We start from the raw sequence: 57,671 nt of genomic DNA on the forward strand, positions 1-57,671 counted from the left end.
CATTTTCAGCCAAGAACAAGGCCGTACCGTCTGGCTGCTGTGTGCCATTGCTGATGCCTAACTGATCGTTTCAGAATGAGGCTCGTAGGCGGCGCAGACAGATGAGGCTGCATGCTAGTTCGAGCAGACCCTGGTGAAGATCGGCGCGTCGCTCGTAGCGGATGCGGAGTCGCTTGAACTGGTGCAGCCAGGCGAACGCGCGCTCGACCACCCAGCGGACCTTGCCCAGTCCAGAGCCGTGGGCGACGCCGCGTCGGGCGATCATGGGTTTGATGCCGCGCTTCCACAACAGGCGGCGGTACTTGTCGAAGTCGTAGCCCCGGTCCGCGTACAGGCGCCGGGGCTTGCGGCGGGGCCGTCCTCGCAGGCCCCGGATCGGTGGGACCGACTCCAGCAGCGGCATGAGCTGGGTGACGTCATGGCGGTTGCCGCCGGTGAGTGTGACGGCGAGTGGGGTCCCGTGGCGGTCGACGATCAGATGGTGCTTGGAGCCGGCACGAGCGCGGTCGACGGGTGATGGGCCGACGTGGTCCCCCCTTTGAGGGCCCGGACGTGCGACCCGTCCACGGCACAGTCGTCCAGGTCCAGCAGGTCGGTGCTCCGCAACTCGGCCAGTAGAGCCGCGTGCAGACGCGGCCAGACGCCGGCCTCGGTCCAGTCCCGCAGTCGGCGCCACGCCGTCACCCCGGAACAGCCCACAGTCTCCATCGGGACATCGCGCCATGCGACACCAGTCCGCAGCACGTACAAGACGCCAGCGAGGGCCACCCGGTCGGGAACACGCAGTCGCCCGGGATAGCGGTAACTGCGCTCGGGAGCACGCGGCAACAGCGGAGCCACGCGCTCCCACAGGTCGTCTGGAACAAGATCAGCACGCACCCGGACACCCTGCCCACCGTGACCGCCAACGGCAAGACCCGCAGCTCGACTTCGTCTCGGGAGGCGTCTGGTGGTGAGTTGGCGGGGTGCGAATCGGATCAGCTCAGTTGTGGTGGGACCCAGGCGTGGTGCCGAAGGATCATGCGCGTTGCGGCGCGGGAGGGTGTCAGCCGCATCGCCGTGTTCCGCAGGGCGACGGCCAGCGGGTGGGAGAGCTGCTGGCCCATCCGCCCGGCCTGCCGGGCGGCCCGCGCGACGGCCTGGCTGCGCGGTCGGCGCTCGGCGTCGTAGCGAGCGAGCGCGGCCTTCACGGTGGCCTCGGTGGCCAGCGCGGCGGCCAGAGTGACCGCGTCCTCCAGCGCCTGGCAGGCACCCTGTCCGAGATTGGGGGTCATCGCGTGTGCCGCGTCGCCGAGCAGCGCGGTCCGACCGACCGTGTAGCAGGGGAGCGGTGTGCGGAGTTCGTTGACGTCGTGGTGCAGCACGGCGGCGGGCCGGGTCGCGTCGAGCAGGGCGGGGATCGGGTCGTGCCAGGTATGGAATCGTCTGCGCAGTTCGTCCAGTGGGTCGGCGAACCGCGTCCCGGCGGGGAGGTTGAGGACGGCGTGCCACTCGGCCCGCCCGTCGTGGAAGGCGATGTGGCCGAACTCGGCGCCGTGCCCCCAGGTCAGCTCGAAGTCGGTGCGCAGTTCGACCGCCTGCTCGGTGATGGCGCGCAGCACCGTCGAGCCGCTATAGACCGGACCGGGGTGGGCTGGGAAGAGATGGCTGCGCACTTTGCTCCAGATGCCGTCGGCCGCCACTACAAGATCGGCGTCCAGGACCGTCTCGCCGCAGCTCACTCGAACCGTCCCGGGGCCGGGCTGCTCGACCGAGTCCGCCTCGGAACCGATCAGCAGCGCCTCGGCGGGCAGACATTCGCGAAGCAGTCGGTGCAAGGTGGATCGGGGGATGCCCATGATCGGTGTGCCCACCGCCTTCTCCAGCGCCGAGCCGTCCATCCGGGCCAGCCAACCGCCCTGCGGTGTGCGAGTGCCGCCGTTGTACTGACCTCGCGAGGCATCCCGTACCGCGTCGCCGACGCCGAGTTCGTCCAGTGCCCGCAGGCCGTTGGCGGCCAGTGAGATGCCCGCCCCCGCGTCCTCGGGCGTGGAGGCGCGCTCGATGACTGTTACTTCCCATCCGATGCGGCGCAGTCCGATCGCGGCGGCCAGCCCGCCGATGCCCCCTCCGACCACCACTGCCGTGTTGCCCATGCCGAAGCCCCCACCCTTCTACAGCTGTAGAAGGGTGACTCTATCTGAGGCTCTACAGGTGTAGAAAGGAGCCATGGTTTCGGATCGGCGCACCCTCCTCGCGGACGCGGCTCTCGACGTACTTGCCGACGAAGGAGTCCGCGGCCTGACTCACCGTGCCGTCGACCGCAAAGCGGCCATGCCGCCCGGCACCACGTCGGCGTACTTCCGCACCCGGGCCGCGCTGCTCACCGGTCTGGTCACACGCCTGGTCCAACTCGACCAGGCAGAACTGCAAACGATGGCCGAAGAACTGCCACCTCTGCGCACCGCCGAGGAACTGGTGGACGGCATGGTGCTGCTCGCCCGACAGCGACTCACCGGCGAGGGCCGCCGCCGCTCGCTGGCTCGCTACGCGTGTGCCGTCGAGAGCGTGCGTGACCGTGAGCTGCGCGAGATCCTCGTACCCCGCGACAACGCCGGCCGTGATGCTGTCCGGCTGTTCCTCGCCGCGCACGGCGTGACGGACGTCGAGAATCGCAGTCACATCCTGCTGACCTGCATCGACGGACTGGTCTTCGACCGGCTGGTGAGCGGCGGCGAAGTACCGCGCGAGGCCCTCGAAGGACTGGTCGCCGCCGCCCTACGTTAGGACCCGGGCGTCCAGGGCCGCCTCGAACTGGCCTGCAGCCTCATCTGTCTCCGCCACCCACGCGCTCATTCTGAAACGATCAGTAAGGGCTGTCCCGCAAAGATCTTGGCTCCGAGTGCGGAGCAGTCTGAAGGAGCGGCGAGGTGCTCAGCCGGTGATCCGTGAGGTGTCCAGGGACCGCGCGAAGTCGGCGAGCGTGTGGAAGTCGTTCTTCCGTAGGCCGATCCGTGGGTTGACGTGGTGGAGGAGCCCGGGCCCTTGATGGTGCGTGGTCACGTAGGTCTGATCCAGCTCGCTCTGCTCGTCATCCACCCAGGCGAAAGGACGGCCGCCTGCGTAGGCCACCACCGGCCCTGTCTTCCAGTGGACTCCATCAGGGCGTTCTTGGAGTAGGGCGTCGCCGAAGTCGACGAAGGGCAGTTCCGGGAGGCCGAGGATCGGTGCGATCCACCGGTTGGCGTCGTCCATCCATGTGGTGGCCCAGCACAGTTCGAAGCCGAGCTGGAGCAGGATGTGTCCGTGCTCTGGATTGAGCCAGACTCGCAGAGGGCGTCGTCGGGACGATAGGCCCGTGTCGCCCCGTTGGGCGTCGTTCTGGGGAACTCTGAGTGTGGTGTAGCCGTCGGGGCGCCTCTCCGGCTTGGCTGCATAGGGGTTGAGTGGCCCGTCCACGTCGAGGAACAGCAGCGGTCGGTTCACGGTTTCCCCCGGGTCTTGCGCACTGTGGACTGCCCTGATCAGCGTAGCTGCGGGAGCGTCTCGGCATTGAGCCAGCCTGAGTGATGATCACGATGTGGCGAGTGTGATCACGGCATCGGAGCCGTCCTGGATAACCCCATTCGCGGGTCTGAGCCCGCGCCGCTTCGGGAAACTACTGACCACGCTGCGGCGTGATGGAGCAGATGTGGTCCACCGAGGCCGGCAGTGGAGTCTGCCGCTGGAAGACCGGGTGTTGCTGGTCACGGCCTACTGGCGCACCAATCTGACGTTGCGGCAGCTCGCTCCGCTGTTCGGGGTCTCGAAGTCCACGGCCGGCCGAGTCATCAACCACCTCGGACCCCTGCTCGCTCTCCAGCCCCGCAAGCGATTCGCCAAGGACACCGTCCTCATCGTGGACGGCACCCTAATCCCCACCCGGGACCACTCCGTCGCCGAGCGGTCGAAGAACTACCGGTACTCCACCAACCACCAGGTCGTTATCGACGCCGACACCCGGCTGGTCGTCGTGGTCGGCAAGCCGCTCGCCGGGAACCGCAACGACTGCAAGGCGTGGGAGGAGTCCGGGGCCAAAGCCGCCGTGGGCACAACCGTCACGATCGCCGACGGCGGCTACCCGGGCACCGGACTCGTCATCCCGCACCGCCGACAGCGCGGGCAGAGCGAACTCCCGGCCTGGAAAGAGGAGCACAACAAGTCCCACAAGCAGGTCCGAGCCCGCATCGAGCACGTCTTCGCCCGTATGAAGACCTGGAAGATCCTCCGCGACTGCCGCCTCAAAGGCGACGGCGTCCACCACGCCATGCTCGGCATCGCCAGGTTGCACAACCTTGCTCTCGCCGGATAGGCAAGCGGGCCGCACGGCGGCCCACCATGCCTGCGGCGACTTCAAGATCTTTGCGGGACAGCCCTTAGCGATAACCGCTGTACCGACCGATGTTCCTACCGACGCCAATTGCATCGGGTGCGAATGCGCGACACCTCAACATGCGGGCCCAACAGTCCCGAGGACAGTAAAGGCCGCACTGGAAGCGGCCTACGGCTATCAATCATAGAAGGCGTAGTAGATTCCGCTATCCGACCCGCGCACTACAAGAGTGAAGAACGAGCCGGAATGGGCTAGAGCAGGCGCGTTAGCTGTCTGCCCCTGAGCCGACTTCCACCCTGCCCAGTTGAAGAGCCCATCACAACTGTTCCAGTGGAGCGCGTTGTCTGTTCCTCGCACCACGAGCAGCGACTTTGCCATAGCAGGTGCATCGTATGTCTGTCCGCCCCCAACTGGCTTCCACGCTCCCCAGGACGTCCGATCGGAGCCGAGGTCTCTGTACCAAGGCTTGCCGGTTTCGGCGATGCCGACCAGTACGTATCCCGCGCCGAATTCGGTGATACTGGGCGCACAGGATGTTGTGATTCCATCAACTGTGCGCCAATTCCCCCAGGACAGGACTGAGCCATCGCCGTCAAACGTGTTATATCGCAGCGTATTGTTATCCCATCGCCGTAGAACTATCACGCCAGAGGCTACGGTCGGCGCATTGGCAGTCTCCGAACCAGGGATCTCATGCCATCCGTCCGCTCCGGATCCGTTCCAGCGGGTGTAGGAGAGTCGGTGAGCGTCATTGACCGCGAAGACGTAGGTACTGCCACGGTGGGCGGTTGCAGCGGGTCCAGTGTAGGTACCCAAACCGTAAAGCCCCCGCCACGGGGACCATGAGCCATTTATCTGACCATTCAAGAGACCGCTGTGATATACCACACGATCATCCCCGCGCGCGAAAACGTTCGCGCTGCCACTAACGGCGGGTGCACATTGAGTGCTCCCTGTAGGCATCTTCTTCCAACCCAGCCACGCAGCCATGGCCGACTCCCTTCGCGACCACAATCCCGAAACGGCGCTCACGTCAGCCCGAGGGCGGATTCAGGAGTACGATCTCTCACCAGATGTGGAATGTGAGTCTCCAGGCGTTCATCGAGAAGGTCACTGCATTGCATTAGAGGCAAGCGGTTGACGCGTAGACCGTTGAAGTGCCAACTATCTGATACCTATGTTAACCGTGTTCGGCATATTTCAAGTTACGCTCATTCCAGGCATCCCGCACATTACCCGGTCGTTACTGACCTTCAATGCGCGAAGTCGTCATGGTGGCTGGCGTCGGAGGCCGGTGCCGGTGAGGCAGCCGTCGAGGACATCGTGGCGGTGCTGGAGCTGGCGTAAGCCCCGCCGGACGGCGTTGATCAGGTCTTGCGGGTCGGCGAACGCGCGGTTGGCCGTGGTGGTGCGTCGCAGTACCGACCAGATGCCTTCGACCGGGTTCAGGTCGGGTGCGTAGGGCGGGAGTTGGTAGACGGTGAGCCAGTCGCGTTCGGCGATGTAGCGGCGCATGCCGACGGTGAGATGGGTGTTGAGGTTGTCCCAGACCAGCACGATCGGGCCGCCGAGCTGCTGATGAGCGGTCTGGATCAGGTCGCGGTAGTCCTTCCAGGAGAAGCTCTTGCGTCCGTCAGGCCGGGCGTCCGGGCAGGGCCGGTAGATCAGCCTTGAGTGTTCGCCGGTCTTGTAGCAGGCCAGGGCGGCCACCGATAAGCGGCGGCGGGAGCGGCCCCGGACGCGGACCACGGGGGTGTGGCCGCGGCGGGACCAGGTGCGGGTGGTCGGCGGCGTCATCGAGAATCCGGCTTCGTCCTCGAAGTCGAGCCAGGCGTCGAGCGCCGCCACCGTCCTTCCACCTGGGGCCAGGTCTCCTCCATCCAGCCGGCCACCACGTTCTCGTCCCGCTCGATCGCCCGCCGGGCGGGGACCTGGCAGCTCCAGCCGTGCCGCTTGAGCAGGGCGGCCACCCCTTGCGCGGTGTAGCTCTTATGGAAGCGGCGCCCGATCAGCGTCTTGATCCGCGACAGGGTCCAGGTCTGGTCCGGCCACCCATGTGCCACCGGCCCCTTGGCCAGCTCACGCTCCAGCACGGCGAACAGGTCGTCGCTGAGCTGTGGCAGCGATGCCGGTCCCTTGGAGGCCAGGGCTCTGGTCCCGTCCTGCGACCAAGCCTTGCGCCAACGCTGTACCGACCGGACGCTGACTCGCAGGTCGTGAGCGATGACCGTGTTCTCGTCGCCCTGCCGGAACCGTTCGGCCGCCTCCATCCGCAACTGCTCGCGGAAGACTCGCCGTTCGTCGGTCAGCCCGCCTCCTTGCGCATACCTCATGCACTTGGCGTACCGCAGGGATCATGGACCGTCAGCCCTACCGACACCACGCTTTGAAGGTCAGTAAGGCAGGATAGGGGCCATGGATCTACCGTCCGACGTGCCGCGCCTCCGTGCGGGTGACGCGCTGATGTTACGGCCCTGGCGGCTCGACGACCTCCATCTGGTGCGGGAGGCTGCGGATGACACATACATTCCGTTGATCACCACCGTCCCTGCCCTGTACTCACACGACGAGGGAGTGGCGTTCGTCGAGCGGCAGTGGGAACGGACCGCGAGCGGAAGCGGGTATCCGTTCGTGATAGCTCGGGCCGAGGACGATCGGCCGCTGGGCACGGTCGGGCTGTGGGTGAGCGAGGCCCCGCAGGGGCGGGCCACCTTGGGCTATTGGGTGGTGAAGTCCGCGCGGGGTCTGGGGGCGGCCTCGGCGGCCCTGCAAGCGGTCAGCACATGGGCCTCCGACGGCCTGCGGATTCCACGGCTCCAGCTCTTCATCGAGCCGTGGAACACCGCATCCTGCCGTACGGCCGAGCGCGCCGGATACGTCCGGGAGGGGCTGCTGCGAAGCTGGCAGCAGGTGGGGGAAGAACGCCGCGACATGTACGTCTACGCGATGGTCGGAACCGAGGACCGCTGAAGCGGAACCCGCTTCTCCTGCTCGAGCGGCCCTCCTGAGGCAGGGCGAGAGCACGGGTCCGTCCGGTCACCGAACGTCGACCGGCTCCCTCAAATCCGCGGGCCGTGCGTCGGCGGCACCGGCGTAGACAAGGTCCATGTAGCGCTCCCCGCGGTCGGCGAAGAGGGTGAGGACCCGGGCCCCGGCCGGCAGCGACGGAGCCACGCTCCGCAGGGCGCTCACCACGGCCCCCGATGACGCGCCGGCGAGGATGCCCTCACTCCGCAGGAGCGCGTGGCACCCCGCGACCGCCTCCTCGTCGCGTACGTGGACCACGTCGTCATGCTCGAGCGTGGCCGCCAGCTCCGGGACACGGCTCGATCCGTGCCCGGGCAGTCTTCGGGGTGCAGACGGTCCGCCGAAGATGACCGAGCCGAACGCGTCGACCGCCACAACCCGTAGCGCCGGCCACCGTCCACGCAGACGACGCGCGATGCCCTGGAGCGTGGCTGTGGTGCTCACCGCGGCCACCAGCACGTCGAGGCCGTCGGGAACCTGGGTCAGGATTTCCGCCGCGGTCTGCTCGTAGTGGGCCTGCCAGCACAAGTCGTTGGCGTACTGGTTGACCCATACGACCGCGGGATCCCGGGCCACCAGTTCCCGCACCCGGGCAAGCCTGGTCTCCAGGTAGCCGCCGCCCGCGTCCCGCTCCCAGACCATGTCGAGGTCCGCCCCGAGGCTGTCCAGGATGGCGAGGTTCGTCGCAGAAGTGTTCGGGTCGAGGACGCAGGTGACTCGGAGCCCGTACAGCGGGGCCAGGGCGGCCAGGGCGATGCCGAAGTTGCCGGACGAGCTCTCCACCAGCCGGGTGCCGGGGCGCACCGTTCCGTCGGCGAGCCAGCTCTCGATGACGTGACGAGCGGCCCGGTCCTTCATGCTGCCCAAGGGGTTAAGGTACTCCAGCTTGGCCAGGACCTCGAACGGCTCGTCGCGGAACAGGCGTGCTAGCCGGACGATCGGAGTGTTGCCGACGGCTCCGGCTATGTTGTCGTGGATCATGCCGCCTCCATGGCGTTCATCGGGGCAACCGGGAGCCGATGCCCAGCTCGGTCGCGGCGGTGAACACCCGGTGCGCGAGTGCGACGTCCTGGACCGACATGCCGAACGGATTGACGACCGTCACGCCGTCTCCATCGGCCAGCGGCGTCTCTTTCAGCAGGAGTTCGCCCAGTGTCCCGTCGACCCGCTTCGCGGGCTGGCCGGGCTCCGGCTCGTCCTGGCCATACAGCAGGCCCTCTCGGTACATTCGGCCGAGGAGACGGCGCGGATCTGTACGGACCAGCTGCCAGTCGTCGACCACGACCTGGGCGGCGCCGAGCACGACCTCCGCAAGCAGGTCGTCCAGCGAGACGTGCACGACGGTGGCCGTGGGCAGCAGCCACTCCGCGCGGATGTACCCCTTGGTCACGGTTGTGAGCGGCACCACGACGTCCGACCCGCGGACGGCCTCCTGCGCGGTCGCCGCCACCGTTAGCCGGACGCCGACGGCCTCCGCGGCCGCCCGGTGCTTTTCGGCGAACGCCGCGGCGGCGACGGGCTGCTGGTCGTAGAGGGCCAGCTCCGTGAGGTCTCCCAGCCGGGGCAACAGCAGCCCGAGGTGGGCGTCTGCCTGAGCGCCGCACCCCAGGAATGCCAGTCGGAGTACGGGGCGGGTCCGCAGCCCGACGGCGACGGCCGACACCGCTGCCGTGCGCGTGGCACTGATCAGGGCCGCGTCCATCATCGCGTAGGGGTGGGCGGTTTCGGGGTCGAAGAGGAAGGTCAGGCCATCCGCCCTCGGGATGCCTCGCGCGGTGTTGCCCAGCGAGGCGTTGATGATTTTCGTGCCGACCACGGGTTCCTGCCCTCCGACCAGGCCGGGCATGTTGAGGCTGCGGGCGCTGTGCCCGTCTGCAGTGGTCCAGCCGAGGTAGCCCTCGTCCGGCACGACGGTCTCCCCGCGCGCGTGCGCCCGCAGGACGTCCGCGGCGACGGCGACCGGGTCGATGTGGCTCAGCGCCTGCGCGACATCGGCCCTGGTCAGATAGAAGAGGTCGGACATTGGCTGGCGTGACATGACAGATTCCTTGGGGTGTGGAGTGTGGGGCAGAGGCGACTGCCACGACGCCCCGTGGACGGCGGGACCGTCAGGCGGAGGGAGCTCCCCAGCCCGTGTCCGGCTCGCTCTCGGGCGACACGCCCCAGCCCGTGTCCGGCTCGCTCTCGGGCGACACGCCCCAGCCTGTGTCGTCCGACGCGGGACCAGCGGCCGATATTGCTGTGTTCTGAGGGGCGACAGGGGACGGAGAGAGGGGCAGCAGGGCGGTCACGGCGATTCCGGCGGCGGAGACGAGCCCGGCGAGTCGCAGGGCGATCGAGCGGCTCGAGTGGCGGGTGATCATGCTCATATCGACGCATCCCTTGCATGAGGCAACGCCCCGTCGATTGGGGCAGGTCATGAAGACGAGCCTGTCCGGACTCATACACTCGGGTACAGAGCGTTGATCACACACCAACGTGCAACGCAGCAAAGTGAGCACCTAACAAAGCGCTTGAAAATGGACACAATGGAAAAAGGGTTCGACGATCTCGACCCTCAGGACCTTGCTGTGTACGACCTGGCCATCAAGAAGGGGGGACTGTCGCCGGCTAACGACTCGCGTCCGGGCGGGATGACTCCGCAGGATGTCGAGCGCAGCGTGGCCAGACTCATGGCGGTACGGCTGCTCAGATGGTCCACCACCAGGCCGGGGCTTCTCGTTCCGGTGGCGCCGCAGACGGCCGCCGCCGAACTCACCAGCGCGCTCGCCAGCGAGGTGCTCGAACGGCAGCGTGCCATCGTGCGCATAGCCGAGGGCAAGGAAGCCCTCGTCGCCCGCTACACAGAGGGCATGGCCGCTGCCGCCGGCGGCGTCCACCTCCTCAAGGACCTGCACAAGATACGGTTACTCCTCGAGGAGACGGCAGAGCGCTGCCGCTTCGAGGTGCTCACAGCGCAGCCCGGCGGGGTCAGGAACCCAGAGGTCCTGGCGGATGCCCTGCCTCGTGACCGCCGGATGTTGGAGCGGGGTGTCTCCATGCGCACGCTGTACCAGCGGACTACCCGCTACAACCAGCCCGCCCGCGCGTACGTGGAAGAGGTCACCGCGCTCGGGGCGGAGGTACGCACGTCCACCGAGCTCTTCAACCGACTCATCATCTTCGACCGGGAAACCGCCTTCATTCCGGACCACACCGACCCCGCGGCGGCGGTCGTGATCCGCGAGCCGTCCATCGTCGCGTTCCTCCTGGACGTGTTCGAGCGCAGCTGGCAGGCGGGCGATGCATTCGACACCGGCAGCAACGACCGTGAGTCCAGTCGCAGCATCTCCGGCGACGTCAAGCGGAGCATTCTCAAACTGCTCGCCGAGGGCCTCAAGGACGAGGTCATCGCCCGTCGGCTCGGCATGTCCGTCCGCACCTGCCGCAAGCACATCGCCGCCATCATGCTCCAGCTCGGAGCCACCAGCCGTTTCCAGGGCGGCTACGTCACCCACCGGCTCGGCCTACTCGACAACCCCGACCAGAACGACGCCCCGTCAGGGATCGAGGCTCAAGACGGCTGACAGGCCGGCGTCGGCACCGACCCCCGTTGCCGACGGAGGGCCGAGCAGCCTCACCAGCGCGCCCGCGTACTCCGTGCCGCAGTAGTGCGCCTCCAGCCGCGTCCCCAGGCTCTCCAGGCGCCATGAGCCATCGGGCCACCCCACCGGAACCGCCGCTCGCCCCGGCGGCACGAGGCGCTGGGCCACCATCCACGTGCGCCTGCCGACCGCTTCGTCCAGCGCCCGGTGCCACGCGTCGCCGCCGGTGGCCCACCCCAGCACGGTGCCAGGCGGGTCACCGGGGCGTGCGCTCCTGAGCACGTAACGGGCCCGCGCGGCCACGAGGTGCCGCAGCAGCGGCGTCCGTATTCCGTCGACCACGACGTCACGGTCCTCGACCGGGTAGGTCGCCGGGACGTGGCGTTCGATCAGTCCCGCGTGGCGTGGCCCTAGCTCGCCACGCGCCTCGTAGAGCCAGGCAAGCAGCAGCCGGTTGGCGTACCAGCGGTCTTCCGGGGTGGAGGGCCGTCCGGTCCGCCGTGCGCGCGTCATCACCTCCAAGGCACCGGCGGGGGTTCCGGCTGCACGCGTGCGGCTGCGGACCTCCCGGGGGTTTGAAGGTCCGAGCGAGGCGCCCGCTACCCGCAGCGCCTGCGCGACGAGGCAGGTCGCGTGAGCGGTGGCGACCGTGTACACAGCGGCCAGACCGGGCTGCGGGGACCGTCGTTCGAAGTCGGTGAACCACCACACGCCCTCACGGGGATGGACGGTCGCACACCAGGTGCCGCCGTCCGCCGGGGCGAGGCGCGGCGCCTCGCCGGCCGACGGCTCCTCCCCCAGCAGCTCTCCCAGCCGCCGTGGATCGCCACCGGCACGCCGGTGCGCGACGGCCGTCAGGAGACTGATGAGTGTGCCGCCCACGTCCGCCTGCTGTCGCAGATGCCGCCGTCGCATCAGGACAGGTCTGAGTGGTATGCCGGGGTTTGGTCCGTCCGGGGAGAGTACAGGTTCCACCGCGGCCAGCCGGGCCACGAGGTCGCCCCGTTGGCCCTGCCGCAGCCGCCGGAACGCGTCCAGCCATGCGAGTGCGGGTGCCGGTTGCATGTCGTTTCCTTGTCGGGTCCGTGCTCACGTCGTCGTGGCCGCGCCGCGTCATACACCGAGGTTGAAGGAGGCGCCCCGGGCGAAGTTCACCACGGACGGGACCTCTGACGGCGCGTGCCGGACCATGTATCCGGAGGGGGCGCCGTCCACCACATAGGGGCCGAGGACGTACGAGACGGGATGCCTGACCAGCCGGTCGGCGGCCGCATCGTGGAAGGCCACGGTCAGAAGGTCGGGCCTCACGAGTTCCTGGACGATGTGGGTCCCTTCTGCCAGGGCGGACTCGATCCGGGCGCGCCACCCCGCCGGGTCGGCGGACCGACCGAGCACCACGTCCCTGCCTCCGAAGGCCCCGACGGGCTTCAGTACCAGGTCCTCCCGGCGGCGGATCGCCAGTTCGGGGAGGCTCTCCTCTCGTCCGTGGTACACGACGGTCCCCTTGTCGAGCGACCGTGTCCACGGCACGCACTCCTCGACTAGGGCGGCCTCGGCGGCGGAGAGCTCAAACCGGCCGGCAGACAGCCAGGCCAGCACGAGCTTGCTCGACAAAAGCATGCTGGCGTCGGGGGCGATGATCACCGACTGCCGGTGGAGCCGCCGCATCCCGTCCAGCGGTATCCCCATCCGCTGCCACTCGGCCGCGATGAAGTGGTTGACCACGACCGGCCAGTCGTCCCCGGCGGCGTCAAGCTCCTCCGGCTCGAAGAACTCCGACGTGAAGCCGTGGTCGCGCAGGTAGCGGGCCTCGGTCTCGAAGTAGCGCGAGTCGCCGACGTTCTCCTCCCGCATGGTGCCGACTACGGCGACCTTCGGAGGCAGCCCGCGCTCCTCGCACAGGCGGCGGAACAGAGCCGCCCTGCCCGCGTATGGCTGATGCGCGCCCGGGCGTGCGAGCCGCTCCGCGGCCGTCCGGTACAGCGCGCCGTAGGCGGAGGTGAGGTGACGGGCCACCACCGGGCCGATGTCGGCGGTTCCGAAGTTGCACTCCAGGAACCGCGGCCGGCCGTTCTCGATGACCACGTCGGGCCGGGCCAGCAGGCCTGCGCGGGACCGTTCGGCCGCTGTTCCCCCGGCGCCGAGCAACGGCACCTGGGCCGAGGTCAGGCCGACCAGGTCTCGTAGGACGGCCGGATCCTCGGCCAAGGACCAGCAAACCCGCTCGATCAGCCGCACCAGGCGTACGGCGGCGTCCTCCATCCTGCGGCGCACGCCTTCGGCCAAGGCGACGGGCTGCACGGGGGTGAGGAGCTCGTCCGGGGTGAAGGGCAGGCCGCGCAGCGCGTGCCGGATCCGCCCGGCGACCTCCGCGCTGCCGTCCCGGACGAGCGCGAGGTCGTCGGGATGGGCGAGCTCGTCCCAGGTATCCAGCACGGTGTTCTCCTCGGGGTGTGGGGAGCCTACGCGGTTCACGGCGTCATCCAGCAGGTGTTCATGACGCCACCGCCGATCGCGTTGACCATCGTGGTGTCGGCCCGGTCGGTGTGGCGGGCCAGGATGCCGCCCAGCTGGCCGCCCATCAGCATCGGACCGAACACGGAAGCCACCCGGGCCACTTCGATGGACTGGTCCGCGGCGCGGAGGACGGGTACGGGGAGCGGGTCGGGGCGCATGAACTCCTGCACGATGTACGAGCCGTCCCGCAAGCCCCGTTCGACCGCCTCGGCCCAGGCATCGGGCTCGGTGTCCGCGCCCGCCGACATGCCTTCGCCGCCGTGCTGGTCGGAGGGCTTAATGACGAACCGCTCCCGCTCGCCGAGCAGCAGGTCGACCAGTCCGTACGAGCCGCCCCGCCAGGTGACCTTGTCGTCGACGAGGAGACGGGTCCAGGGCAGGTGGCGGTCGAGGAAGTCCCGGTCGGCGGACGGCATCTCCTCCGCCGCCTCCGACACCCAGACGAGCAGCTTCTTGCTGGAGTAGACGTCGGCGACCTCGGGCGAGAGGGTGATGGCGGTGCCGGCGAGCATGGCGTCGCGCGGCGCGGACATGTCGAGGTCGGCCCTGGGGGCGTCGGCGGACACGAACATGCGCAGCGCCACGTCGATCCTCCGGCCCTGGTGGCGCAACGAGGCCCGGTCCGCCTCCAGGTCGTTGGGCACGGCGAACTCGGCGTCTACGCCGTGCTGTGCGAAGTCGTCGACGACATCGCCGAAGTACTCGGCCGAGCCGAAGCCGGTACCGCGATCCCAGCCCAGCACCGCCACCCGTGGACGGTTTACCCCGCGGGTGCGGGCCACTGCCCGGACCACTTCGCGGCGGGGGCCCATCACGTCGGGGACAACCAGGCGGGAGGTGTCGGCGCAGGGGTCGACCGGCCCGTAAACCTCACGGAAGTAGCGGTCGATCCTGGTGACCTGCTCGGGCCCCGCGACCGCGCTCATGATGTTGCATTCCACCACGCGGACGACGCCCCCGCTCACCACGATGTCGGGTCGCGCCATTTCGAACGCGGAGGCGTTCCACTCCGGGTCCTCGGTGAGCATGCAGACGCCGGGGCGGCGGTAGCCGACCAGGTCGGCCAGCTCGAAGACGCCGGTCGCCCGCGTCGCGGCAACCTGCCGGATGATGTCGAGCAGCCGGAGACCGACCGTGCGCATCTCCTCTGCTAGGGCGGAGGGCAGCAGCACGGGCCGCAGGGGCACGGGCCCTTGCGGGTGGCGGTACATGCTGTCGCCGAGCCGCTCGTCGAGGCCGTGGGCGATCGCGGCCGCCCGGCCGGTGGGCCCCCGGTCGGCCAGCAGCCGCTCGTCCCAGGACCGGGCGAAGCGGTCATACACGATCATGGATGTCCTCCTGAGGGGTAGCTCGGGTGAGAGCACCGGCATGCCTGTGCGCACCGGGTGCGAGGAGCAAGGCCGCGGCGGAGATCGCCACGCAGAGCAGCAGCGCCCCCCGCAGCCCCAGCAGCGTGCCCACCACTCCGGAGAGAAGAGGGCCCAGCGGCACCAGGAACCAGGCGAGCGCCCGGTAAGAGGCGTTGATCCGACCCAGCATCCCGGGCGGCGTGGACCGCTGTCGGTAGGAAACGGTGATGATGTTCCAGGTCACCACGGAGGCGCTGTACACCATCAGGGCGGCCACGTTGGCGACCGGTCGGGCTGTGACGAACGGGACCGCGAGGGCGGCCGTGCCGATCACGACGGCCCCGGTCAGGACGCGCATCGGCGACAGCGTCCGCGGCAGTCGGGGGGTGAGCAGGGTGGCGGCCAGGCCGCCGAGCGAGGCCGCGGCCATGGCCAGCCCGAAACCCGTGCTGGTGAGTCCGATGGGTCCGGGGGCGAGGGCGTAAAGGGTGAAGACGGGCATCCAGGCTGCATAGGCCACCGCGCTGCACGCGGTCATGGCGACGAAGCGCGTCAGGAGCGGATCGCGTCGCAGGAAGCGCATCCCCTCGACGATCTCCGACCGGATGTGCCGCCGTGGCCCGGAGGCCGCGGCGGGAACGGCTGGCAGGGCCAGCATTACGAGCGCGGCGGATCCGTACAGTGCGGCGCTGGTTCCGGTGACGGTCAGCAGACTGAGCGAGGCAATGGCGCCAGCGGCGGAGGGACCGAGGAAGCTGCGCATCACCAATTCCGTCGCTGTGAGCTTGGCGTTGGCCGCCACAAGCTTGTCCGGCCCGACCATCGACGGGGTGCAACTCTGGGCGGCCACCTCGTAGAAGGCCTCCAGGACGCCGAGCGCGACGGCTGCGACGACCAGCGCGGGGATGCTCGGTCCGGTGACCGCTAGAACGACCAGCAGCGCCCCGAGCACTGCCATGCGGCACCCGCCGGCCCGCAGCAGCACCGTACGTACCGGTGTCCGTTCGACCAGTACGCCGACCACGGGCGCGAGCAGGGTCCAGGGCAGGGCCCGTCCCACGGAGACCAGTGCCACGTCCAGCGGGGAGCGCGAGGCTGCCGCGGCCATTAGCGGCAGCAGCACCGCGGTCAGGCCGTCGGCCAGGGTGGATACGGAGAACGAGGTCAGCAGGACCCGGAACGGTCTCACCGGCCGACGCCTCCGGTCCCCGCCGCGCTCGGTCCTCCCCGCAGCCGGGAGAAGTCGGCCGTCCTGCGTTTCCGCGGACCGTCACCGAGACCGGCGACGATGTCGCGGACGACCGCGGCCAGCACGGGGATGTGCTCCGCCGAGAACAGCGAGTCGTGCGTGCCCGGTGCCCGGTGCCGGGTGACGGGGCGGGCCAGGAGCGTGTCCCAGCCCAGGTCCTCCAGGGCGTCGCCCCAGCCCTCCTCGTCCGCCGCACGCACCAGGAAGCAGGGCGCGGCGCAGCCAGCGTCGGGCCAAGGTCGCCGCACGGCGTCGAGGTGCCAGCGGAACACGTCGAGGATGGGGCGCAGCTCCGCCGCCGAGATGCTCGCGCCGGGCGCGGCCCGGTTGAAGGCGGTAGCGACCTCTGCGAGAGCCAGCTCCTCGTCCGTCCCGACCCGATCCGGCAGTTCCACCCCGAACAGCCCAGCGATCTCGGCGAGTGCGGAGCGCTCCCGGCGCGCGAGCACGTCCGGGGTCGCGCTGTCGAAGAGGACGACCGCGTCGGGCGGGCAGCCCGCGGCCTCGGCCCGACGGCTCATCTCCACGGCGACCGTGCCGCCGAAAGACCAGCCAGCCAGCACGGCGCCGGTCGGTGAGGTGACCTCTTCCAGCGCTGTCAGATAGTCCTGGGCGATGGCCGGGACGGAGCACCGGTCCGGTGGGCCGGGGTCGATCGCCTCGAAGGCGAACACGCGCCAGTCGGGGGGCAGGTGGGGCAGCAGTCTGCGGAAGCCGCCCGCTCCGCCGCCCGCGGGGTGAACGAAGACAATCGTCCGGCCCCGCCCGGCCTCCCTCAGGGGTACGAGATTTCCGGTGTCCACGAGCACAGTTGTCATTTCCTCGTCTGTTGACCCCTTGGGCCAGAGCCGGGTCCGGCCCAAGGGTGGGAGCGGTTCACGCCGGGACCGCGGACCCCGTGCGCATTAGCGCCGCGATCGTCGCCACGGTCGGGCGGCGCACCACCTGCCGGAGCGACAGGTTGTCGTAGCCCTGCGCACGCAGCTGGTTGACCAGGCGGGCGAGCAGCAGCGAGTGTCCGCCGGAGGCGAAGAACTCGTCTTCCGGGCTCGGCCAGCCGCGGCCGATGAGCTGCTTCCAGGCGGTTGCGACGAGCAGCTCCTGCGGGTCGTAGGCGGAGGGGTCCGCTTCCGCACCCGTGCTGGCGAAGGCCAGCAGGCCCTTCCGGTCGACCTTGCCCGAGACGGTGGTGGGGAAGCGGTCGAGCACCGTAACCGACTCGGGGATCATCGGCCTGGGCAGGCACTCGCGGAGCAGCTCCGAGACGGTGTCGGAATCGGCCTCGCCACGGACGAACAGGCGCAGTCGGGGTTCCTCGGCCCGTCGGTCGACCACGGCCACGGCATCGCGCACGCCCTCGGCGCGCTGCGCCACCCGCTCGATCTCCCGCAAGTCGATGCGCCAGCCGTTTAGCTTGACCTGGCTGTCGCTGCGGCCAGCGAGCCGCAGCGTGCTGGTGGCGTCGAGGTGTCCGATGTCCCCCGTGCGGTAGGCGGCGAAGCAGCGGCCGGCTAGCCGGAGCTCGGTAAACGGAGAGGCGTCCTCGTGCCCGGTGAGGTAGCCGGCGGCGACTCCCGGCCCGATGATCGCCACCTCGCCGCGCACCCCTTCCGGCAGTATCTCGCCTGAGGCGTCGACCACGACGATTCCAGCGCCCGCGATGGGCGTGCCGACGTGGATGTCGCCGCCGGGCTCCAGCCGGCCGGCGGTGGCGGTGGCGGTGGCCTCGGTCGGGCCGTACAGGTTCCAGATCTCGGCCTGCGGGAAGCGCTGCCAGACGCGCCGTACGAGCTGCTCGTCGAGCGCCTCACCGCCCAGCAGGAAGCGGCTGACGCGGAGCGGATCGCCGTCTTCCGACGGGGCGGCCGCGTCGAGCAGGGCGGAGAGGTAGCTGGGAACGCAGTTGAGGGTGAGAGGAGCCCCGGCGGCGGCCAGTTCGGCGCGGACCGCGGCGAGGTCGAGGCGGTCGGCGGCCGGCAGCCAGACGCAGCCGCCGCGATACAGGACGCCAAGCGTCTGCTTGAAGCTGGCGTCGAAGACCGGGCTGGACAGCACGGGCAGTATCGCCCCGTCGGCCAGGAAGGTCCGCGCCATCGCCGACAGGTAGTTGTCCAGGCTCGCACGGCTCACCTGCACCAGCTTGGGGAGGCCCGTCGAGCCCGAGGTGCGCAGGAGGTAGCCAGTCGCATCGCCATCGACGGGGACCGGTTCGCCCGGGAGGGCCCCCGGGGTGGTGGGCACGTCCTCCATCCGCACGGCCCTGCAGCCGTGCGGGAGGGGCACCTGCGGGGCACCTGCGCCAGTCAGGACCACAGAGGCCTGCGCCCACTCAAGCGCATCCGCCAGCCGGGCAGCCGGTTCCTGCGTCGACAGGGGCAGGAAAGCGGCCCCCCGCCACAGCGCCGCCAGCTGCGCGGCCAGCAGGTCGGGTCCGTGGTCGGCGAGCACGGCGACCACTCCGTGGGCGGGGACGTCGGACAGTGCGCCAGACAGCGCCGCCACTCGGGCGCCCAAATCCCGGTAGGTTAGGACCAGCTCGCCGCGCCGGAAGGCCGGCGCGTCTGGGCGCTCACCCAGATGGGCCAGGACCGTGTCCGTCAGCGGCGCGGCGGCGGGACCGCTCTTACCGCCGCCGAGGCGTTCGGCGACCGCGGCCGCCTTCGCCAGCGGCAGCAGGCGCAGGGTGCCGAGCGGCGCCGCAGGACGGTGCGCGAGGTCGTCGAGGACTCCCGCCCACAGGGTGAGCAGGGTGTCGAGCAGCCACCGGCCTCCCTCCCCGGTCGCCGACTCGGCGTGCAGTCGCCAAGCGGCGCCGTGGGTACGCAGGGACAGGGTGATGTCGCCGTCGAGCGGGGCGGACCAGGTCTCCAGGTACCAGCCATCGGGCAGCGCCGGCGCGCCGAACGGGTCGAAGACCAGGACAGGCCGGGCCGTCTCACCGGACAGGGCCGGTCCGCCGAGCATCTCGGACAGTTCGGCCAGGCCGGCCCGGCGCTCGGGCAGGACGGCGGCCGCCGTCCCCTTCAGGTCAACCTCCCAGCCGGTGGCGACCGTCTGGGTCAGCGGGCCGATCAGGGTGTCGACGCCCATCACCTCGCGGGCGTCGCAGCGCAGACCGACGGCGTGCGGGCCGAGACCGAGCCGCTGGGCCACCGTGTCGAGCGCCAGATGGGCGATCTCGGCGATGTCGCAGCCGGATCGCTCCGCGAGCGCGCCGAGTAGCGCAGTCTCGTCCGGCCCCATGATCCGGTCGGCGGCCGTGGCGCCCCCGGCGCCCGCGCCGCCGGTACCACCCGCGCCGGGGAAGACGTCGGTCAGGCGCGGGGAATCGGTGTCGGCGGCGCGCCGCCGGGCGGACCAGAAGTGCTCCTCCTCGCGGAGTTCGCCCTCGCGCATCATGGCGCTGTGGCCTTGGGCCACCGTAAGGAAGTCCAGGCCGGACTCCGTCCCGGACCCGGATCCGGCGAGCCGGCGGGCGACGTCCGCCAGAAGCAGGGACAGCGACGCCGGGTCCGCGAAGAGCGCGTCGCAGGAGACGGTCAGCAGGGGGCCGTCCCAGGAGTTGGCGACCGAGGCCGTCAGGGTGCCCCTCACCAGCTCCCTCACGCCGTCCGCGGTGACCGTCCACTGCGGTGCGCCGGCACTTTGCTGCCGGGGGACCCGCAGTCCGGGGACACTGACGCGGTCGGCGGTGAGAATCGGTGCGGCGGCCAGGGCCGCGCCCAGTGCCTCGGCCAGCGCGGTGGCAGACGTAGCTGGCACCCGCACGCTCACGGTGAGCCTGCGGTCGCCGGCGTCGAGCGCGGCGCGCTGCAGGGGGCTGAGGTCGAAGGCCTGGGTCGTGGAGGTGTCCGTGATGCTCATGCCTGTGCTCCTCGGACGGTGCTGAGGTAGGACTCGGCGATCTTCAGGAGGATGCGACGCGGTCCGCTGAAGGGCCGGCGGCCGTGGGCGGCCAGCATGTTGTCGACGATGAGGATGTCGCCCTCACGCCAGTCGAACTGGACGGTGTGCTCCTCGACAATGTCGTTGACCACCGTGATGACGTCCGCGTCGATGTCCGACCCGTCACCCCAGAAGACGTTGTTGGGCCACAGCTGTTCGTCCGTGTCGTCCGGCGCGGTCGACAGAGCGTCCCGGATGCCACTGTCCATGCGGGAGATGTGGAAGCCGTGGGCGTAGTTGAACCACACCTCGTCGCCGGTCACGGGGTGCCGGGCGATCGCGGGCCGACGCTCGGACGTGCGCAGCTGGTCGTCGCCGATCCACTCGACGGTACGGCCTTCGGCGCGGCAGAGCTCCTCGACCTCCTCGCGGCTGTCGGTCTCGTACGAGCGCTGCCAGGTGCGGTTGTAACCGTAGCCGCGGACGTACAGCAGCTCGCGCTCGGCGAACTGCCGCCGTATATCCGCGGGAATGGCCCGCATCAGGGCGCGGTTGTCGGTGAGCGGTGTCTGCCCACGGTCCTTGGGCTCGATGTCGCACTGGAAGAACAGCAGCATCGGCCAGTCGTGCGAGTAGCAGAACTCGCTGTGCTGCCGGATGTCGAGGTCCTCGGGGTACTCGCTCGCGGTGTACGTGGTCTTGCCGACCCGGCTGCGGATGGCGGCACCACCCGCGTAGTCGACCAGCTGACCGCTGAACGCCTCGACCACGGCGTCGAAGTCGGGCTTCGTTGGCGACCGGAACAGCAGCGCGCCGTGGCGGTACAGGTCGGCCCGGAGCTCCTCACGGTGCTCCCGGACCCAGGCCGCCAGATCGACATCGGCGTCGGCCTCGAAGGCCAGCGGCAGCTGCTCTTCGTTGTAGGCGGTGCGGCGCACCAGATCCATGGCGGTCGCTCCGCCGGTTTCCCCGGAATCGAGCCGGGCGAACTTGCCGATGGGCACGGGCTGTTCTCCTTCGCGGATGTCCTTGACGGTTCGTCGCCGCCACCCGGGGGCTGGGCCGGGGTGGTCGGGAGACCGAAGAGGGAGCCGGTTCCAGTGGGATCTCCGTCGCTCGGGCGGCTCCTCGAAGCAGGTCGCTTCGTCTGTGTTTCGACTGTGCCGTGCGGCGGCGCCGGACGTCATCACTTCCCTGTGGCCGCCCTCTGCCAGGGCAGTGGAATGCCATCGGGGACCGGGCCGGGCGGGAGTGCCGCTGGGCTACGGTCGGCAGCGATCGGAGCCATGCCGGGAGTTCCCGCGGCCGGTCGTCGGCAGCCGTCCGACCCCTTCCCGCATCCCGGGCAGCCCACTTCTGGAGGAACGTTCATGCTTGACGCGACACACCTGGTCCCGGCGCCCGGCGTCACAGCGGAGGTCCACCCGGCCGACGTGCATGCCCGACTGGCCGCTCACATGCTGGTGGACGGCTTCCCGATGGTTCTCGACCTGGCGCGCAGTCACGGCAGCTGGCTGGTGGATGCCGTCAGCGGCGAGGCCTACCTCGACATGTACACCTTCTTCGCCTCGAGTCCGCTGGGCATCAACCCGCCTGACGTGGTGGAGGACCCGGAGATGATGAACCGGCTCGCCCGGGTGGGCGCCAACAAGCCAGCCAACTGCGACACCTACACGACGTACCTGGTCGAATTCGTCGAGACCTTCAAGCGCGTCCTCGGCGACCCCGCGCTGCCGCACCTGTTCTTCGTCGAGGGCGGCGCGCTCGCCGTGGAGAACGCGCTCAAGTGCGCGTTCGACTGGAAGAGCCGCCACAACGAGGCCCACGGCCGCTCCCCAGAGCTCGGCCGGCGCGCACTCCACCTGACCCGGGCCTTCCACGGCCGGAGCGGGTACACGATGTCGCTGACCAACACCGACCCCACCAAGACCGACCGATTCCCGGCCTTCGACTGGCCGCGTATCGAAGTGCCCGCCGTGCGCTTCCCGCTCTCCGACCATCTGGCCGAGGTGGAGGAGGCCGAGCGGCGCGCCCTGGCCCAGGCCGAGGCCGCCTTTCGCGCCCACCCGCATGACATCGCCTGCTTCATCGCGGAGCCGGTTCAGGGCGAGGGCGGCGACAACCACATGCGGCCGGAATTCCTCCGGGCCATGCAGGAACTCTGCCACCGGCACGACGCCCTCTTCGTCGTCGATGAGGTCCAGACTGGTGTCGGCCTCACCGGTACACCGTGGGCATACCAGCAGCTCGGCATCGACCCGGACATCGTCGCCTTCTCGAAGAAGACCCAGGTGGGCGGCATCATGGCCGGGCGGCGCGTCGACGAGGTCCCGGACAACGTCTTCCGGGTGAGCAGCCGCATCAGCTCCACCTGGGGCGGCGGTCTCGTCGACATGGTCCGGGCCACCCGACTGCTTGAGGTCATCGAGCGCGACGGGCTGATCGCCCGCGCCGCCGAGGCTGGCGACCACTTCGTCGCGGGTCTGCGCCGGGTTGCCGACCGGCATCCCGGAGTGATGGACAACGTGCGGGGACGCGGTCTGATGTGCGCCTTCGACATGCCGACCCCGGAGCTCCGCGACGAGGTCGTCCGCCGGATGCGGGAGGAGGAGCGGGTGCTCGTACTGCCCAGCGGAGAGCGGACGGTCCGGGCGAGGCCCTCGCTGAACATCGCGTACGCGGAGCTGGACCTGTCGCTGTCCGCCCTGGACCGCACCCTCGTCCGGATGGCCTCGGAGGGGCAGCTGTGAGCACTTGTCACGTCACTTCCGCCGCGGCCACGTCCTCCGTCGCCTCGATTGTCGCTGGCAAGCCGCTGCCGCGGGAGCACACCGCGCAAGGACGCGTCTCGTACAACCCCGCCCGGCTCGACGAGGCCGTGGCGGAAGTGGAACTCGTCGGTGCCGACGGCTTCGCGGCGGCCTGCACGGCCGCGAAGGCCGGGCAGCAGGCATGGGCCGACACCCCTGCTCCCGTGCGAGGCCGGACCATCGCGGCCGCCGGACGCCTCGTGGAGGCCAACGCGGAGCGCCTAGCTGCCCTGGTCACCCGGGAGATCGGCAAGCCGTACGCCGAAGCCCTGGGCGAGGTCCGCGAGATCGTGGACACCTGCGACTTCTTCATCGGCGAGGGGCGGCGCCTGTACGGGCAGACGGTGCCAAGCGAGATGCCCGACAAACAGTTGCTCACCTTCCGCGAGCCGGTCGGCGTGGTGGCGGTCGTCACCGCCGGCAACTTTCCCGTGGCTGTCCCCGCTTGGTACATCGTGCCCGCCCTGCTGTGCGGCAACGCCGTGGTGTGGAAGCCCGCGGAGTACGCGGCGGCAAGCGCCGCCGCGCTCTACGAGCTGTTGAGCCGGGCAGGGCTGCCCGAGGGCGTGCTGAACATCGTGCATGCGGACGGCGAGCAGACCTTCGCGGGTCTGGAGAAGGCGCTGGCCGCGGGCACCGTCGACAAGATCGGCTTTACCGGCTCTTCCCAGGTCGGTACCCGCATCGGAGAGCTGGCCGGTCGCCACCTGCAGTCGCCCTGCCTCGAGCTGGGCGGCAAGAACCCGCTGGTGGTGGCCCCCGACGCCGACCTCGACCTGGCCGTCGAAGGAGCCCTGTTCGCCGGCTTCGGCTCGGCCGGACAGCGCTGCACCTCACTCGGCACCCTGATCGTCCACGAGTCCGTGGCGGACGACTTCCTCGCGAGGTTCACCGCGGCGGTGGACGCCGCCACGATCGGCGAACCGACCAGACAGGTGCTCTACGGGCCGCTACTCAACCGGCGGTTCGCCGAGCGTTTCGAGGAGTACCTCACCTGGATCCGCCCCCACCACACGGTGCACGGCCATGCCCGGCCCGGTCGCATCACCGCCGCCCATCCACGCGCAGGCTTCGTCGGGGATCCGGATACGGGTCTGTACTACCACCCTGTCGTGGTCTCGGGTGTGCACCCGGACGACCGGCTGTTCCTCGAGGAGACCTTCGGGCCGCTGGTGGGAGTGACCACCTACCGGGAGTTCGACGAGGCCGTGAAGCTGGCCAACGCTCCGGGCTACGGGCTGTCTGCAGCCGTCTACACGAACGACGCGCACGCTGCCTTCACCTTCCGCCGGCGCGTCCGGGCCGGGATGATCAGCGTGAACAACTCGACCTCGGGTGCCGAGGCCCATCTTCCCTTCGGCGGAAACGGGCGCTCTGGCAACGGCTCACGGCAGTCGGGCGTCTGGGTCCTGGACCAGTTCACCCGGTGGCAGTCGATGAACTGGGACTACTCGGGCCGGCTCCAGAAGGCCCAGATGGACACTGCCGAGACGGTCGCCGACCTCGACTACCGGCTGTCCTAACTGTTCTGTCTCGCGAGGTTGTGGACGGTGATGCAGGTCTCGGTTGGGGCTGCTTGAACGGGTGAGGGCCTTCCAGGTTCGGTGTGGATTGCGACGTCTACACCGACAAGAAAGGCCCTCGTGCCCTACCGTAATGCACCCATGACCGAGACCGGACGACTGCGGCTGGCCCGTTGAGTGGTCGAGGACGGCTGGCCGCTGTGCCGCGCCGCCGAACGCTTCCAGGTCTCGCCCACGACAGCCCAGCGGTGGGCGGACCGCTACCGCGAGATCGGCGAGGCCGGGATGGCTGATCGGTCCAGCCGTCCCCGCCACAGTCCCCGAAGGACACCGACCCGCACCGAACGGCGGATCATCAAGGTCCGGCTCGTCCGCCGCTGGGGACCGGCTCGCATCGCCCACCTGCTCGGCCTGGTTCCCTCCACCGTCCACCGCGTCCTGACCCGGTACCGGCTGGCCCGGCTCACGCACCTGGACCGCGCGACCGCCCGGAACATACGCCGCTACGAGCATGAGAAGCCGGGCGAACTAGTGCACGTGGACATCAAGAAACTCGGCAGCATCCCCGACGGCGGCGGCCACGAGGGTCTCGGCCCGCCAGGCCGGCCGCGAAACCCGCAAGAACGCCGGCTACAGCTACCTCCACACCGCCGTCGACGACCACTCCCGCCTCGCCTACAGCGAGATCCCTCCGTTGAGTTCGGCGGCGACCGCGGCCAGGTGCTCGGGACTGTGCTGGGACAGGTCGGTGCCTTTGGGGAAGTACTGCCGCAGCAGGCCGTTGATGTCCTCGTTCGAGCCGCTGCCAGGGGCTGGCCGGGTCGCAGAAGTAGACCGGGATGTTTGTGGCGATAACGCCTTGTGCGCGGCCCTCTCCGAGCCCTGGTCCCAGGTCAAGGACCGCTTCAGGTGCGGCGGAAGCGTGTTGACGGCCTCGATGAGGGCGTCCCGGGTGCTGGCGGCGCTGTGGTCGTCGGGCAGCGGGGCCAGCAGCGCGTAGTGGGTGTGGCGCTCGACGAGCGTGGCGATCGCCGACTTCCCTTCCTTGCCGATGATGAGGTCTCCCTCCCAGTGGCCGGGTACGGCCCGGTCGGCGGCCTCGGCCGGGCGCTCGCTGATCATCACCATGTCCTTGATGGCGCGGGGCTGGCGCTTGTAGGACTGCCGGTGTAACCGACGCATGGCCCGTCCGGTCGCAGGGCCCGGGTCAGCTCCCGGCGCATCTCGCCGCGGCCCTGGGCATAGAGGGCCTGGTAGATCGTCTCGTGGACCACGTGCATCTCCGGCCGGTCGGGGAAGGCGGTCCGTAGAGCCTGGCAGATCTGCTCAGGGCTCCAGCGCAGTTCGAGGTGGCGCAGGATGAAGTCCCGCAGCCTGGGGTTCTGTCCGATCTTGCCGGGCTTGGGGCGCGCGCGGCGTTGCTCGGCGCGGCGGTGCGCGGCGTGCGGCCGGTGAGCCCAGCAGGAAGCGCCCCGCGCAGCGGCATGCCGTTGCCGCGTCTCTCCCGGCTGATGGTCGACGGGCTGTGGTCCAGTTCACGGGCGATCTGCAGGACGGACGCCTTTTCCCGCAGCCGGTCGGCGATGTGGATGCGGTCCTCCTCCCGGAGGTAACGCGACGGACCGGAAGCCGAAGCCTCCTCAGGTTGATCCCGACGATCCGGCATGCCTCTCTGCTGCTGTACCCCTGACGCTTGAGCTGGAGATATACCTCTCGCTCACGCGTCAGCCGACGACCGCCCCCACCGCGTCTGTCCTTGCGGATCTCGAAGTCCATCGCACCCCTTGAGCTGGGGTGTTGCGACGATCACTAGAACTCAAGCGGATCCAGGGGGCCTCGCCGTCTCGCGGCCGCCGCGTGCCGCGCGGCTCCGCCGGGGCGAGGCCTGGTGCGCGAGTCAGCGCGCGCGGGCGGGCAGCCACAGTCCGCTGACGTTGAGCACGTCAGCCTGACACGTCTCCAGCCACCACCCGTCGCCCAACGTCCCGGCGGCCAGAAGTGATTCGCACACCGTGCGGGTGCGGCGCACCGCCTGGGAGAGGCTCGGCGCGACGACGAATGCGATGCCGTCGAACCCGTCGGTGACGGGCTGCAGACTGACGTGTTCCACCCCCGGCACGGAGGCGGTCATGAAGCGGTGGGCAAGGGCGTCGGCGCCCTGAGCCGGTCCGCCGGTTCCTGCCGGACTGCGCAGACGAATGAGGATCGAGTGCATGCCATGAGGGTGACGCCTACTGGCGGCCCGTGTCTCGTTCCGGCAGGGCGGCTTCCTGCCACGGCAGCGAAATGCCAGAGAGGGCGGAGAAGACCACGACAGGAGAAGGTCAGAGCCAGCCGCGGCGGGCGGCCTCGTAGCCCGCTTCGAACCGACAGCGGGCGCCGAGGCGGGCGTAGAGACCGGCCAGCATGCGGCGGGTGGTCCGTACGGAGACGCCGAGCTGGCGCGACATCGCCTCGTCGGTGAGACCGGACCGGAGGAAGCGTACGAGCTGCAGGTCCTGCGGGTCGGCGCTCCGGTGGTGCGGAGCCTCCTCGTGCAAGGGCTCCGCACCAGCCCACACCGCCTCGAAGAGTGCGACGAGGGCGCTGACGATTCCGGGAGCCGTCAGGACGAGGCCCGCGCGCAGGCCCGGGCCGGGTTCGGCCGGGACGAGGGCGGTGTGGCCGTCCCAGACGACCAACCGGGTCGGCAGGGCGGGGGCCAGGCGGACCTCCGCCCCGGCCCGGGCCATCCAGTCGGTGTGGGCGCTGGTCGCCGCGTCGTTCATGGCGCTGGTGGTGAACGCCTTCCGGATCCGCACTCCGCGGGCCAGGCATCCCTCGGCTGCCTCCCGCTCGGCGGCCAGCACGTCCGCGCTCTGGGCACCCCCGGGCAGGAATGACAGAACCTCGAGCCGGGCCCCTGCGGTCAGCTCCTCCTGGCGGCGCCGGAGTTCGACCTCGTCCTCCAGCATTTCCGCCGAGCCGTGCGGCACGTGACTGGCCGTCCACCGCGAGGCCAGTCGAGCGGCCTCGTGTCGTGTGCGGGCGATCTGTGCGCGCTGTTCGGCCAGTTCGGCCTCCTGTCCGGCCAGCAGGGCCGACAGTCCGATGGCGGGGTTGATCGCGCGCAGCCGCTCTGGTTGACCCTCGGCAGGGCGCAGCAAGGATTTCCGGGCCAGGGTATCGAGGGCGTCCCGGACCTCGTCCGGGGCCACCGCGAGATGGGCGGCGATGTCCGCGACCGTCCACTCCGGCTGCGAGACCATGACCTCGTAGACCCGGCTCGCACGCGCGTCGAGCCCCAGTACCTCCAACATCACCACGTCCTCCCGACTCTCCGTTCTCCCGGTGCCCACAGCTTGCAGCGCACGGACCCGGAGCGGACTCCCGCGCCGGGGTCAGGAACATGCAACTCACCATGCTGAGCGCCGAAAAGCGGAAGAATCCGACGCAAACGGCCGGTGGGCCGCCCCTGATCAGGGGCGGCCCACCGGCCGTTTGCGTCGGTCCCGTCAGGCGTCTCCCCAGTCCACCGAGACCAGCGCGGTATGCAGCAGGTCGTCCTCCCAGTTGATCACCGGGGAGCGGTGCGCCGGGGCGAGCCGGCAAAAGCTCCCGGCGTACCGCCCGCGCAGCAGGAAGGGCGAGACCACCGCGGTGACCCGGCGCACCTCCAGGGCGTCTCCATGCACGACGGGCACGTCGATCGGGCGCGGTGCGACATAGCGCTGCGCGACCATCGGACACGCCCCCGACAGTGCCTCGTCAACGGCGAGCCGCCACCGGCGCTCGTCCGTCGCGCGCCCCAGGAGCACACCGCGTCCGCCCATCTCGAACGCCGGCTTCAGCAGGTACCCGGCCTGCCGGCGGAGGAGATGGGTGGGCAGGTGCGCAGGGCGGCCGTCCGGCAGGACCACCGTGCGGTCGGCGACCAGGACGGTGTACGGGACCCGCCGCCTGACCACCGCATGGCTGCCGTGACCGGCCGCCGCGGCCTCCCACAGCCAGGCCAGGATCCGCTTGCTCGCAAATCCGAGCGCCGTCCGGGGGACGAACGTCACGGTCCGGGCCGCGCCCTCGATCTCTTGCAGCCGCGCCGCCTGTGCGCCTAGCCGCTCGGCGACCCGCGGCACGTAGTACCGGACGGCGAGGTCGAAGGCGTCTCCGAAACGGTTGCGCAGTCGGCCGGCGACGACCTCCACCCCGTCACGCGGATCCTCGCGGGAGGCGGCCAGACCTTGTCGCCGGAGCATCCGGACCTCGTCGTCGAAGACGGCGTCGGGGTGGGGCTCGCCGGGCTGGGTGACCCCGAGGACGGCGACCCGGGGCGGTTCTCCCCCGTCGCCCGGTGCCCAGGCCCGCAGCGCCTCGGCCTTGCGGGCGTAGTAGTCCGGCGCGGTCAGCCGCAGGCCCTCCGACCTCAGCCGCCGGGCGGCCGGGCCCCCGATGTGAGCGCCCACCGCGGCGGCCATCGCCCCGGCACCGCCGAGCGCACTGTCCACGTTGACCTCACAGACCCGCCAGCCCTCCGCGCCGAGCACGACATCGGCCCGTATGGAATCGGCCCAGTGATCGATGTCGGGCGTGCCCGGGGCTGGCCGGCGGTGTTCAACGCCGGCCAGGGCGGCCAGCCGGCCCGGGTCGCCGTCGCAGCGTCGCAGTGCCTCGTCGCGGATGAGCCCCGTGAGTTCCCGGAGGTCTGCGAGGGACGACCGGAGTTCCGCTCGGTCCACGAGCAGCGGGCGGGCGGGCATCCAGCCCTCGCCGTCCGCGAAGGGATGGCCGCGCATCGCGTCCGCCAGAGCCTTCCCCTCCCCCTCGGCCCGCGCGAGGGCCCGCTGCCATGCTCGGGCGGCGTACCCCGCCCCGCTCACGTCCGCTCCGGTGCGGCCGGGGTCGTAGAGCGGGTGGCGAGACCGCGCACCCGACGCACACGCCGCAGCAGGGCCTCGCGGTCCGGTCCGCCGGTTCGCGGACCGGCCGGCTCGTCCGGCGCGGGCGGCGCGAGCCGCTCCGCCAGGCTCCTGACGGTCGGGTGCTCGAAGAGCAGGTGGGACGGCACAGCCCGGTCGAGCCGGCGCGCCAGCCGGTGGCACACGGTGAGGACAGCCATGGAGTCACCGCCCAGGGCGAAGAAGTCGTCGTCCCGGCCGATGGGGCGCCGGTCGAGGACCTCCTCCCACTCCTCGGCCACCTCCCGCTCCACCGGCGTCATCGGCTCCAGGGAACCGCGGTCCGCCTCACCCGTGCGGGCGGCGGCCGCGAGCACCTCGGCACGGTCGATCTTGCCGTTGGCCGTGAGCGGCAGGCGGTCGAGGACCGCGACGCGCGCGGGGACGAGGTAGCCGGGCAGCCGCTCCCGCAGCCAGGCGCGCAGGGCGGCCTCGGTCGGCCGTTCCGCCGCCGGCCCGGCCTCGACCACGGCGAGCAGCCGCAGGCCGCCGGCCGGGTCGGGGGCGGTCAGCGCCACCGCCTGCCTCAGCGCGGGATGCGCCATGAGGGCGTGCTCCACCTCTCCGATCTCCACCCGGAAACCGCGGATCTTCACCTGCCCGTCGCTGCGGCCGAGGTATTCGATCGCCCCGTCCGGCAGCAGCCGTCCCCGGTCGCCCGTACGGTACAGCCGGGCGCCCGAGCCGTCGGGGTGGGGGACGAAGCGCTCGGCCGTCAGCTCGGGGTCGTTCAGATAGCCGACGGCGAGCCCGGCGCCGCCGACCACGATCTCGCCGACGGCTCCGACCGGCAACGCCCTGAGCTGGTCGTCCATCACCTGCGCGGTGGATCCGCTGACGGACCGGCCCACCGGAACCGACCGGAGTGACGCCGGATCGCGGTCCAGCCGGTGGCAGCAAGAGAAGGTGGTGTTCTCCGTGGGGCCGTATCCGTTGACCAGCGCGCCCCGCGGCACATGCCGCTCGGCCTCGGCGAACAACCCGGGCGGCACCGCCTCACCGCCCACGAGCAGGTGCCGCATCCCCGCCAGGTGGCGAGGCGCAGTCTCGATCATCCGTGCGAACAGCGTGACGGTGAAGAAGCCGACCGTCACGCCTTGTGTGGAGATCGCCGCACAGAGCCGGCCCGGATCCGAGAGGTCCGCGGGCTCCGGGACGACGACGGCGCCGCCGTTCACCAGCGGTCCCCACAGCTCCAGCGTCGCCGCGTCGAAGGAGGAGTTGGCCACCAGCATGGTGCGGTCGCCCCGGTCCATCGGCAGTGTTGTGCTGCCGTGGACGAGCCGCACCACCGCCCGGTGGGGCACCCCCACCAGCTTGGGCGTGCCGCTCGTGCCCGAGGTCGGCATCACATAGAGCAGGTCGTCCGGCCCCGGACCGGTGTCCGCGTCGGCGCGCACGAGCTCGTGAGCCGTAAGGGAGGGCTCCGCGGGCACCTCGTCCACGAGGACAGTGCCGATGGCCGCCGGCAGCGTGAGCCCGTCGAGCAGCCCCGTCCGGCTGACGACGACCGTCGCTCCCGCCCGCTCCGCCAGATCGTGCAGGCGGGTGCGCGCATGTCCGGGGTCGAGCGGAAGGTAGGGGCGGCCCAGCCGGGCCGTGGCCACCAGCGCGGCGACCAGATCCGCCGACTTGTCCAGGACGACGACCACGGGACTGTGGTCCTCCCCGGTCCGCGGGGCACAAGCGGCGGCCAGCGTGTCCGCGCGTCGGGAGAGCTCGGCGTAGGTAACCGGCGGGCGGCCCGGCAGCACCACGGCCTCCGCGTCCGGCCGCTCGGAGACTCGCCGGTCGAAAAGGGCGAGAACCGTCGTGTTGTCCGTGGCCGTGCCGGGCACCGGGCGGGTCGCCTCGTCGAGCAGCCGCCGCTCGCGTGGCCCGACGGCCGGCAGCCGGCCGATCTCCGCGTCGGGTTCCGCCGCCACGGCGGCCAGCAGCTCGAGGAAGCCGTCCGTCAGGCGTTGCCGCTCGCCCTCCAGGAAGGTGCTGTCGTCGCATACCCAGCGCAGCCGTAGACCGTTCGTCTCGTCCACGAAGAGGGCGAGGTCGTAGACCGCGTTCATCGGTACGTCCGGCCACCGGGTCAGCACCACTTCCGCCGCGTACAGCGGCTCCCTGGCCCCGACCTCCTGGGCGACCACGATGCGGGCGGGTGCCGCGACGCTGCCGCCGCGGCCGAGGGACAGGGGCCTGACCATCTCCTCGAACGGCAGGGCCGCGTGGCGGAACGCCCGCGCCGCCCGCTCGGCGAGCTCACGGTGGTAGGCGCGGAACGACGCCTCCCGGGTGACCCGGTCCCTCACCGGTACGAGATTGACGAAGTAGCCCAGCGCATCGTGGGCTCGCAGGTCGTCCCGGACCGAACGCGCCACGCACACCGTGTTGTCGGGACCGAGGCCCCTCTGATGCAGGAACGCCTTGAACGCGGCCAGAACGGTGGTGAAGAAGGTGGTCCCCGCCTCGGCAGCGAACTCCCGCAGGGCCGTGACGATATGCGCCGGGACCTCGAGCACGGACTCCGTGGTACGGCGCGGGGTTGGCCCTGTCGGGCGCAGGAGCGGCTCCGGGAGGCCCATCTGATCGGCAAAGCCGTCCAGTTCGCGGGCCCAGAAGGCGCGGGCGGCGGAGCTTTCCGGACCGTCGAGCCAGGACCGCTGGGCGCGGGCGGCGGAGCCGGGCCCCGCGCTGGCGAGTGTGCCCCGGGCGTCCGGTTCCGCGTACGCGCGGGCCAGTTCGCCGTCCAGGAGTTCGGCGGACCAGCCGTCGAAGACTATGTGATCGGCCGCGAACAGGAGCACGGCGAAGTCGGGACCGCGCAGCAGCTCGGCGTCCCAGGCCTGGACGGTGACGTCGAGGCGGCGGCCACGTAGCTGCTCGAGGCGGTGGGTGACCTCGGCTGGCGAGGACACGTCCCGTACGGACCACGGCGCCTCGGCCGAGGCGCGGACGTGCTGTTCCAATACCCCGGACGCGTCGGTCCGCAGCACCGTGCGCAGCGCCTGGTGACGGTCCGTCACCTGCTGCAGGGCGGCGCGCAGCCGGTGCTCCTCGAGCGGCCCGTCCAGGCGGACGGCGTGCAGCACGGTGGTGTCCGCGCAGTCGGGGTGCAGCTCCCGCCACGCCCACAGACCTTGTTGTGACGGTGTCGCGGGGAAGACCTCCGTACTGCCCGCCGCCCGGCCGGTTCCGCCGTCCGCCGCCGGCGTGTCGGCCGGCCGCTCCGCGCAGCGCAGCGCGAGCTCGCGGACCGTACCGGCCGCCAGCACGTCGGCCGCCGTGGCGTCGAGACCCGCCTCGCGCATCCTCGCCGCAATCCGCATGGCGGCCAGCGACGAGCCGCCCGAACGGTGGAAGTCGTCCGTGACGCCGAGCCAGGCGGCGTCGAGCACCTCCTGCCAGATGCCGGCCAGCGACTCCTCGCGCGCGTTCTCCGGCGGCACCCGGTCGCCCATGCCGTCGGGCCGGGCGATGGCCTTACCGAGCAGTGCCCGGTGGTCCACCTTGCCGTTGGCGGTCAGCGGCAGGGCCTCCACGACGAGGATGCGCCGGGGCAGCATGAAGGCTGGCAGCCGGTGTGCGAGGGCCACGCGCAGCTCGGCTGGGTCCACCGCGGCCTCGCCCTCGACCTCGGGACACTCCACGGCGGCCCACAGGGAACGGCCCGCCGGGGAGTCCTGGGTGAACACCACGGCCCTGCGCACGCCCCGCTGCGCGACCAGCACCGATTCGATCTCGCCGGTCTCAATGCGGAACCCGCCGACCTTGACCTGGCTGTCCACGCGGCCGACGAACTCCAGCTCCCCGTCGGGGAGCACCCGGGCATAGTCCCCCGTCCGGTAGAGGCGCCGCCCGCTCGCCGGGTCGACGGCGAAGCGGCCCTCGGCGAGTTCCGGCCGACCGTGGTAGCCGCGGGCGAGGCCGGCGCCGGCCACGACGAGCTCACCGGTCTCACCGTCGGGGACCGGCCGCAGGTCACCGTCGACCACCATGACCTCGGTGGCGGGCAGTGCGCGGCCGATCGGGGTGCGCCGCCACGGTTCCTCGACCCGCTCGGCGTCGAAGAGGTGCAGGGTCGCGACGACGGTGGTTTCCGTCGGGCCGTAGCCGTTGACGATGCGCAGTCCGGGGACGGCACGGGCGAACCGTGCGAGCAGTTCCTGCGGCAGCGGTTCGACGCCCACGAGGACCCGGTCGAGCGCCGGGGCGCCGCCGCGGGCGGCGGCCTCGACCAGTCCGGGCAGCACCCCGGGCGGGATGTACGCGTTGGTCACGCCCCGCGTGCAGAGCTCGGCCCAAAGCCGGTCGGGGTCGGTGAGGAGATCCGTCGGCGGCAGGTACAGGGTGCCGCCAAGGGCGAGGGTCGCGAAGATCTCCCAGACGGACACGTCGAAGGAGAGGCCGCCGACGAGGGAGCCCACCGGCCTGCCCCGTGTGGGGGCGATCTCCTCGAAGCCGCGGAGCATGTTGAGAACGGAGCCGTGCTCAATCTGCACGCCCTTCGGTCGCCCGGTGGAGCCCGAGGTGAACATGACGTACGCGAGGTTCGACGGCGTCACGGACGGCTCGGCTCCCGGGATCGAAGGCCACGGCCTCCCGTCCTCCGGGTCCAGGGGCGCGATCTCGTCCAGGTGCAGGACTGGGATGCCTGTCGGCCCGTCGGCCGGGGGGACGGCGTCCGCGTCCGCGAGGAGCACGGCCCTCGGCGCGAGGTCCTCCAGCATGAGGTCCCGTCGGGCGGGCGGCAGTTCGGGGTCCATCACGCAGTAGGCGCCGCCGGCGTGCAGCACGCCGACGAGGGCGAGGACCGTCCGCGCGGACCGACCGCCGACGACGGCGACCGTGTCCTCGGCCCGCAGGCCGGCCTCGTGCAGGTGAGCGGCGACGGCCGCGGCCACCGCGCCGAGCCGGCCGTAGGTCCAGCTCCCGGTGGCGTCGTGGACGGCGATGCGGTCCGGTGCCAGGCGGGCTTCCGCCATTACGGCGGCGCCCAGGGTCTCGTATTGCAGGCTCATCGGAGGTCACCTTCGGTTGGGGGGGTGTGGGGGTGGGCGCCCGGTGCCGCAGCCGGTGCCGGTGCCGGTACCGCAGCCGGTGCCGGCCGGGCGAAGCGCTGGGAGAAGCGGCGGCGGGCCGTCGTCCCGGCGCCGACTGGCACCGGAGGCTCGGCCATCGCGTCCAGTCCGTCCCGGGCGAGCGCGCCCAGCAGGCCCATCACCCGGTCGGCGAACCGCTGCACCGTCTCGGGCAGGTAGTGCTCGGTGGGGTAGAGCACTTGGAGGATCAGTCCGTTCGGCCCCGGCAGGAACTCGACGCTGAGGCGGAACTTGACCCGCGACTGCGCGGGCAGCCGCAGCGGACGCATTTCCGGAGCGCCGTCGGGTCGGGACCGGGCCTGCGCGTCGAACATGGTCGCGATGACCGAGAAGAGCGGGTTCTCCGCCCCGCGCCCGCCGAGGCCGGAGACCCGGACGACCTCCTGGTACGGGAGTTCGCTGTGGTCGAGCGCGGTCAGGAAGGCCTCGCGCACCGCCGACAGCGACGCGCCGAGCGTGCCATCGCCGCCCTCCGGTCGCGGGCGCACCCGCAGCACGACCGGGTCCACGAACATGCCGACCACGGAGTCGAGACCGGGCAGGTTCCGGTTGGCCAGGTTGGTGCCGAGCACCACCTCGTCCCGGCCGCACCACTCGCCCAGGGCAAGGGTCAGCGCGGTGAGCGCCAGCGTGTAGAGCGTGCTGTCCACCCGCGCGGCGACGCGCCGCAGCTCGGCCAGCACGTCTGGGGAGAGCGTCGCCAGCGCCTCGCCCGCCGCCCCGCGGCTGCCGTCCGTCGCCACCGTGTCGTCCGGCGGGGCCACGGGTTCGATACCCCTTGTGGCCTCGGTCCAGTAGGCCACCTGCCGTCGGTGGGCGGCCGAGTCGCGGAACCTCCGCTCCGCCAGCACGAAGTCGTCGTACGAGGATGTGGGCTCCGGCAGCGCCGCGGGGCCGCCGGGCGTGAGCAGCTCCTCCAGGTCCCCGCGGATCAGCTCCACCGACCAGGCGTCGACCGCGATGTGGTGGCAAACCAGGAGCACCCGGCTCGTGCGTGGCTGCGGTCCCTCACCGGACCCGGCCACCAGGACCCGTACGGACGCGCTGGTCAGGTCGAAGGGCCGACCGATGAACTCCTGGGCGTGTGCTAGGAACTCCGCCTCGCACTCCGCCTCACCGCTGCCCGTGAGCTCGACCCGCTCGATGTCCACCGCTTCGGGTCCCGTCACCCTGCGGCGCGGCGTCCCGGTGGCGTCGACGTCGTACGCGGTGCGCAAGGCGGCGTGCCGTTCCAGCAGCGCGCGGACCGCCGCCACCACCCGCTGTGGTGCGACACCCGGCAGGCACCAGCCGAAGGGGACGTTGTAGTTGGCCTCCTGGGAGTCAAGCTGCCAGAGGTACCACAACCTCTGCTGCACGCTCGCGAGTTCGTCGGTGCTGGCCGCCGGCTCCGACGACCGCCCGTCGTCGTCTGGCGTTCCGGCGCCGGCGCAGACCGTCTCCAGCTCCCGTACGGACCGGGCCCGGATCAGGGCGGCGAGCGGGACCTCGATGCCGAGCGCCGCCTGGAGTCCGGCCGCGATCTGCATCATCTGCAGGGAGTCCGCGCCCAGCATGCGCAGGCTCTTGTCGGGGTCGTCCGGTGCCTGGCCGAGCACCTTCTCCACCGTCTCCAGGACCGTGCGCAGCACTTGGCTGGGCTCGTCCGCGCGGGCCGCGCCACCGGGCGTGACGGTGTCCCGGGCCACGCGTGCCAGTGCCGCGCGGACGCCCGCGCGCCGTGTCTCGGTGTCCGACACCGCGGCGACCGCCACAGGGGCGGACACGCGCAGGGCCTGACGCAGCAGCCGGCTGCCCTCGGCTCCGTCCAGGGCGCCGTCGGCGGGCCGCAGATCCGCGCTCCAGCCGTCCCAGCCGATGCTGGTCCACGGCACCCCGGTACGCGCCCGTTCCCTCACCGCCAGCGCGTCGAGGTACGCGTTCGCGCTCACGTACGGGCCGAAGCCGAGGCCGCCGAGAATGGTGGAGATCGAGGAGAAGAGCACGACGAAGTCACAGGCGCGTTCGCGGAGCACCTCGGCGAGCACGGTCGCACCGCGCACCTTGGCCTCCGCCACCCTGGACGAAGGGTCCTCAAGGGCCTCCTGCAGGAGCGGGAATTCCTCGGTGTCGGTGTGTCCCGCGAGGTGGAACACCCCGTCCACCCGCCCGAACTCGCGGTCCGCCTCGGCCAGTACAGCGCGCAGGGCCTGCTCGTCGGTCACGTCGAGCCGGACGGTCCGTACCGTGCAGCCCCGGCGCCGGGCCGCGTCCACCATCTCCTGCTGGGCCTTGCCGAGGCTCCGCCCCGGGTCACGCCCGGCAAGCAGCACGGTCGCCGGGGCCTCCCGGCTGATAGCGTCCGCCACCACGGCGCCCAGCCGGCCGGTGCCGCCGAGGACCAGGTAGGTGCCTCCCTCCCGGACGGCGACCCGCGCCCCCGCGACGGCGGCGCGGTGGTGCAGAGTAAACCGGGTGCCGTTCCGGTACGCCACGTCGCGCGGGTCCGGAGCGGCGAGGTCCGCGAGGACGGCGGTCGCGGCGGCCGCGGCGGTGTCCCGGGCGCCGACGTCCACCAGCTGGGTGCGCAGGCCGGGGATCTCGTGCGGAAGGCAGCGGACGAGGCCCAGCCCGGCGGCGGCTGCGGTCGAGGCTCCCTCGTCCGGCAGGACGGGGATGAGGCCACGGGTGACCAGGAGGTATGCGGCGGGCAGCGGGCGCCGGGCCAGCAGCTCGCGAGCCGGGTCCCAGAGTCCTTCGGCGAGCCAGGCGTCGACGTCCGTGCCGAGGCTCGGCTCCGGGTGCGGGGCCTGTCCCTTCTCTGCCCACCGCAGGTCCACCACGGCGTCGGCCGGCTCGGCGTCGCCCGCGTGCACGACCGTGCTCCCCGCGTCGGCGAGCAGCCGGGTCACGGCGTCGGCCAGCGGGCCGCCGCGGGTGAGCAGCACGACCCGGGGCGGCAGATCGCCGAGGCGGCCGGCGCGCGGCGACACGCGCCATTCGGGGACGTCCAGGGTGGCCGCGCGGCGGTCCGCCGGGGCGGCCCCGTCGACATCGGGCCGATGGTTCCAGTAGCGGCCACGCCGGTCAAAAACGTGCCCGGGAAGGGTGGCGAAGGCCTCGCCCGCCGTGCCGTTGACCGCGTCCCAGTCGACTGTCACTCCGTCCTGCCAGAGACCGGTCAGGGCGGTCGCCAGGCCGGTGAAGCCGCCAGCGCCATCGCTTCCGGACACGCTCACGGCCAGCGGTGACGCGGCGTCGGTGGCGTTCCGCAGCAGCAGTCCGGTCAGCGCGGTGCCCGGTCCCGCTTCGACGAAGCGGCGGTGGCCGGCTTCCAGGAGGGTGGCGAAGGCGCCTGCCAGCCGGATCGGTTCGCGCAGGTGCCGGACCCAGTGCTCTGGATCGACCGCCTCCTCAGGCGACAGCCACCGCCCGGTGAGGGAGGAGGCGACGGGAAGTCGGGGAGGGCGCGGCGCGGCGCGCCGTACGGCCTCGCGGAACGGCGCGATCACCGGGTCCATCAGGGGCGAGTGGAAGGCAATGCCGCCGGGCAGCCGACGGCAGCGGTGGCCGCCCGCGGTGAGCAGCTCCTCGGCCCGGGCCACGGCCGCGGGCGTGCCCGCGAGAACGACGCGGTCGGGGGCGTTCTCGCCCGCCAGCGACAGCTCGGGGCCGAGCAGGTCCTCGACGAGCCGGGCACCGCCCGCCACGATCGTCATCGCGCCCTCGGCGGTGGCCCGCATCAGCCTGTCCCGCTCGTTCAGCAGCCGCATGAGCCCGTCCCGGTCGAAGACGCCGGCCTGGTACGCGGCGGCGAACTCGCCGAGGCTGCTGCCTGTCACGGCGGCCGTCCGGACGCCCGCGGCGGTGAGCAGGCGGGCATGGGCGATCTCCACCGCGACCAGGGCGGGCTGGTACGGATTGCCCGCCGTCGGGGCCCCAGTCGGGGACGCGGGCGGACCGGTGAGGCCGGACAGCAGCTCGGGTCCGGTGTGGCCGAGCACGGCGGCGCAGGCGTCGATCTCCTCCCGGAACTCGGCGAAACGCTCGTAAATCTCGCGGACCTCGGTGTCGTTCCGTCCGGCCTGGCCGGGGAAGGTCAGCACCACAGGGCCGTCGGCGATGTCCGCCGCGCCGTTGCCCGGTCGGGCCGGTGCCTCGCGCAGCGCGGCCGCCGCCTCCGCGGCAGTGCGGGCGACCACCGCGGTGCGGGCGGCGTGGACAGTGCGCCCGGCGGCGAGCGTGTGGGCGACCGCGCCGAGCGCCGGCGGCGCGGCGCTCTCCAGCAGCTCGGTCAGCGCCTCCGTACGGCGGGCCAGGGCCCGGCGGTCGTGCGCGCTCAGCGGCAGGACCACGGGGGCGGTGGAGTGCGGGGTGGCCGAGGCCGCCGCCTCGGGCGGGTAGCGCTCCACGATCGCGTGGGCGTTGGTGCCACCGACGCCGAAAGAGCTGACGGCGGCCCGGCGGTACGGCTCGGGCCACGGTTCGGCCTCGCGGGGGATCCGGAACGGCGAGGTGTCCAGGTGCAGGTCCGGGTTCGGCTCGCGGAATCCGGTGAGCGGCGGGAGCACACCGTCACGGACCGCGCACACCGCCTTGATCAGTCCCGCCACGCCAGCGGCCCGGTCCAGGTGTCCGAAGTTCGACTTCAGCGATCCGAGGGCGGCGAAGCCGGTCCGGTCGGTGAAGAGTTCGTACGCGCGACGGGCTGCCTCGATCTCGATCGGGTCGCCCAGCCGGGTACCAGTGCCGTGGGCCTCGTAGTAGCCGATGCTGTCGGCTTCGCCATCCGCCAACGCGAGCGCCGTGGCGATGACCTCGCTCTGGCCGCGCACCGTGGGCGCCATGAAACTGCTCTTGGCCCGGCCGTCGTTGTTAGTGGCAGTGGCGCGGATCACGGCGTGCACCGGCCGTCCCTGGGCGAGCGCGTCCTCCAGACGCTGGAGCACGACCACACCGGCGCCGTTCGCCGGCACCGTGCCGTTGCTGCGTGCGTCGAAGGGCAGGCACCTGCCGTCCGGGGAGGCGATCATCCCCTCCTGGTAGACGTAGCCGCCGTGCTGGTCGGGGTCGAGGGAGACGCCGCCGGCGAGTGCGACGTCGGTGAGTCCCGACCGGAGGTTCTGGGCCGCCAGATGTACTGCGACCAGGGAGGAGGAGCAACCGGTCTGGACGTTGACCGCCTCACCGTGCAAGTCGAGGAGGTAGGCGACGCGTGTCGCGAGGAAGTCCGGGCTGTTCGCGATCATCCGCTGGTAGCGCTCGTTCTCCGAGCCCGGGCCGGACAGCGCGGGCCGGTAGCGGCTGGGTGCGGACGCCGCATAGACGGAGACGACCTCCCCTCCGCCGGGCACGACGGCTGCCGACTCCAGCGCCTGCCAGGCCAGTTCCAGAAAGACACGGTGCTGCGGATCCAAGAGTTCGGCCTCAGCCGGTGATACGCCGAAGAACTCGGCGTCAAAGGCGTCAGCATCCTCCAGCAGGCCGGACGCTGCGACCTGCCCGCCCTCCTGGGAGTTCGTGTCCCACCGGGACACGCAGTCGTCGCCGGCCACGCAGTGGGCCCAGAACTCGTCGATGTCCGCCGACCGGGGAAAACGCCCCGCCATGCCGATCACGGCTATGGGGGCGAGACCCTCGTGTGCTGCGTTCATGGTGTGGTTCGCTCCTCGCCAAAGGCCCGGCGGCGAGGGCACCGCGAGAGCGCGGAGCCCGGGCCGGGCGGGGTCTGCTGCCGTCCGCTCGGGACGCGCGTGCCCGCGCCCGGCCTGACCGGGACCGGCGAGGCGGGTCCGTCGCGAGGGACCGGCAGCCGCTGGATTCACTGAACGGAAGGGCGCCTCGACCGCGCCCCTGGGCCGGTCGCGACGGCGGGCTCAAACCGCCGTTGCTTGTCGCTTCATGTCGACGTAACCGGACACGGCGGCCGCCCTGCGTGACGGGTCGAAGTCCTTGCTCCGGAAGTCCCGGTCGTCTGGAGGGACGACCCGCAGACCCGCGGGCAGGGTGCCGGTGCGCCGGCTCATGTCCCGCGCGACGCCCACCATCAGATCGAACGCCGTCCGGAAGGAAGCTCCCTTGCACTCCCAGAGGGATTCGAAGGCGAACGGGTCACGCAGCCGCTCGGCACGGATGAGCGGACCGGTGTCCACCCCGTTGTCCACGAAGTGCACCGTGGCACCGGCGCACCGCCGGAAGCGTTCCAGGTCGCGCTGGGCAGCGACCTGCTCGGTGGCGTACATGCCGCGGGCGTGCGGCAGCACGGCGGAGTGGCCGTTGACGATCCGGTCGGAAGCCAGCTCGATCCACCACGGCGCCAGCAGGCGGTCAAGGAACACAAAGAAGTAGGGGGCGGGCTCCCGGCGGCACAGCCCTTCGACCCAAATGTGGATATCCGGGGCGTTGAGGTTCTCACCGAGGAAGCCGAGACGCCCCGGCAAGTCCTCGGGCAGCGACGGCACTCCGTACATATGGAGCATGGCCTCATCCGTCTCGCCGAGGTCGTCGTAGAGGCGGCGCAGCTCCTCCCTTTCGCCAGGGGCGAGGGTCCGTTTTCCGGCATGGGCCCGGTGGAAGCGGACACGCTGCCGGTAGAGACCGGCTCGATCAGGGTCGTCGCGCACGTAGACGCCGCCGAACGAAGGCGAGGCGTCGAACTCCTCAAGCCACTGGGACATCAGATAGGTCGCGTGGAAGCTCCCCTCCGACATCAGGACACACGTGGACTCCACGTCGGTTCTCCTTTGTCATTCCTCGTCGGCGAGGCTCAGGGTCGTGGCCGCGAGAAGGTTGATGGCTCGCGCGCAGGACTCCACCGTGGAGTACTCGCGCGGGCTGTGGCTGATGCCGTCGTACTCGCCCCTGGCGAAGACCATGACCGCCGGGCAGACGGCCGCCATCTCCTGGGCGTCGTGCCCCGCGCCGGAGAGGATCGAGCTATGGGTCAGGCCGAGGGCCTCCGCCTCGCGGACGACGATCTTCTGGAGCCGGTCGTCGAAGGCGACCGGCGAGGTCCGTGCCATGCGGCGCGTGGTGATGCGCAGCCCGCCCTGCGTCTCCTGCAGCCGGTCGAGGTAGCGCGCGAGGTGTTCCTCCGCGCGGACCATGCACTCCTCGTCGGGATTGCGCAGGTCGACCGTGAGGTCGGCCCTGGCGGGGACGATGTTGGTATCGCCCGGATGGAGAGTCAGGTGTCCCACGGTGGCCCGGAGGTGACCGTAGTCGCCGCTGTCCACCATGGTGCGAAGGTGACGCACGATCTCGGCGGCGACGAGACCGGCGTCGGTGCGCATCTCGGTGGGGGTGGCCCCGGCATGGGCGGCGCGACCGTAGACGACGATCTCCTGCCACGAGATGCCCTGCGTCCCGGTGACGACCCCGACGTCGGTGCCAGATCGGAAGAGCAGCGGGCCCTGTTCGATGTGGCATTCGACGTAGGCGTACGGCGATGGGTCGAGCCGCACGCCGTGCGGGCCCGCGAAGCCGATCCGAGCCAGCTCGTCCCCGAAAGTGAGGCCGTCCGCGTCCGTCAGGGCGTAGGCCTCCTCCAGCCGGATCCGGCCCGCCGCGACGGCGCTTCCGAGCATGTCGGTGCCGAACCGGACGCCTTCCTCTTCGCTGAAGGCGGCAATCATCAGCGGGCGACGCGTGGTGATGCCGCGTTCGTTCAGCGTACGGACGATCTCCAGGCCTCCCAGGACGCCCAGGCAGCCGTCGAAGGCGCCCGCCGTGGCCACGCTGTCGATGTGGGACCCAATCATGACCGGCGGGGCGTCCGGCACGGTGCCGGCCCGGTGGCCGTAGATGTTCCCCACCGCGTCGACGCGCACGGTGAGGCCGGCCTCCTCCATCCAGGAGACCAGCTTGCGGCGCCCTTCCGCGTCGGCGTCGGTGAGCGCCAGCCGGCGCACACCGCGCAGACCCGTCTGCTCGTCCTCGTACGCGCCGATCTCCGCCAGCTCCATGAGCGACAGCCACAACCGGTCACCGTCGACGGTGACGTGCTCGGGTACGTCACAGGGCATGGTTCTCCTCAGTGCCGGGGGGTCAGGGATTCGGACCGCCCGCGCCGTACGCCCGGCAGCGGGACTTTCCGATCATGTCGGCCGCCCCCGCAGGGACTCCACAAGCACGACGGATCAGTAACGTGCACGGCAGGAACCTGAGTACCACCTGGATGACGCCCGCTTGTTCGCTCCCCCGTCCGATCAAGAGTCGCCTGTCGGTATCCGGTGGCCTCCTTGAGGAGCCTCGGAACATGCCGCGCCGCCACCGGCGCACACCCTGGCGCTACGCTCGCCCTGTGGTGCACGTCACGACTGCAGGGCAGAAGGAGGACTAGTACTGCAACGGTCTTTGCCGTGACTGCTGGCCAGCTCGGTCGTTGGTGTGGTTGTGGGTGGGGACCTTGCTGATGTCAGGTTGTGGGCGGGGGAACTGGGTGCTCTGCATGAGCGGTTCGTGCACCGGTTCAACCGGGAGGAGCCGCGGCAGTCGGCGCTGGCTTACATGCGTGGGCTGATCGCTCCGTTGCAGCGGAAGAACGGCTGGACGCTGGCGGAGGAGGCCGGCCATGCGGGTCCCGACCGTATCCACCGGCTGCTGAACCGGATCGAGTGGGATGCCGAGGAGGTCCTTGACGACGTACGCGACTACGTCGTGGAACACCTCGCAGACCGCGAGGCCGTCCTGATCGTCGACGACACCGGGTTTTTGAAGAAGGGCGTCCGTTCGGCCGGGGTGCAACGGCAGTACTCCGGCACCGCGGGCCGCACCGAGAACTGCCAGATCGGTGTGTTCCTCGCCTACGCCACCAGCCGCGGACGCACGCTGATCGACCGGCGGCTGTATCTGCCCACCTCCTGGACGGACGACTGGGACCGCTGCCGCCGGGCCGGCATCGACGACACCGTGGGCTTCGAGACGAAGGTGGCCATGGCCAAGGCGATGGTCCGCCGGGCCATCGCCGACAAGATCCCGTTCGGCTGGGTCACGGCGGACGCCGCCTATGGCTACAGCAAGGGCTGGCGGTTCGAGCTGGAACAGGCGGACGTCTTCCACGTCATGGCCACCACCCGGCACGACACCGTCGTCACCCGCTGGTCCATCGACCACCCCGTCCACGACCTGTTTCCCGGCCTGCCGCGGCAGAAATGGAAACGCCGTTCCTGCGGCGAAGGAGCCCATGGCCGGCGGATCTTCGACTGGGCCCGCATCGAGGTGCGGCCCTGGCACCGCGAGGACCGCCGTCACTGGGTCCTCGCCCGCCGCAGCGTCAGCAGGCCCGAGGAGATCTCCTACTACATCGCCTACTGCCCCGCCGGCACCACACTGGACGAGCTCATCCGCATAGCAGGCAGCCGCTGGGCGGTTGAGGAATGCTTCCAGACCGCCAAGCAGGAGTGCGGCCTGGATGACTACCAGGTCCGCCGCTATCCCGGCTGGCACCGCCATATGACCCTCGCCATGGCCGCTCACGCATGTCTGACCGTCCTGCGGGCCCGACAGCTGGACACGGACAAAGCAGAAACGGATCCTCCCAGCTCATCCACCTCAGCCTCGCCGAGATACGACGGCTGATCACCCGTCTCACCGACCGCCGTCCCACACCCGTCGAGCACATCCTGCACTGGTCGACCTGGCGCCGCCGACGACAACACCAGGCCCGCGTCAGTCACTACAAACGACGTGGGCGCAGCCCCTGACCTGGCCATCAGTCACGGCAAGCACCGTTGCAGTACTAGACCCACCGGGCCAGGAACCAGCCCGAACTAGCCACCGAAACCCGCAGGTTCTTCCACCGCCGACAACGCCAACCTCACATCGCGCGCGGATACTTCGGCGGCCGAAACGTCCGATATGCCATCGACGGGTGAACTCCATGAGTTGCTGATCAATAGCATTGGGGTCGCCGGTTAGCCCAACCGGCGATCCCGCCCCTCGTTGGTGTTCCACCCGCCACTCTCTGCCTTTATTTCAAAGGCACGACTTGCCTTTAGAAGAAGTGCTTGCGTCCACCGACCGCGCGACCCGTCGCACCCAGGATCCACAGGATGGCGCCAACCAGAATGAGGATGCCACCGATCGTCGTTAGCAGGCCCATGCCGACGAGCAGGCCGATAAGCAGCAGAATAAGCCCAAGAATAATCATCTCAAAACCCCATCGTTGATTCCGGCTCAAGCACGTGTGCATTTAAGCTTCACAAGGACATGAGTTCGTCCCTTGGTTGGTAGATCCCGACCGACTGGGAAGGCCGGGCCCTCGGTGCGATAGTCCTTGTGCCCGGCGCCTCGGGGTTCACGCACACCTTCGAGGCTTCGTTCTCGGCGTGATCGGCGCTCCGCTCGCCGACCTGGCCCTCGGCAAGGTCGCCCGCCGGCACGCAGGATCGGCTTCCGGCCTCTTCAACACCGGAACTCAGCTCGGCATCGCGCTGGGAACCGGCCTGACCACCCTGGTCCTCTTCACCTACATCAGCGCCGGCACCCGCGGCCCCGCCGTGAACACTGCCTTTCCACCGGGCCGCCTCGCCCTGCGCATCAACGACGGCGCGTTCTCCGCGATGGACCTCACCGTCCGCCACCCGCGCACCGGCGAGCTGCTGTCCACCGTGAAGTTCATGGTGCAGACTCTCGCCGCCGACGAACTCCAGCGTGAACTCCGGGGCGAGCTGACCTGCGGCGGACTGCGGGCCGCCGAGGCCAACGGCAGCAAGGGCGGCCGACGTGCGCGCTGGTGCTGCCGTGGCTCAGGTCGATGTGCGAGCCGTCGGTGTGGCCCTTCTTACGGGTGCGCGGGGAGCCCGGGGCGCAGTCCGTGCGGAGGACCCGCGGTGGTCACCGCTCATTCGGAGGGAAGGCCTAACAGGTCGGCATGGTGCCTGTTCATGTGCTCCCTCAATTCCGCGGGAAGGCAGGAGACCAGGGCCTCCACGATCGAGCGGGCGTGCGACCCTAGCCGGTCGCGGTCCCGGTCAACTAGGTCGCACAGCAGGGGCCCCAGGCGCCGACCCACGGTGACGTCCGGCCCGGCGGTGTCAAGTCCGGCGGCGACGCGCGCGTACAACAGCCTGACTTCCTCGTCCGGTAGTGCCGATTCGGCGTCCAGCCACAGCCGCAGCAAGTCGTGCACGACGGAGGTCGCGGGGCGGCCCCCGCCACCGTTGAAGGTGGTCACCAGCGGCCCCAGCGACTCCAGCAGCGGCTGAGCGGCCTGGAGCAGCACGCCCTCGGTCGACCCGGCCGCGAGACGGGCTTTGTGCCACATGTCGTCCCAGTAGGCGACGTGCCAGGTCACGTGCCCTGCCTCGCGCGGCGTCACCCGGTACATCCAGTGCGCGTCGACGACTTCTGGGCGTGCGGTGTCGTCCTCCTGCCGCAGGCGGATGTGGAGGTCCCGGCCCGCGGCGTCCCTGACGTGCCTGATGTTCAGGGCCAGGGCGAAGTCCGCCCACTCCGCTTCCGGCAGCGAGGCGCGCCACAGCAGTGTGTGGGCGTGCCAGGCCTCACCGGGGTCGTCCTCGGCGGGGAACAGGGTTGCCGCCGTCGTCTCGCCGGTCAGCAGGACGACCAGTATGACGAGGTTCGCGCTGTAGATGCCGTGCCGTGAGGAGACACGCATGCGGCGCGGGCTGTACGTCGGGTACGACCGCTTGTCCCTGCGCTCCTCCCGGCCCCGCTCCCAGTGCACCCGTACCACCAGGTCGGCGATCCGCTCCCGCTCCTCCGCCGAGAGCCGCGCGACGCACGCGCGCGCGAATCTCAGCATCTGCCGTGAGAACAGGGGCGCGAACGACACCAGGGCGAAGAGGAGGTCGTCGTCCAGGGGCTCCGCGCTCCGCAGCAGTGCGGGCCGATGGCCAAGGAGCCGTACCAGTTGCTGGACTGCCAGGCGCACGGCGAGGTACTCGCCGAACGTGGCGTGCAGGAACTCATAGCTGGACAGCCGCTCCCCGTCCCGGATGGACTGGGCCCGCTGGACGAAAAAGAACCGGCCGAGCGCGGCATCTGCCTGGTCCAGCGGCTTGCGGAAGCTGTCCGACCGCTCCTCGGACTGTCCGTAGATGGCTCCAAGGTCGTCCTCCAGTTCCTTGCTGGACACCCATTGGCGCCTACGGTTAAGCATGGAGAAGGCCACGATCGACAGCCGCTGCAACTCGCTCTCGACGCGCTCGTCGATCTGGCTGTCCCACAAGCCGTCCCCGGCGCTCTTGCGCACCTCTCGCCGCGCGAACGAGATCAGCAAAGCCTCGTAGAGTTCGGCTTCGTCCAGGGGACGGCCATCCTCGCCTTGGAAGTCGTTTCCGGCGCCATGGAAGAGAGCGAGCATGGTCAGCAGCAGGGGCTGTTCGGCCAGTCTGCGGTGCGGTGCCAGCAACTCCCAGCTCAGGGTGGACAGTCCACGGGAGACGAGGCTGCGGGCGTTGCGGTTGTTCCACTGCTGGATCCACACCCGGATCTGGTCCGGCTGGAAGGGTTCGAGCCGGAGGGCAACCGTGCCAGGCGGATGCTGGGCCCGGTCCGCGACCGCGATCCGGCTAGTCACCAACGCCAATACGGGCCTGCCCTGCTCGCGCTCCCTCTCCTGAAAGCGCGCGACGCGTGTGAGGAAGTCGCTCTGCCGCACACCGGTGGTCTGCAGGAGTTCATCGAAGCCGTCCAGCAACAGGACGGGGACCGCCGTGCCGGCAGAACGGACCAATTCCGGCCAGCCGACCCGCTCCCCCGTCGCGTCGCGCACGGCCTGCTCCAATTGGTCCTGGAGGTCGTGGTCGGCCCGCACGTCGCGCAGCGCCACCCGGACCGGCAGGAAGCCCGTGGCGGGCAGCCGCGCCGCGAGGATCATGGTGAGAACGGACTTGCCCGCGCCCGGCTGCCCGAGCACCAGCAGCGGAACGTCCCAGAGACCCGGTGAGGTGAGGGCACCGGCCAGGTAGTCCGTCAGGTCGCTGCGCACCGGAACCCTGGCCCACCACTCCTCGTCGGCAGGGTTGTCGTGGTCGCCGACCGCGCGCACCCTGAAATCGGGGTCCAGGTAGACCTCGTCCAGGGTGGGCATGCTCATACCTTCGGAAGGCGAGTCGGCGGCGAGGATGCGGCGGCCGAGCGCCGCCTGGTGGGCGCGTGCCAGTGCCCGCGCCGCATGCTCCGGGGGGTGACTCAGAGCAGCGGAGGACGCCAGGGCCTGTTCCAGTTGCGCGAGCGCCCGGCGCAGCTCGGCCCTCGTCGCCTGGTGCTCCAGCTGACCGGTCCAGTAGAGGAACTCCGGAGCATCCTGGATCAGTTGTCGGTACAGCTCCTCGTACCGCTCCACCGCACGACGCGGCAGGGTCCGGTGCACGGTGTCCGTGGCTGCCTGCCTTTCACGGCTTGGCAGCCGGGCCCACAGGTCGAGTCCCTCCAGGAAGTGCGTGAGTGCGTGTTTCTGATCCCCGAATCTGAGTAGCCTTGGGTTTTACGCTGGCGCGGTGTCCAGGGGTACCGGGCAGGGCGGAGAGAGGATCTGCCGGGCTTGTGGTGACCGGCTGAGGCTGGGCGCGCGGCCTGACGCCTTGTTCTGTTCTGCGGCGTGTCGTGCCAGGCAGTGGCGTACGGGCCGGCGGTTGCGCAAGCGTACGGCTGCCGCGCTGAGCGGTGCGGGCGAGGTGGAGTGTCCCGAGTGCGGGGCTCGGTGGGTGGCTGGCGTTGACCGGAGGTCGAACGCCGTCTTCTGCTCGCGCCGATGTGTGGTGAGAGCTTGGAGGCGCCGGAAGGAAACGTTCGGCGAACGGGCACAGTGACCGCATCCCGAACGCATCCTGCGTCCAACTTCGTTCAGAGCACGGTCACTTGCGGACGTTCGTTGTGATCTGTGTATTTACGGTCTGACTCTCGGTGCTGAGCGGGCCGTGTCCACGTCACGGACATCAGCTCCGTGCTGCGGCCCGCATGGGTGGTGAAACCCATGACGGAGGAGATCGACAAGGTCGGAAGCGTCAGCCAGTCCCGTTACGAGCAGATCGTGTCCGAGCTGCGGGACGTGGTGGAAGCGCAGACGCGCGGGCAGTTCACGATCGGGGACCGCGCCCTGGAGATCGAGCCGATGAGGGAGCCGGGCGGCCACCACGCGGTGGACCCCGAGTGGTCGGTGACCACGACGCTCACGCGGCTGGCCGAGGACATCGGCCTGAAGTTCAGCACGGTGAAGTCGGCGAGGTGGACATCCTCACGCTGGCCGGCCGATCGCCGGCAGAAGGGCGTCTCCTACACCGTTCACCGGATCCTGGCCTACATCGAGAACGACGAGGAACGATTCGCCGCGATCCTCACACCGCCTGGGGGCAAGGCCAGGTGGACGCCGGACGACGCCAGCCGACGGGTCGGCAACCGGGTCGAGACACCGGTGACGCCGAAGGAGAAGATCACCGCGATCCACACGCTGGCTCAGGACGAGCAGGTCGCCGCGGCGGTGACCAGCGACTTCCTGAAGCGGCCTGAAGTAACGGCCAAGGTGACCACGGTGGACAAGGCCCGAGTGGTGGAGGAGTTCACCCGTGACGAGCACGTGGCCACCACGGCGGCCACGAACCTGCTCCGCAGGCCGGACGTTGCATTCAAGGCGATGAGCGACGACACCGCCCGCTTCCAGGTCAACCATGCCCAGGCCGAGCGGTCCCGGCAAGCCCGCGACCACTTCGAGGACACCAGCCCCGTCGCACCGGCGGTGAGGAAGATCGACCGGACGGTGGAGTTTCTCGACCTGGTCACCGCCTGCCACTCGTTCGTCGCCGCGGCCGGCCGGACCGTCCCGGGCCTGCGCGACCGCACCCTGAGCGAGGACGAGGCCACGATTGTGCACCAGAACGTCGCCAAGGTACGGGCGACGCTGGACTGGATCGAGACCGCCGTCGACACCGGCAAGGTCGACATGGACGACGCGCTCGCCCGCATGCTGCGGAGCGAGTAGCCATGCCCCGCGCCTCACGGCGCCGGGGCGAGGCCGCCCAGCGGCATGCGGACACTCTGCGGTTCGTGCTGTTCGAGGCCAGACCCGCAGGGCTGCTGTTCCCTCAGCTGACCCGCGCGAGTGGGCTGTCCCCCAGCCAGGTCCGGTCGGGGCTGGCCGCCCTGCGCGACATCATCGCCGAAATCGGCTGGCCACCGCTGATTTGGACCAGGGCCGACGGCTACCAGCTCGGTGCGGAACGCGCCGCGCTGGAGGCATACGAACGGGCCGTACTCACCGAGAAGCTGACCGAGTTCCGCCGGTTCATCACCGGCACGGTCGCCCCGCACGCCGCCGCCCACCCGGGCGACAAGTGGGTCAAGCACGTCATCGCCCAGCTCAACTCCATCGAATCCACCCTCGATCTCGTCGTCTCAGCCTGACACCCGGGGGCGCCCGGCCTCATGCCGGGCGCCTTCTCCCCATCTGGCCTGGAGGGAAGCCGCCGCCATGCGTCAGAGTCGCTATCCCTCCGACACCACCAGTGCGGAATGGGCTCTGATCGAACCCCTGTTGCCGGAGCCGGCCTGCGAAACCAGCCGCGGCGGCCGACCGGAGAAGCATCCACGGCGGGAGATCGTCGATGCGATCCGGTACGTGGTCGACACAGGCTGCAAATGGCGGGCCCTGCCTGCAGATTTCCCTCCATGGAGGACGGTTTGGGGGTTCATGGCCCGCTGGGCCGCAGCCGGGGTGATCGGACAAATACGCGACCACCTGTCCGGCCGGATCCGCCGCGAGATGGGCAGAGGCCCCCGAGCGGTCGCCACCGTGATCGACTCCCAGAGCGTCAGGGCCGCCGAGACCGTGTCCAAGGCCACCCGTGGCTACGACGCGGGCAAGAAAATCAACGGTCGCAAGCGCCACCTGGTCGTCGACACCCGCGGCCTGCCCCTCATGGTCATGGTCACCCCCGCCGACCTCCACGACGCCGCCGCCGCAAAAGAAGTCCTCTTCCGCCTCCGCCTGATGCACCCCGAGATCACCATCGTCTGGGCCGACTCCGCCTACGCCGGCAAGCTCGTCGACTGGGCGAAACAGCACCTCAACCTCACCATCAAGCCGGTCAGCCGCCCCAAAGACGCCTCCGGCTTCGTCGTGCTGCCCCGCCGCTGGGTCGTCGAGAGGTCGCTCGCCTGGATGATGCACGCCCGCCGCCACGCGAGAGACTACGAACGGCTCATCCAACACTCCGAAACCCTGATCACCTGGGCCGCCATCACCCTCATGACCAGGCGCCTCGCACGGAAAGGCGCAACCCCCAGCTGGCCGAGGAAACCGGCGCCGACCAGCTGATCACCCACCCCGTCTACGCGCAGCCGGGCTGCTCGGACAACCATTGCGTTGCCGCGTCCAGGACGGGATCTTTGCTTCCTCCGCGCCCGAGGTTGTCGACGACTGGCTGGTCAGGCGGTATGGGGCTGTCGTACGCGCGCCCCGTGCGGTCGGCGTCCTTCACCTCTGTCAGGTTGAGGATCGCCCCGTCGGACAGTCGATGCTCTGCGTTGCCGGTGGGGACGCCGGTGGTGTCCTCGCCGAAGGAGCGCGTATAAGGGCGCCCGCGGAAGGCCACGGTCACGGCCTCCCCGGAACTGGCAGTGGAACGGCTGGTGAGCACCGCAACAGGGGCCGATCCGTCACCTACGGGAGGACTTGTTCCCCAGCCGGTGGAATCATCGTCCAGACGAGGGCTGCCCTTCGCAATGGACCACACCGTCTTCTTGCCGTCCGCATCGACGAATGATCCGACATCGCCGTCACCAAGGATCGGTCCCACGACGGCAAGCATCGGCCACATGTTGCCACCGAGGTTGCGGCGCAGGTCGATCACCCAGCCGCAGGCGTTCGGACGATTAGCCTTCGCCACCGCGTTTCGCCCCTCCCGCACGTACTGCTGATAGACCTTCTCAGATCCCTGGACGCCTGGGAGCGACAGATACCCCATGCGGCCGGCTAGCGCCCGCCCTTCCACAGGGTTGCGGATCTGCTCGTCCCCGTGCAGCTTTTTCGTCCTCTTTGGATCGTAGAAGCCGCTGTGCCCGTCTCCCAACCTGCCCAGGGCGGCCTCAATGGCTCGATATGTATCGCTAGGACGCTGCGCGTTGCCGGCTTCGGTGAAGGCTGTTCGCCGTACCTCATCCCAGTCGACATCGTCGCGGCGAAGTGCCTTGTCCTCCATGAGGTCCAACGCGGTGGACAGGTAGGACCGGGCCTTGTCAGACATTGCCGGGCCAGGGGGCGACGCCTCCCCTCCCGAGCACCCGGCCCCGACAGCGAGTACACACACCAACCCAGCAGTCCTTAAATGCAGCAAACGCCCCCGAACCATGTGCCCTCCCAGTCAGCCAAACCAGTTGATCTATTAGTGACCCTAACTTCCGATGATCAACGCACGGCCGACCCCGGTTCAGAAACACGCACTTAGCGTGCGGCCATGGAACGCACCCCGATGCCCGAGCCGCTGCGCCAGGCAGTCCACCAGCTCGTCTCCGAGGCCGTCATGAACTGCCAGGACGTGCTGCGCTACACCGAGCCCGACGTGGCACACGACTGGAAGCGGATGACGCTGATCCGGGCTACGGACGCCTCCGACACGCTGGACATGGCCGCCATGGTGATCGCCGCGTACTGTCAGCGCACCGGCATGGCCATGGACACCCTCGCGTCGTACCTCCAGACCCGGCAGCAGCGCAGCCGGGCGGCCGGCCCGCGGGATGCCGACCGGCATGAAGTGGCCGGGATGCTCGGCGGTCCGCTTCCCCTCGACGACGACGAGGCGCGGCTGCGGTTCTCGTGGGGCCAGGGGTATGCGGAAGGAGGGCTGATGGCTGAGGCCGATGAGCAGCGGCTGTTCACCGTGGCCTGCTTGCACGGGTTGCGCGCTCGCCTGTGTGATGACGTCGAGGCCCTGGACGACTATCTGCCCCCGCACGTCGCGAAGCTGGCTCGGAAGGTCGCCGAGGTGTTGGAGGTGCCGCAGCCGGCCACCGCATGACATCGGACGCGCGCTGTCGTTGGGCAGCACGACTCCATATGCCAGGCACCGGGGCGACTTCTCCCCCCGGTGCCCGGTGTGCCCGTGCGCGGCTGTGGTTGCCCTCGTAGCCTGGTGTTGCTCGGGGTAGCAGCGGAGGTCTGTCATGCCCCGAACCGTGTGGTCTGGTGCCATCAGTTTTGGTCTCGTGACCGTGCCGATCAATGTTCAGAGCGCCACCGAGGACCACTCGATCCGCTTCCACCAGTACCACCTGGAGGACATGGGCCGGGTGCGGGTCAGGAAGTTCTGTGAGGTCGAGGACCGTGAGGTCCGCACCGACGAGATCGGCAAGGGCTACCAGCTCACCAAGGAGCAGGTCATCCCGATCAGCGAGGACGAGCTGCGCGACCTGCCGCTGCCGACCGCGAAGGCGATCGAGATCGAAGCGTTCGTCCCGCTTGAGTCCGTGGATCCGATCCGTATCGGCGAGGGCTACTACCTCCAGCCGTCCGGGCAGGTCGCGGCCAAGCCGTACAAGCTCCTGCGTATGGCCCTGGCCCGGTCGTCGAAGGTGGCCGTCGCCAAGTACGCCTGGAGCGGTCGCGAGCGCCTGGGCCTGCTGCGGGTACGCGACGACGTGATCGTGCTGCACGCCATGCGTTGGCCCGATGAGATCAGATCCCCGGAGGAGTTGCTGCCCCCGCCTGTGGAGCTGACGGACGAGGAGATCGAGGGCGCCCTGGCGCTCATGGAGAGCATGACCCGCGACGACCTGGAAGGCGAGGAATTCCACGACGCCTACACCGAGGCCGTCGAGCAGATCATCGAGGCCAAGCGCGAGCACCGCGAGCCACCCAAGCTTCAGGAGCCCGAGCAGAAGGCGGGCCAGGTGGTGGACCTGATGGCCGCCCTGAGCGAGTCCGTGGAGAAAGCCAGGGCCTCCCGCGGCGAAGACGCCGAGGTCCATGAGCTGCCGAAGAAGACCGCGAAGAAGCAGCCGGCCAAGAAGACCACCGCGAAGAAGACCACGAAGAAGGCCGCGGCCAGGAAGACGTCCGGGCGCCGGCCGCGCAGCGCTTAAGTGGTAACACCATGGGCATCGAGCTGGTGTACGACAAAGGGCTACTCCGTGAGATCGGCGGTGTGGCGATCTCCTACGGTCGGCGGGAGTGGATGGACACCACACCGCGGGCCCTGGGGCCATGGCCGCTCGAGTATCAGCGGTTCAGTGCGACTCTGCGGGCTGTGGGCGACGTCGAGATCACATACCGTCGGTGGTCCAGCCTGCCGCGCTCCGTAGGGCAATGGGACTGTGAGCACCGCAAGGCTCGTCTGGAGCGCGTCGGGCCGTATCAACTGAGCTACGACCGAACGGGTCGCGTCTGCACCGTCGGACCGATCCAGATCTTCTACGATCGAGGCGACTGGAACCCCGTTGGTGCGCAGCTGCCGAGCACCGACGAGTCGCTGTCAGACGAGCTGCTCCTCGTGCTGTTTCTGGTGCTGTTCTGGCAGAAGCAGGCGTGGGACGCGTACTACCAAGCCCACCGCTGATGAACGCACCAGTCCCGCCGCGAATGGATCCAGCGACCACGAAGAAGGCCGCGACCTAAAGACGTCCGGGAGCTTACCGCGCAGCGCCTAGATCTCGATGCCCAACGCCGTGTCCGGCCTGCACTTCGTACACGCTGGCACCTGCTGGCGCAGTGCCTCGATCGCCTGCGCCCTGGTCGCCGGCTTTGCCCGTTTGCCCGGGTCCCAGCACTCCCCCGTGTGTACGGCGACGATGTTGGTGCGGTCCAGGCCGCGCTCGATCAGCCACTCGGGGGCCGGCGGGCGCCGGGCTTCGCCGACGCGCCGCTCGGCCTCGCGGCGTTCTTCGTCAGCGATCCATCTGCGGGTGCGGGACAGGTCGCGCTCCTGCACGCGCTCCAGGAAGCGGAGCAGCGCGAGTCGCGACGACTCTGTATCGTCCATGCGTTCGATTCTATGATCGGGACGCCGCACAGCCCACCCCGCCCCCTGGAGCACGCATGCATCACGAGGAGGCCGCCCGAAACCTGGGCGTCGACCCGGCCTCCCTCGCCTCTGCCCCGGCCGCGCCCCGTTTCGCCACGACCTGGGAGCGAATGCAGCAGGAGCCGCCCTGCTCCGCCTGCGGCCGGCCATCCCGCACCAGCGGCGTGCTCCAGACCCGGACCACGGGCACCGCTGGCTGGACCGGTGCCGGCAGTGCTTCCTGGAGACGCCCCCGGCGCTGCCTGTCCCGCCGGGGCGGTTCCTCCACGAGCTGCGCGAGGTGGTGGCCGACGCGGGGCTGTCGCTGCGCACCTACACCGACGAGAACGGATCGGAAGGTGGGTGACGTGGACGACGATCGGTTCATCCTCATCCTGAAGGCGGGCGGGAAGCCACTCGATGGCCCTCGCCCCCGCCCCCTTGGCCTGTCCTACACACACAACGACGAGGCCTGACGAGGTGACCGCCGGCCGTGTAAACCCCGGCGAGTAGCCGCCCTCTCCACCACTACTCCGTGCCGACGCGTGCGTCGATCACGATGTCGGGTACTGCTGGTCCGTCGGCCGCCGAGAGGTCGACGCCATCGATCGCTGCGGCAGCCGCGTCGTAGGCCCGCTGGTACAGCGCACGCTCGCCCGGCGTGCCGGCGGCCATAGGCAGGGTGCCCCACAGGGTTCGCTCCATGAACTGCGCAAGCTGAGGTCCCGTAAGGGAGACGCGAATCATCTCCTTGTCGGAAGTGCCCTCCTTGGCCTCCCCGGGGAACTGCATCGTGCTGAACTGGCTTCGGGCCTGGATCCGTAGGAACCGCCACGTAAGGGCTGTACACAGCAGGTCGACCTGGGCCACACCAGCGGCCTTCTCTAGGCGGGTGCGGTGCTTCTTCGACCACTTCAGCGGGATGTTACGTAAGCCCATGTCGGTTCCTCCCCTGACTGCCCAACGGTGGGACTCGCAGGTACTACCCAGCCCTCGCCCTCCCCGCACCTGTCCAGGAACCGGTGCCGGGCATGACGACGACTCCCGCCGAGTGGCGGACGCCGACAGTTCGCTGGAAGCCTTCCCCGCCACCCCGGAGCTGGCGGAGATCGTGCGCTTCAGCACGCGTTCGACGGGGGGAGGCAGCAGAGGCTGCCGGATGGACCGGTGGCGTGTGGGGAGAGGGGGCAGGTATGCCGGAGAAGAGCGTGTGGGACCACTGTTCCGTTGGTCCCCACGGCCGGTAGAGGCATCGATCGATAGCCGCTGTCGACCCGCCCTTCGGATCACTGTCACAACTCGGGCACACCGCTTCCACATCCCCAACCCATCAGCGCATGATGCCCTCCCGTACACAAACCAGGGGGACCCCATGCTCTTCAACCGAGACCCGGAGAAAGCCGCCCAGAAGGCCGAACAGAAGGCGCAGCGGAAGCAGCAGCGCCAAGAGGCCGCCGCCGAACGGGCAGCACAGCGGGACGCCGTGAAGGCGTGGCGGGACGCGCACCCGGCGGAGAAGACGCTCAACATGGCGGCGATGCTGAAAATGTGGCCGTCGTCCACCATGGGCGTCACCGCGCTCGGCCCGGTCAAGGGCGGATCGGCGGAGTTCGTGAACGCCGGCGCGCACAAGGCGTGGACGGCGACCCGTCTCGTTGCCGGTGTCGCCACGATGGGTGCGTCCGCGGCCGCCACCGGGAGGAAGAACAAGGGCGCCGCGGTCATCAACGTCGTCTTCGGCAACGGGGCGGCACAGACGTACACGGTGAAGCCGGAGCCCGCCTATCTGAAGGCGGCGAACCAGTACGTGACGGCGTTCAACGCGCTCGCCGCGCAGCTGGCGGAGGAGGACGACACCGCGGGAGAAACGTCCGGCTGACACCGCGCGAGGCCGGCCGTGGGGACCAGCGGAGCCAGCCAGTAACGCTTAGCCGGTCTCCGCAGGTGGCGGCGCCTCGACCGCGTCTCTCAGAACGGTTTCGCAGAACTCGCCGGTTCTGAGAGGGGTTCTGCGAGAACCGACCTGGGCAGACGTGCTTGGCAATGACCAGGAAGAACCGTTCTCACAACCGGTCGTATCTGCGAGACCCACAAGCGGAACTGTCGCTACCGTGAACCACTGTTCCGTTGATCCCCACAGCCGAGCTACCGGGCGGGTCGTCGTTCGTTCGGCGGCCGGCTCCGAGGGTGCGGCGGCCGCGGGGGGGCCATGGCCGGGTTGGTTCCGAGTACTCCTCGCTCGCGCAGCTGGGCGAGGTCGGGGAGGCGGACGCCGGGCAGAGCGTCGAGTAGGTCGGCCTGGGATGCGCGGATGCTGTGCGCGTCGTTCGGGCCGGAGCCGAGAGTGCGGCGGGTCGTCACAAGGTCATCGTATGGGCGGTGCTACCGCTCGTGGCTCAGCTCAGGCCCGTCGCTCCTCTGCAGCTCGGTGGCCTGCCATCTGCCCCACTGCCTCCAGCCCAGTCTCACCGGACGACCGACGCAGTGAGCACCGGTCCAGCGCCTCAACCACAGCCGGTGTGGTGGCGGTGAGAAGGCCGGCATGGAACGACGGCCCGGTCGCGACGACCACCAGCCCGATTCGCCACTACCTGCACCGCGGAGACCGGGTGACCTCCTGCGCTGTCGCAGTTGCCCGAACCGAGAGCGGCCCGGCCTACCGCACATGCGGCGAGGCGGGGAGCCTGTGGCGGATCGTTCGGGGTGGGCAGGTGCCCCAGACCTGCCTAAGGCGGGTCCGGTAGATCGCAGCCGCAGTCGGCACTGAAGGCTGCCGGGTGACCATGCCATTCCCGGCCGGTCCGGCAGTGCGCAGCGTGGAAGGCATTCGGGCATGAGGTGGTCCTTGCCCGAGCCGATGCTCACCGTGGCCGTCGACAGCCCTGCCCTGCCCGCCGGATACGCGGCGGAACCGAAGTGGGATGGCTACCGTGCGCAGCTCGCCGTGCATGCCGGCGGGCGGGTGCTGCTGCGCTCCCGTCAGGGCACGGACATGACCGGCTCGTTCCCGGAGATCCGGGCCGCCGCCCTCGCGCAGCTGCCCTCGGACACCGGCCTCGACGGCGAGCTGGTGGTGTGGGAGTCCGAGCGGCTCGCGTTTGAGCGGCTGCAACAGCGCCTGGCCCGCCGCGGCAAGGGGGCGCGCGAGGCCGCGGGCCAGTGGCCAGCCCACTACGTCGTCTTCGACCTGGTCCACGTCGGCGGCACCGACCTGTCCGGCTGGACCTACCGGCGGCGGCGCGCAGCGCTTGAAACGCTGTTCGCTGAGCACGGCGTGGCCGCGCCGCTGACGCTGTGTCCGTCGACCACCGATCCGGCCGTGGCGGCGCGGTGGCTGACGTGGACGTCGGCAGGGCTGGAGGGCCTGGTCTTCAAACGGCTCGATGAGCCCTACCTGCCCCTACGGTCGTGG

Annotated in this window: 42 protein-coding genes and 2 pseudogenes (1 of these 44 running past the window's edge); 16 read left to right on the forward strand and 28 right to left on the reverse strand. The window is 70.3% G+C overall.

Going from position 1 to position 57,671, the window contains the following annotated elements; all coding sequences use genetic code 11:
- Positions 1-70 precede the first annotated feature (70 nt).
- Positions 71-879 (reverse strand): IS5 family transposase gene (locus IE153_RS39440; protein WP_189594493.1). Its coding sequence is split into 2 segments (ribosomal slippage): positions 71-540 and positions 540-879, totalling 810 coding nucleotides; the frame shifts between segments, so codons are not numbered across the junction.
- Between the two features lie 98 nt (positions 880-977).
- Positions 978-2,135 carry an FAD-dependent monooxygenase gene (locus IE153_RS39445; protein ID WP_189594494.1) on the reverse strand — a complete coding sequence of 386 codons (1,158 nt, stop codon included), beginning with the start codon at positions 2,133-2,135 and terminating at the stop codon, positions 978-980.
- Between the two features lie 73 nt (positions 2,136-2,208).
- Here IE153_RS39445 and IE153_RS39450 point away from each other — a divergent pair, with 73 nt between their 5' ends.
- Complete coding sequence (locus IE153_RS39450) at positions 2,209-2,766, forward strand: TetR/AcrR family transcriptional regulator (protein WP_189594495.1); 558 nt, start codon at positions 2,209-2,211, stop codon at positions 2,764-2,766.
- A gap of 147 nt (positions 2,767-2,913) precedes the next feature.
- Here IE153_RS39450 and IE153_RS39455 read toward each other — a convergent pair whose 3' ends face one another.
- The gene (locus IE153_RS39455) at positions 2,914-3,465 is read right to left on the reverse strand and encodes a hypothetical protein (RefSeq protein ID WP_189594496.1); all 552 of its coding nucleotides are present in this window, start codon (positions 3,463-3,465) and stop codon (positions 2,914-2,916) included.
- Between the two features lie 94 nt (positions 3,466-3,559).
- On the opposite strand from IE153_RS39455, the gene IE153_RS39460 reads away from it, so the two are divergent.
- Positions 3,560-4,330, forward strand: coding sequence for a transposase (locus IE153_RS39460; protein ID WP_189594497.1), 771 nt, complete (start codon positions 3,560-3,562; stop codon positions 4,328-4,330).
- 1,290 nt (positions 4,331-5,620) lie between these two features.
- Here the strand turns inward: IE153_RS39460 and IE153_RS42975 are convergent.
- Positions 5,621-6,684, reverse strand: a protein-coding gene (locus IE153_RS42975; protein WP_438817985.1) for an IS630 family transposase whose coding sequence is annotated in 2 segments (ribosomal slippage) — positions 5,621-6,207 and positions 6,207-6,684 — 1,065 coding nt in all. Because the reading frame shifts where the segments join, the coding sequence is not laid out codon by codon here.
- A gap of 82 nt (positions 6,685-6,766) precedes the next feature.
- On the opposite strand from IE153_RS42975, the gene IE153_RS39475 reads away from it, so the two are divergent.
- A complete protein-coding gene (locus tag IE153_RS39475; RefSeq protein WP_189594500.1) occupies positions 6,767-7,321 on the forward strand; it encodes a GNAT family N-acetyltransferase in 555 nt (184 codons plus the stop codon).
- A gap of 66 nt (positions 7,322-7,387) precedes the next feature.
- On the opposite strand, the gene sbnA is transcribed toward IE153_RS39475, so the two are convergent.
- The 3 genes from sbnA to IE153_RS39490 all read right to left on the reverse strand — a co-directional run bounded on the left by sbnA (position 7,388) and on the right by IE153_RS39490 (position 9,747).
- Positions 7,388-8,359 (reverse strand): 2,3-diaminopropionate biosynthesis protein SbnA, encoded by a 972-nt coding sequence (sbnA, locus tag IE153_RS39480; RefSeq protein ID WP_189594501.1) that lies wholly within the window; start codon positions 8,357-8,359, stop codon positions 7,388-7,390.
- 16 nt (positions 8,360-8,375) lie between these two features.
- Positions 8,376-9,416 (reverse strand): ornithine cyclodeaminase, encoded by a 1,041-nt coding sequence (locus IE153_RS39485; protein WP_189594502.1) that lies wholly within the window; start codon positions 9,414-9,416, stop codon positions 8,376-8,378.
- Positions 9,417-9,486: 70 nt separating this feature from the next.
- Complete coding sequence (locus tag IE153_RS39490; protein ID WP_189594503.1) at positions 9,487-9,747, reverse strand: hypothetical protein; 261 nt, start codon at positions 9,745-9,747, stop codon at positions 9,487-9,489.
- Positions 9,748-9,897: 150 nt separating this feature from the next.
- Here IE153_RS39490 and IE153_RS39495 point away from each other — a divergent pair, with 150 nt between their 5' ends.
- The gene (locus IE153_RS39495; RefSeq protein WP_189594504.1) at positions 9,898-10,944 is read left to right on the forward strand and encodes a helix-turn-helix domain-containing protein; all 1,047 of its coding nucleotides are present in this window, start codon (positions 9,898-9,900) and stop codon (positions 10,942-10,944) included.
- On the opposite strand, the gene IE153_RS39500 is transcribed toward IE153_RS39495, so the two are convergent.
- From IE153_RS39500 to IE153_RS39530, 7 genes are read right to left on the reverse strand one after another with little or no spacing between them, the layout of a single operon-like run.
- Positions 10,918-12,027 carry a hypothetical protein gene (locus IE153_RS39500; RefSeq protein ID WP_189594505.1) on the reverse strand — a complete coding sequence of 370 codons (1,110 nt, stop codon included), beginning with the start codon at positions 12,025-12,027 and terminating at the stop codon, positions 10,918-10,920. The two genes, IE153_RS39495 and IE153_RS39500, sit on opposite strands and share 27 nt — an antisense overlap.
- Before the next feature lie 48 nt (positions 12,028-12,075).
- Entirely contained in the window at positions 12,076-13,398 is a 1,323-nt protein-coding gene (locus IE153_RS39505) for an ATP-grasp domain-containing protein (RefSeq protein ID WP_189594506.1), read from the reverse strand.
- A 35-nt stretch (positions 13,399-13,433) separates the two neighbouring features.
- Positions 13,434-14,807 carry a hypothetical protein gene (locus tag IE153_RS39510; RefSeq protein WP_189594507.1) on the reverse strand — a complete coding sequence of 458 codons (1,374 nt, stop codon included), beginning with the start codon at positions 14,805-14,807 and terminating at the stop codon, positions 13,434-13,436.
- A complete protein-coding gene (locus IE153_RS39515) occupies positions 14,794-16,017 on the reverse strand; it encodes an MFS transporter (protein ID WP_189594508.1) in 1,224 nt (407 codons plus the stop codon). Before IE153_RS39515 ends, IE153_RS39510 begins: the two co-directional genes overlap by 14 nt.
- Positions 16,014-16,895, reverse strand: a complete 882-nt coding sequence (locus tag IE153_RS39520) for a thioesterase domain-containing protein (RefSeq protein WP_189594509.1) — start codon at positions 16,893-16,895, stop codon at positions 16,014-16,016. The genes IE153_RS39515 and IE153_RS39520 overlap by 4 nt, the downstream gene beginning before the upstream one ends.
- Before the next feature lie 58 nt (positions 16,896-16,953).
- Positions 16,954-19,941 (reverse strand): AMP-binding protein, encoded by a 2,988-nt coding sequence (locus tag IE153_RS39525; protein WP_189594510.1) that lies wholly within the window; start codon positions 19,939-19,941, stop codon positions 16,954-16,956.
- A complete protein-coding gene (locus IE153_RS39530; RefSeq protein WP_189594511.1) occupies positions 19,938-20,966 on the reverse strand; it encodes a TauD/TfdA family dioxygenase in 1,029 nt (342 codons plus the stop codon). Before IE153_RS39530 ends, IE153_RS39525 begins: the two co-directional genes overlap by 4 nt.
- A gap of 366 nt (positions 20,967-21,332) precedes the next feature.
- Here IE153_RS39530 and lat point away from each other — a divergent pair, with 366 nt between their 5' ends.
- The 3 genes and pseudogenes from lat to IE153_RS39545 all read left to right on the forward strand — a co-directional run.
- The gene (lat, locus tag IE153_RS39535; RefSeq protein WP_189594512.1) at positions 21,333-22,712 is read left to right on the forward strand and encodes an L-lysine 6-transaminase; all 1,380 of its coding nucleotides are present in this window, start codon (positions 21,333-21,335) and stop codon (positions 22,710-22,712) included.
- The gene (locus tag IE153_RS39540; protein WP_229829403.1) at positions 22,709-24,295 is read left to right on the forward strand and encodes an aldehyde dehydrogenase family protein; all 1,587 of its coding nucleotides are present in this window, start codon (positions 22,709-22,711) and stop codon (positions 24,293-24,295) included. Before lat ends, IE153_RS39540 begins: the two co-directional genes overlap by 4 nt.
- A gap of 177 nt (positions 24,296-24,472) precedes the next feature.
- A pseudogene (locus IE153_RS39545) lies at positions 24,473-25,013 on the forward strand (helix-turn-helix domain-containing protein); the annotation flags it as partial.
- On the opposite strand, the gene IE153_RS42175 reads toward IE153_RS39545, so the two are convergent.
- From IE153_RS42175 to IE153_RS39585, 9 genes are all read right to left on the reverse strand, one after another.
- Entirely contained in the window at positions 24,971-25,477 is a 507-nt protein-coding gene (locus IE153_RS42175; protein WP_308432243.1) for an IS30 family transposase, read from the reverse strand. The pseudogene IE153_RS39545 and the gene IE153_RS42175 overlap by 43 nt on opposite strands.
- 25 nt (positions 25,478-25,502) lie before the next feature.
- Positions 25,503-25,961, reverse strand: a complete 459-nt coding sequence (locus IE153_RS42180) for a helix-turn-helix domain-containing protein (protein WP_229829404.1) — start codon at positions 25,959-25,961, stop codon at positions 25,503-25,505.
- A gap of 231 nt (positions 25,962-26,192) precedes the next feature.
- The gene (locus IE153_RS39555) at positions 26,193-26,510 is read right to left on the reverse strand and encodes a hypothetical protein (protein WP_189594513.1); all 318 of its coding nucleotides are present in this window, start codon (positions 26,508-26,510) and stop codon (positions 26,193-26,195) included.
- 109 nt (positions 26,511-26,619) lie between these two features.
- Positions 26,620-27,594: a helix-turn-helix domain-containing protein gene (locus IE153_RS39560; RefSeq protein ID WP_189594514.1), complete on the reverse strand. Its 975-nt coding sequence runs from the start codon at positions 27,592-27,594 to the stop codon at positions 26,620-26,622.
- Between the two features lie 195 nt (positions 27,595-27,789).
- Positions 27,790-29,151 carry a hypothetical protein gene (locus IE153_RS39565; RefSeq protein ID WP_189594515.1) on the reverse strand — a complete coding sequence of 454 codons (1,362 nt, stop codon included), beginning with the start codon at positions 29,149-29,151 and terminating at the stop codon, positions 27,790-27,792.
- A complete protein-coding gene (locus IE153_RS39570; protein ID WP_189594516.1) occupies positions 29,148-34,241 on the reverse strand; it encodes a non-ribosomal peptide synthetase in 5,094 nt (1,697 codons plus the stop codon). Before IE153_RS39570 ends, IE153_RS39565 begins: the two co-directional genes overlap by 4 nt.
- Positions 34,238-39,955 (reverse strand): type I polyketide synthase, encoded by a 5,718-nt coding sequence (locus IE153_RS39575; RefSeq protein WP_189594517.1) that lies wholly within the window; start codon positions 39,953-39,955, stop codon positions 34,238-34,240. The genes IE153_RS39570 and IE153_RS39575 overlap by 4 nt, the downstream gene beginning before the upstream one ends.
- A gap of 222 nt (positions 39,956-40,177) precedes the next feature.
- A complete protein-coding gene (locus tag IE153_RS39580) occupies positions 40,178-41,032 on the reverse strand; it encodes a formyltransferase family protein (protein ID WP_189594518.1) in 855 nt (284 codons plus the stop codon).
- A 15-nt stretch (positions 41,033-41,047) separates the two neighbouring features.
- The gene (locus IE153_RS39585; protein ID WP_189594519.1) at positions 41,048-42,325 is read right to left on the reverse strand and encodes a M20 family metallo-hydrolase; all 1,278 of its coding nucleotides are present in this window, start codon (positions 42,323-42,325) and stop codon (positions 41,048-41,050) included.
- A 370-nt stretch (positions 42,326-42,695) separates the two neighbouring features.
- Between IE153_RS39585 and IE153_RS39590 the strand changes: the two genes are divergently transcribed.
- The gene (locus IE153_RS39590) at positions 42,696-43,880 is read left to right on the forward strand and encodes an IS701 family transposase (protein ID WP_189594520.1); all 1,185 of its coding nucleotides are present in this window, start codon (positions 42,696-42,698) and stop codon (positions 43,878-43,880) included.
- Positions 43,881-44,295: 415 nt separating this feature from the next.
- Here the strand turns inward: IE153_RS39590 and IE153_RS39595 are convergent, their stop codons facing one another.
- Positions 44,296-44,451: a hypothetical protein gene (locus IE153_RS39595; protein ID WP_189594521.1), complete on the reverse strand. Its 156-nt coding sequence runs from the start codon at positions 44,449-44,451 to the stop codon at positions 44,296-44,298.
- Between the two features lie 693 nt (positions 44,452-45,144).
- The gene (locus tag IE153_RS39600; RefSeq protein ID WP_438817986.1) at positions 45,145-47,703 is read right to left on the reverse strand and encodes an NACHT domain-containing protein; all 2,559 of its coding nucleotides are present in this window, start codon (positions 47,701-47,703) and stop codon (positions 45,145-45,147) included.
- Positions 47,704-48,243: 540 nt separating this feature from the next.
- Here IE153_RS39600 and IE153_RS39605 point away from each other — a divergent pair.
- The 3 genes and pseudogenes from IE153_RS39605 to IE153_RS39615 all read left to right on the forward strand — a co-directional run.
- A complete protein-coding gene (locus tag IE153_RS39605; protein WP_189594523.1) occupies positions 48,244-49,245 on the forward strand; it encodes a DUF6192 family protein in 1,002 nt (333 codons plus the stop codon).
- 2 nt (positions 49,246-49,247) lie between these two features.
- Entirely contained in the window at positions 49,248-49,667 is a 420-nt protein-coding gene (locus IE153_RS39610) for a RacP protein (protein WP_189594524.1), read from the forward strand.
- A 67-nt stretch (positions 49,668-49,734) separates the two neighbouring features.
- Positions 49,735-50,623, forward strand: a pseudogene (locus IE153_RS39615) (IS5 family transposase); the annotation flags it as partial.
- Here the strand turns inward: IE153_RS39615 and IE153_RS39620 are convergent.
- Complete coding sequence (locus IE153_RS39620; protein ID WP_189594526.1) at positions 50,594-51,508, reverse strand: S41 family peptidase; 915 nt, start codon at positions 51,506-51,508, stop codon at positions 50,594-50,596. The pseudogene IE153_RS39615 and the gene IE153_RS39620 overlap by 30 nt on opposite strands.
- A 210-nt stretch (positions 51,509-51,718) precedes the next feature.
- On the opposite strand from IE153_RS39620, the gene IE153_RS39625 reads away from it, so the two are divergent.
- From IE153_RS39625 to IE153_RS39635, 3 genes are all read left to right on the forward strand, one after another.
- Positions 51,719-52,279, forward strand: coding sequence for a hypothetical protein (locus tag IE153_RS39625; protein WP_229829405.1), 561 nt, complete (start codon positions 51,719-51,721; stop codon positions 52,277-52,279).
- Between the two features lie 145 nt (positions 52,280-52,424).
- Positions 52,425-53,342, forward strand: a complete 918-nt coding sequence (ku, locus tag IE153_RS39630) for a non-homologous end joining protein Ku (RefSeq protein WP_189594527.1) — start codon at positions 52,425-52,427, stop codon at positions 53,340-53,342.
- An 11-nt stretch (positions 53,343-53,353) separates the two neighbouring features.
- The gene (locus tag IE153_RS39635) at positions 53,354-53,815 is read left to right on the forward strand and encodes a hypothetical protein (RefSeq protein ID WP_189594528.1); all 462 of its coding nucleotides are present in this window, start codon (positions 53,354-53,356) and stop codon (positions 53,813-53,815) included.
- Positions 53,816-53,902: 87 nt separating this feature from the next.
- Here IE153_RS39635 and IE153_RS39640 read toward each other — a convergent pair whose 3' ends face one another.
- Both IE153_RS39640 and IE153_RS39645 read right to left on the reverse strand, forming a co-directional pair.
- Positions 53,903-54,238: a DUF6233 domain-containing protein gene (locus IE153_RS39640; protein WP_189594529.1), complete on the reverse strand. Its 336-nt coding sequence runs from the start codon at positions 54,236-54,238 to the stop codon at positions 53,903-53,905.
- Between the two features lie 549 nt (positions 54,239-54,787).
- A complete protein-coding gene (locus IE153_RS39645) occupies positions 54,788-55,198 on the reverse strand; it encodes a hypothetical protein (RefSeq protein WP_189594530.1) in 411 nt (136 codons plus the stop codon).
- Positions 55,199-55,631: 433 nt separating this feature from the next.
- On the opposite strand from IE153_RS39645, the gene IE153_RS39650 reads away from it, so the two are divergent.
- Both IE153_RS39650 and IE153_RS39655 read left to right on the forward strand, forming a co-directional pair.
- The gene (locus tag IE153_RS39650; RefSeq protein WP_189594531.1) at positions 55,632-56,138 is read left to right on the forward strand and encodes a hypothetical protein; all 507 of its coding nucleotides are present in this window, start codon (positions 55,632-55,634) and stop codon (positions 56,136-56,138) included.
- A 954-nt stretch (positions 56,139-57,092) separates the two neighbouring features.
- Positions 57,093-57,671: the 5' portion of an ATP-dependent DNA ligase gene (locus IE153_RS39655; protein ID WP_189594532.1), read on the forward strand. Its footprint extends 393 nt past the window's final position; only the first 579 of its 972 coding nucleotides appear in the window; its start codon is at positions 57,093-57,095; its stop codon lies beyond the right edge, outside the window.

The sequence above is a fragment of the Streptomyces massasporeus genome (assembly GCF_014648995.1).
In the GTDB taxonomy this organism is placed as follows: domain Bacteria; phylum Actinomycetota; class Actinomycetes; order Streptomycetales; family Streptomycetaceae; genus Streptomyces; species Streptomyces massasporeus.

Coding starts and splice junctions, on each gene's coding strand:
- IE153_RS39445 (WP_189594494.1), bottom strand. CDS start 2,135: ATGGGCAACACGGCAGTGGTGGTCGGAGGGGGCATCGGCGGGCTGGCC.
- IE153_RS39450 (WP_189594495.1), top strand. CDS start 2,209: ATGGTTTCGGATCGGCGCACCCTCCTCGCGGACGCGGCTCTCGACGTA.
- IE153_RS39475 (WP_189594500.1), top strand. CDS start 6,767: ATGGATCTACCGTCCGACGTGCCGCGCCTCCGTGCGGGTGACGCGCTG.
- sbnA (WP_189594501.1), bottom strand. CDS start 8,359: ATGATCCACGACAACATAGCCGGAGCCGTCGGCAACACTCCGATCGTC.
- IE153_RS39485 (WP_189594502.1), bottom strand. CDS start 9,416: ATGTCACGCCAGCCAATGTCCGACCTCTTCTATCTGACCAGGGCCGAT.
- IE153_RS39490 (WP_189594503.1), bottom strand. CDS start 9,747: ATGAGCATGATCACCCGCCACTCGAGCCGCTCGATCGCCCTGCGACTC.
- IE153_RS39495 (WP_189594504.1), top strand. CDS start 9,898: ATGGACACAATGGAAAAAGGGTTCGACGATCTCGACCCTCAGGACCTT.
- IE153_RS39500 (WP_189594505.1), bottom strand. CDS start 12,027: ATGCAACCGGCACCCGCACTCGCATGGCTGGACGCGTTCCGGCGGCTG.
- IE153_RS39510 (WP_189594507.1), bottom strand. CDS start 14,807: ATGATCGTGTATGACCGCTTCGCCCGGTCCTGGGACGAGCGGCTGCTG.
- IE153_RS39520 (WP_189594509.1), bottom strand. CDS start 16,895: ATGACAACTGTGCTCGTGGACACCGGAAATCTCGTACCCCTGAGGGAG.
- IE153_RS39525 (WP_189594510.1), bottom strand. CDS start 19,941: ATGAGCATCACGGACACCTCCACGACCCAGGCCTTCGACCTCAGCCCC.
- lat (WP_189594512.1), top strand. CDS start 21,333: ATGCTTGACGCGACACACCTGGTCCCGGCGCCCGGCGTCACAGCGGAG.
- IE153_RS42175 (WP_308432243.1), bottom strand. CDS start 25,477: ATGCGTCGGTTACACCGGCAGTCCTACAAGCGCCAGCCCCGCGCCATC.
- IE153_RS42180 (WP_229829404.1), bottom strand. CDS start 25,961: ATGCCGGATCGTCGGGATCAACCTGAGGAGGCTTCGGCTTCCGGTCCG.
- IE153_RS39555 (WP_189594513.1), bottom strand. CDS start 26,510: ATGCACTCGATCCTCATTCGTCTGCGCAGTCCGGCAGGAACCGGCGGA.
- IE153_RS39560 (WP_189594514.1), bottom strand. CDS start 27,594: ATGTTGGAGGTACTGGGGCTCGACGCGCGTGCGAGCCGGGTCTACGAG.
- IE153_RS39570 (WP_189594516.1), bottom strand. CDS start 34,241: ATGAGCCTGCAATACGAGACCCTGGGCGCCGCCGTAATGGCGGAAGCC.
- IE153_RS39575 (WP_189594517.1), bottom strand. CDS start 39,955: ATGAACGCAGCACACGAGGGTCTCGCCCCCATAGCCGTGATCGGCATG.
- IE153_RS39585 (WP_189594519.1), bottom strand. CDS start 42,325: ATGCCCTGTGACGTACCCGAGCACGTCACCGTCGACGGTGACCGGTTG.
- IE153_RS39595 (WP_189594521.1), bottom strand. CDS start 44,451: ATGATTATTCTTGGGCTTATTCTGCTGCTTATCGGCCTGCTCGTCGGC.
- IE153_RS39605 (WP_189594523.1), top strand. CDS start 48,244: ATGACGGAGGAGATCGACAAGGTCGGAAGCGTCAGCCAGTCCCGTTAC.
- IE153_RS39610 (WP_189594524.1), top strand. CDS start 49,248: ATGCCCCGCGCCTCACGGCGCCGGGGCGAGGCCGCCCAGCGGCATGCG.
- IE153_RS39620 (WP_189594526.1), bottom strand. CDS start 51,508: ATGTCTGACAAGGCCCGGTCCTACCTGTCCACCGCGTTGGACCTCATG.
- IE153_RS39625 (WP_229829405.1), top strand. CDS start 51,719: ATGGAACGCACCCCGATGCCCGAGCCGCTGCGCCAGGCAGTCCACCAG.
- ku (WP_189594527.1), top strand. CDS start 52,425: ATGCCCCGAACCGTGTGGTCTGGTGCCATCAGTTTTGGTCTCGTGACC.
- IE153_RS39635 (WP_189594528.1), top strand. CDS start 53,354: ATGGGCATCGAGCTGGTGTACGACAAAGGGCTACTCCGTGAGATCGGC.
- IE153_RS39640 (WP_189594529.1), bottom strand. CDS start 54,238: ATGGACGATACAGAGTCGTCGCGACTCGCGCTGCTCCGCTTCCTGGAG.
- IE153_RS39645 (WP_189594530.1), bottom strand. CDS start 55,198: ATGGGCTTACGTAACATCCCGCTGAAGTGGTCGAAGAAGCACCGCACC.
- IE153_RS39650 (WP_189594531.1), top strand. CDS start 55,632: ATGCTCTTCAACCGAGACCCGGAGAAAGCCGCCCAGAAGGCCGAACAG.